This is a genomic window from Candidatus Binatia bacterium (genome assembly GCA_029248525.1).
Classification (GTDB): Bacteria; Desulfobacterota; Binatia; order UBA12015; family UBA12015; genus UBA12015.
Genome location: JAQWJE010000027.1, coordinates 1 through 55,545, shown reverse-complemented (window position 1 = coordinate 55,545; position 55,545 = coordinate 1). Strand labels below are relative to the sequence as shown.

General features: G+C 58.8%; 65 protein-coding genes (1 of these 65 only partly in view). 63 read left to right on the top strand and 2 right to left on the bottom strand.

Features of this window, described 5'->3' with window-relative positions:
- The 61 genes from secE to P8K07_05695 form a co-directional block, all read left to right on the top strand.
- Positions 1-71: the final stretch of a preprotein translocase subunit SecE gene (gene secE / locus P8K07_05995; protein ID MDG1958078.1), read on the top strand. The gene continues 196 nt to the left of window position 1, outside the view; the window shows 71 of its 267 coding nt (coding positions 197-267); its start codon lies beyond the left edge, outside the window; the stop codon is at positions 69-71.
- A gap of 52 nt (positions 72-123) precedes the next feature.
- Positions 124-786 (top strand): transcription termination/antitermination protein NusG, encoded by a 663-nt coding sequence (gene nusG / locus P8K07_05990; GenBank protein ID MDG1958077.1) that lies wholly within the window; start codon positions 124-126, stop codon positions 784-786.
- Between the two features lie 39 nt (positions 787-825).
- Positions 826-1,251: a 50S ribosomal protein L11 gene (rplK, locus tag P8K07_05985; protein MDG1958076.1), complete on the top strand. Its 426-nt coding sequence runs from the start codon at positions 826-828 to the stop codon at positions 1,249-1,251.
- 23 nt (positions 1,252-1,274) lie between these two features.
- Positions 1,275-1,982, top strand: a complete 708-nt coding sequence (rplA, locus tag P8K07_05980) for a 50S ribosomal protein L1 (protein ID MDG1958075.1) — start codon at positions 1,275-1,277, stop codon at positions 1,980-1,982.
- Positions 1,983-2,003: 21 nt separating this feature from the next.
- Complete coding sequence (rplJ, locus tag P8K07_05975) at positions 2,004-2,531, top strand: 50S ribosomal protein L10 (protein ID MDG1958074.1); 528 nt, start codon at positions 2,004-2,006, stop codon at positions 2,529-2,531.
- 80 nt (positions 2,532-2,611) lie between these two features.
- The gene (gene rplL / locus P8K07_05970; GenBank protein MDG1958073.1) at positions 2,612-2,998 is read left to right on the top strand and encodes a 50S ribosomal protein L7/L12; all 387 of its coding nucleotides are present in this window, start codon (positions 2,612-2,614) and stop codon (positions 2,996-2,998) included.
- A 158-nt stretch (positions 2,999-3,156) separates the two neighbouring features.
- Positions 3,157-7,305, top strand: coding sequence for a DNA-directed RNA polymerase subunit beta (gene rpoB, locus P8K07_05965; protein ID MDG1958072.1), 4,149 nt, complete (start codon positions 3,157-3,159; stop codon positions 7,303-7,305).
- 3 nt (positions 7,306-7,308) lie between these two features.
- Positions 7,309-11,598, top strand: coding sequence for a DNA-directed RNA polymerase subunit beta' (rpoC, locus tag P8K07_05960; GenBank protein ID MDG1958071.1), 4,290 nt, complete (start codon positions 7,309-7,311; stop codon positions 11,596-11,598).
- Between the two features lie 166 nt (positions 11,599-11,764).
- Positions 11,765-12,136 (top strand): 30S ribosomal protein S12, encoded by a 372-nt coding sequence (rpsL, locus tag P8K07_05955; GenBank protein MDG1958070.1) that lies wholly within the window; start codon positions 11,765-11,767, stop codon positions 12,134-12,136.
- Between the two features lie 188 nt (positions 12,137-12,324).
- On the top strand, positions 12,325-12,795 hold the full coding sequence (gene rpsG / locus P8K07_05950; protein ID MDG1958069.1) for a 30S ribosomal protein S7: 471 nt from the start codon (positions 12,325-12,327) through the stop codon (positions 12,793-12,795).
- 12 nt (positions 12,796-12,807) lie between these two features.
- Positions 12,808-14,886: an elongation factor G gene (gene fusA, locus P8K07_05945; GenBank protein MDG1958068.1), complete on the top strand. Its 2,079-nt coding sequence runs from the start codon at positions 12,808-12,810 to the stop codon at positions 14,884-14,886.
- An 82-nt stretch (positions 14,887-14,968) separates the two neighbouring features.
- Positions 14,969-16,159, top strand: coding sequence for an elongation factor Tu (gene tuf / locus P8K07_05940; GenBank protein MDG1958067.1), 1,191 nt, complete (start codon positions 14,969-14,971; stop codon positions 16,157-16,159).
- 11 nt (positions 16,160-16,170) lie between these two features.
- Positions 16,171-16,479, top strand: a complete 309-nt coding sequence (gene rpsJ / locus P8K07_05935; protein ID MDG1958066.1) for a 30S ribosomal protein S10 — start codon at positions 16,171-16,173, stop codon at positions 16,477-16,479.
- A 67-nt stretch (positions 16,480-16,546) separates the two neighbouring features.
- Positions 16,547-17,236: a 50S ribosomal protein L3 gene (rplC, locus tag P8K07_05930; GenBank protein MDG1958065.1), complete on the top strand. Its 690-nt coding sequence runs from the start codon at positions 16,547-16,549 to the stop codon at positions 17,234-17,236.
- Complete coding sequence (rplD, locus tag P8K07_05925; protein MDG1958064.1) at positions 17,233-17,868, top strand: 50S ribosomal protein L4; 636 nt, start codon at positions 17,233-17,235, stop codon at positions 17,866-17,868. Before rplC ends, rplD begins: the two co-directional genes overlap by 4 nt.
- Positions 17,865-18,155 carry a 50S ribosomal protein L23 gene (gene rplW / locus P8K07_05920; GenBank protein MDG1958063.1) on the top strand — a complete coding sequence of 97 codons (291 nt, stop codon included), beginning with the start codon at positions 17,865-17,867 and terminating at the stop codon, positions 18,153-18,155. Before rplD ends, rplW begins: the two co-directional genes overlap by 4 nt.
- 8 nt (positions 18,156-18,163) lie before the next feature.
- The gene (gene rplB / locus P8K07_05915; GenBank protein ID MDG1958062.1) at positions 18,164-18,997 is read left to right on the top strand and encodes a 50S ribosomal protein L2; all 834 of its coding nucleotides are present in this window, start codon (positions 18,164-18,166) and stop codon (positions 18,995-18,997) included.
- Between the two features lie 18 nt (positions 18,998-19,015).
- Complete coding sequence (rpsS, locus tag P8K07_05910; protein ID MDG1958061.1) at positions 19,016-19,303, top strand: 30S ribosomal protein S19; 288 nt, start codon at positions 19,016-19,018, stop codon at positions 19,301-19,303.
- Positions 19,304-19,315: 12 nt separating this feature from the next.
- Entirely contained in the window at positions 19,316-19,663 is a 348-nt protein-coding gene (gene rplV / locus P8K07_05905) for a 50S ribosomal protein L22 (GenBank protein MDG1958060.1), read from the top strand.
- A 4-nt stretch (positions 19,664-19,667) separates the two neighbouring features.
- Positions 19,668-20,327, top strand: a complete 660-nt coding sequence (rpsC, locus tag P8K07_05900; protein MDG1958059.1) for a 30S ribosomal protein S3 — start codon at positions 19,668-19,670, stop codon at positions 20,325-20,327.
- A 9-nt stretch (positions 20,328-20,336) separates the two neighbouring features.
- A complete protein-coding gene (gene rplP / locus P8K07_05895; GenBank protein ID MDG1958058.1) occupies positions 20,337-20,756 on the top strand; it encodes a 50S ribosomal protein L16 in 420 nt (139 codons plus the stop codon).
- The gene (rpmC, locus tag P8K07_05890; protein MDG1958057.1) at positions 20,746-20,946 is read left to right on the top strand and encodes a 50S ribosomal protein L29; all 201 of its coding nucleotides are present in this window, start codon (positions 20,746-20,748) and stop codon (positions 20,944-20,946) included. The genes rplP and rpmC overlap by 11 nt, the downstream gene beginning before the upstream one ends.
- Positions 20,947-20,960: 14 nt before the next feature.
- Positions 20,961-21,215 (top strand): 30S ribosomal protein S17, encoded by a 255-nt coding sequence (gene rpsQ / locus P8K07_05885; protein ID MDG1958056.1) that lies wholly within the window; start codon positions 20,961-20,963, stop codon positions 21,213-21,215.
- Positions 21,216-21,237: 22 nt separating this feature from the next.
- Positions 21,238-21,606 (top strand): 50S ribosomal protein L14, encoded by a 369-nt coding sequence (gene rplN, locus P8K07_05880; protein MDG1958055.1) that lies wholly within the window; start codon positions 21,238-21,240, stop codon positions 21,604-21,606.
- 15 nt (positions 21,607-21,621) lie between these two features.
- A complete protein-coding gene (rplX, locus tag P8K07_05875) occupies positions 21,622-21,978 on the top strand; it encodes a 50S ribosomal protein L24 (protein ID MDG1958054.1) in 357 nt (118 codons plus the stop codon).
- A gap of 16 nt (positions 21,979-21,994) precedes the next feature.
- Positions 21,995-22,537, top strand: a complete 543-nt coding sequence (gene rplE / locus P8K07_05870; protein MDG1958053.1) for a 50S ribosomal protein L5 — start codon at positions 21,995-21,997, stop codon at positions 22,535-22,537.
- Positions 22,538-22,552: 15 nt separating this feature from the next.
- Positions 22,553-22,738, top strand: a complete 186-nt coding sequence (locus P8K07_05865) for a type Z 30S ribosomal protein S14 (GenBank protein MDG1958052.1) — start codon at positions 22,553-22,555, stop codon at positions 22,736-22,738.
- Positions 22,739-22,759: 21 nt separating this feature from the next.
- Positions 22,760-23,155: a 30S ribosomal protein S8 gene (gene rpsH / locus P8K07_05860; protein ID MDG1958051.1), complete on the top strand. Its 396-nt coding sequence runs from the start codon at positions 22,760-22,762 to the stop codon at positions 23,153-23,155.
- Positions 23,156-23,199: 44 nt separating this feature from the next.
- Entirely contained in the window at positions 23,200-23,742 is a 543-nt protein-coding gene (gene rplF / locus P8K07_05855; GenBank protein ID MDG1958050.1) for a 50S ribosomal protein L6, read from the top strand.
- A gap of 12 nt (positions 23,743-23,754) precedes the next feature.
- Positions 23,755-24,123: a 50S ribosomal protein L18 gene (gene rplR / locus P8K07_05850; GenBank protein MDG1958049.1), complete on the top strand. Its 369-nt coding sequence runs from the start codon at positions 23,755-23,757 to the stop codon at positions 24,121-24,123.
- Positions 24,124-24,152: 29 nt separating this feature from the next.
- Positions 24,153-24,671, top strand: a complete 519-nt coding sequence (gene rpsE, locus P8K07_05845; GenBank protein ID MDG1958048.1) for a 30S ribosomal protein S5 — start codon at positions 24,153-24,155, stop codon at positions 24,669-24,671.
- Positions 24,672-24,754: 83 nt separating this feature from the next.
- A complete protein-coding gene (rpmD, locus tag P8K07_05840; protein ID MDG1958047.1) occupies positions 24,755-24,958 on the top strand; it encodes a 50S ribosomal protein L30 in 204 nt (67 codons plus the stop codon).
- Between the two features lies 1 nt (position 24,959).
- Positions 24,960-25,403 carry a 50S ribosomal protein L15 gene (rplO, locus tag P8K07_05835; GenBank protein ID MDG1958046.1) on the top strand — a complete coding sequence of 148 codons (444 nt, stop codon included), beginning with the start codon at positions 24,960-24,962 and terminating at the stop codon, positions 25,401-25,403.
- Positions 25,400-26,710, top strand: coding sequence for a preprotein translocase subunit SecY (secY, locus tag P8K07_05830; GenBank protein ID MDG1958045.1), 1,311 nt, complete (start codon positions 25,400-25,402; stop codon positions 26,708-26,710). Before rplO ends, secY begins: the two co-directional genes overlap by 4 nt.
- A 27-nt stretch (positions 26,711-26,737) precedes the next feature.
- A complete protein-coding gene (locus P8K07_05825; GenBank protein MDG1958044.1) occupies positions 26,738-27,385 on the top strand; it encodes an adenylate kinase in 648 nt (215 codons plus the stop codon).
- On the top strand, positions 27,382-28,146 hold the full coding sequence (gene map, locus P8K07_05820; GenBank protein MDG1958043.1) for a type I methionyl aminopeptidase: 765 nt from the start codon (positions 27,382-27,384) through the stop codon (positions 28,144-28,146). The genes P8K07_05825 and map overlap by 4 nt, the downstream gene beginning before the upstream one ends.
- A gap of 9 nt (positions 28,147-28,155) precedes the next feature.
- On the top strand, positions 28,156-28,374 hold the full coding sequence (infA, locus tag P8K07_05815) for a translation initiation factor IF-1 (protein MDG1958042.1): 219 nt from the start codon (positions 28,156-28,158) through the stop codon (positions 28,372-28,374).
- 10 nt (positions 28,375-28,384) lie between these two features.
- A complete protein-coding gene (gene rpmJ, locus P8K07_05810) occupies positions 28,385-28,498 on the top strand; it encodes a 50S ribosomal protein L36 (protein ID MDG1958041.1) in 114 nt (37 codons plus the stop codon).
- A 13-nt stretch (positions 28,499-28,511) separates the two neighbouring features.
- Positions 28,512-28,895: a 30S ribosomal protein S13 gene (gene rpsM, locus P8K07_05805; protein ID MDG1958040.1), complete on the top strand. Its 384-nt coding sequence runs from the start codon at positions 28,512-28,514 to the stop codon at positions 28,893-28,895.
- 76 nt (positions 28,896-28,971) lie between these two features.
- On the top strand, positions 28,972-29,445 hold the full coding sequence (gene rpsK / locus P8K07_05800; protein MDG1958039.1) for a 30S ribosomal protein S11: 474 nt from the start codon (positions 28,972-28,974) through the stop codon (positions 29,443-29,445).
- Positions 29,446-29,588: 143 nt separating this feature from the next.
- Positions 29,589-30,620 carry a DNA-directed RNA polymerase subunit alpha gene (locus P8K07_05795; GenBank protein ID MDG1958038.1) on the top strand — a complete coding sequence of 344 codons (1,032 nt, stop codon included), beginning with the start codon at positions 29,589-29,591 and terminating at the stop codon, positions 30,618-30,620.
- Between the two features lie 42 nt (positions 30,621-30,662).
- The gene (rplQ, locus tag P8K07_05790; GenBank protein MDG1958037.1) at positions 30,663-31,073 is read left to right on the top strand and encodes a 50S ribosomal protein L17; all 411 of its coding nucleotides are present in this window, start codon (positions 30,663-30,665) and stop codon (positions 31,071-31,073) included.
- Positions 31,074-31,187: 114 nt separating this feature from the next.
- Positions 31,188-32,846 (top strand): arginine--tRNA ligase, encoded by a 1,659-nt coding sequence (gene argS, locus P8K07_05785; protein ID MDG1958036.1) that lies wholly within the window; start codon positions 31,188-31,190, stop codon positions 32,844-32,846.
- A 3-nt stretch (positions 32,847-32,849) separates the two neighbouring features.
- Positions 32,850-33,521 (top strand): SPOR domain-containing protein, encoded by a 672-nt coding sequence (locus P8K07_05780; GenBank protein MDG1958035.1) that lies wholly within the window; start codon positions 32,850-32,852, stop codon positions 33,519-33,521.
- Positions 33,522-33,526: 5 nt separating this feature from the next.
- Positions 33,527-35,008: an anthranilate synthase component I gene (gene trpE, locus P8K07_05775; protein ID MDG1958034.1), complete on the top strand. Its 1,482-nt coding sequence runs from the start codon at positions 33,527-33,529 to the stop codon at positions 35,006-35,008.
- Positions 35,009-35,015: 7 nt separating this feature from the next.
- Positions 35,016-35,600, top strand: a complete 585-nt coding sequence (locus tag P8K07_05770; protein ID MDG1958033.1) for an aminodeoxychorismate/anthranilate synthase component II — start codon at positions 35,016-35,018, stop codon at positions 35,598-35,600.
- Positions 35,597-36,646 carry an anthranilate phosphoribosyltransferase gene (gene trpD / locus P8K07_05765; protein MDG1958032.1) on the top strand — a complete coding sequence of 350 codons (1,050 nt, stop codon included), beginning with the start codon at positions 35,597-35,599 and terminating at the stop codon, positions 36,644-36,646. The genes P8K07_05770 and trpD overlap by 4 nt, the downstream gene beginning before the upstream one ends.
- Entirely contained in the window at positions 36,643-37,461 is an 819-nt protein-coding gene (gene trpC / locus P8K07_05760) for an indole-3-glycerol phosphate synthase TrpC (GenBank protein MDG1958031.1), read from the top strand. Before trpD ends, trpC begins: the two co-directional genes overlap by 4 nt.
- Before the next feature lie 7 nt (positions 37,462-37,468).
- Positions 37,469-38,083, top strand: coding sequence for a phosphoribosylanthranilate isomerase (locus P8K07_05755; protein ID MDG1958030.1), 615 nt, complete (start codon positions 37,469-37,471; stop codon positions 38,081-38,083).
- Positions 38,067-39,269, top strand: a complete 1,203-nt coding sequence (trpB, locus tag P8K07_05750; protein MDG1958029.1) for a tryptophan synthase subunit beta — start codon at positions 38,067-38,069, stop codon at positions 39,267-39,269. Before P8K07_05755 ends, trpB begins: the two co-directional genes overlap by 17 nt.
- Complete coding sequence (gene trpA / locus P8K07_05745) at positions 39,269-40,087, top strand: tryptophan synthase subunit alpha (GenBank protein ID MDG1958028.1); 819 nt, start codon at positions 39,269-39,271, stop codon at positions 40,085-40,087. The genes trpB and trpA overlap by 1 nt, the downstream gene beginning before the upstream one ends.
- A 7-nt stretch (positions 40,088-40,094) precedes the next feature.
- Positions 40,095-41,348: a bifunctional folylpolyglutamate synthase/dihydrofolate synthase gene (locus P8K07_05740; GenBank protein MDG1958027.1), complete on the top strand. Its 1,254-nt coding sequence runs from the start codon at positions 40,095-40,097 to the stop codon at positions 41,346-41,348.
- On the top strand, positions 41,348-43,768 hold the full coding sequence (gene lptD, locus P8K07_05735) for an LPS assembly protein LptD (GenBank protein ID MDG1958026.1): 2,421 nt from the start codon (positions 41,348-41,350) through the stop codon (positions 43,766-43,768). The genes P8K07_05740 and lptD overlap by 1 nt, the downstream gene beginning before the upstream one ends.
- The gene (locus tag P8K07_05730) at positions 43,768-44,682 is read left to right on the top strand and encodes a glycosyltransferase (protein MDG1958025.1); all 915 of its coding nucleotides are present in this window, start codon (positions 43,768-43,770) and stop codon (positions 44,680-44,682) included. The genes lptD and P8K07_05730 overlap by 1 nt, the downstream gene beginning before the upstream one ends.
- An 11-nt stretch (positions 44,683-44,693) precedes the next feature.
- Positions 44,694-45,044 carry a cupin domain-containing protein gene (locus P8K07_05725; protein ID MDG1958024.1) on the top strand — a complete coding sequence of 117 codons (351 nt, stop codon included), beginning with the start codon at positions 44,694-44,696 and terminating at the stop codon, positions 45,042-45,044.
- Positions 45,045-45,057: 13 nt separating this feature from the next.
- Positions 45,058-46,038, top strand: coding sequence for a GDP-mannose 4,6-dehydratase (gmd, locus tag P8K07_05720; protein MDG1958023.1), 981 nt, complete (start codon positions 45,058-45,060; stop codon positions 46,036-46,038).
- Complete coding sequence (locus P8K07_05715) at positions 46,035-46,976, top strand: GDP-mannose 4,6-dehydratase (protein MDG1958022.1); 942 nt, start codon at positions 46,035-46,037, stop codon at positions 46,974-46,976. Before gmd ends, P8K07_05715 begins: the two co-directional genes overlap by 4 nt.
- Positions 46,955-48,067 (top strand): ABC transporter ATP-binding protein, encoded by a 1,113-nt coding sequence (locus P8K07_05710; GenBank protein MDG1958021.1) that lies wholly within the window; start codon positions 46,955-46,957, stop codon positions 48,065-48,067. Before P8K07_05715 ends, P8K07_05710 begins: the two co-directional genes overlap by 22 nt.
- A gap of 22 nt (positions 48,068-48,089) precedes the next feature.
- Positions 48,090-48,878 carry an ABC transporter permease gene (locus tag P8K07_05705; GenBank protein MDG1958020.1) on the top strand — a complete coding sequence of 263 codons (789 nt, stop codon included), beginning with the start codon at positions 48,090-48,092 and terminating at the stop codon, positions 48,876-48,878.
- Positions 48,879-48,971: 93 nt separating this feature from the next.
- Complete coding sequence (gspE, locus tag P8K07_05700) at positions 48,972-50,657, top strand: type II secretion system ATPase GspE (protein ID MDG1958019.1); 1,686 nt, start codon at positions 48,972-48,974, stop codon at positions 50,655-50,657.
- Positions 50,657-51,706, top strand: coding sequence for a glycosyltransferase family 2 protein (locus tag P8K07_05695; protein ID MDG1958018.1), 1,050 nt, complete (start codon positions 50,657-50,659; stop codon positions 51,704-51,706). Before gspE ends, P8K07_05695 begins: the two co-directional genes overlap by 1 nt.
- Here P8K07_05695 and P8K07_05690 read toward each other — a convergent pair.
- Complete coding sequence (locus P8K07_05690) at positions 51,703-52,899, bottom strand: glycosyltransferase (protein ID MDG1958017.1); 1,197 nt, start codon at positions 52,897-52,899, stop codon at positions 51,703-51,705. The genes P8K07_05695 and P8K07_05690 overlap by 4 nt on opposite strands.
- Positions 52,896-54,404 (bottom strand): hypothetical protein, encoded by a 1,509-nt coding sequence (locus P8K07_05685; protein MDG1958016.1) that lies wholly within the window; start codon positions 54,402-54,404, stop codon positions 52,896-52,898. The genes P8K07_05690 and P8K07_05685 overlap by 4 nt, the downstream gene beginning before the upstream one ends.
- Positions 54,405-54,567: 163 nt before the next feature.
- Here P8K07_05685 and P8K07_05680 point away from each other — a divergent pair, with 163 nt between their 5' ends.
- Positions 54,568-55,023, top strand: coding sequence for a hypothetical protein (locus P8K07_05680; protein MDG1958015.1), 456 nt, complete (start codon positions 54,568-54,570; stop codon positions 55,021-55,023).
- 283 nt (positions 55,024-55,306) lie between these two features.
- Positions 55,307-55,545, top strand: a 239-nt coding sequence (locus tag P8K07_05675; GenBank protein ID MDG1958014.1) for a hypothetical protein, incomplete at its 3' end; no start/stop codon positions are given.

The following is a 55,545-nucleotide window of genomic DNA, read 5'->3' as shown; positions in this document are numbered from 1 at the left end:
CGGCCACTTTCCTCGGGCTGGTGGACTTCGCTCTTTCCTACGTCATGCAGCTGTTCATGGGGACGGCCTGATGACGCGTCGCTATTTCACCAGAGCCATCACGGCTGTCGAAAGGAGGGTCTGATGTCGAATGACACCGTAGCGGATGAAGTTCCGGCCAAGCCCCGGTCCTATTGGTACGTCGTGCATACCTATTCGGGTTATGAGGCGAAGGTGAAGGTCTCGATGGACGAGCGCAAGCGCAACGAGATCACCCGCAAGGAAGCCGAGATCGAGATCCTCAAGGCGAAGGATACCCTGAGCTCTCGAGACGAATACGCTCTTCAGGAAGCCGAAGTTGCCGTGGAGCAGCTCAAATCCTTTTTCGAGGTTCTCGTGCCGGCCGAGAAGGTTGTGGAGTTGGTCAAGGGCCAGCGACGGACTTCGACACGGAAATTTTTCCCGGGTTACGTTCTCGTGCACGTCGGCGACCTGGGGGACTTCCTAAAGGGCTTCATCCGAGCGACGCCTCGCGTCACCGGATTTGTCGGGGGCACGGATGACCCTCCGGCCATCAGCGAAGCCGAGGTTCTCGAGATTACCCAGCAAATGGAAGAGGGTTCTGCGAAGCCGAAGGATCTCTTCGCAATCGGCGACAAGGTAAAGGTCATCGATGGTCCCTTCCAGGACTTCAACGGAGAAGTCGAAGAAGTGAAGCCCGAAAAAGGCAAGCTCAAAGTTCTCATCAGCATCTTCGGGCGGTCGACTCCGGTCGAGCTCGAGTATGTTCAGGTGGAAAAGGGCTGACCCCGTTCGGTCAAGCTCCAGAATTGTAGAGGAAACCAAGTGGCAAAGAAGGTCATAGGCGAAATCAAGCTCCAGATCCCTGCGGGAAAGGCGAACCCGAGTCCTCCTGTCGGACCGGCTCTCGGCCAGCGCGGCGTCAATATCATGGAGTTCTGCAAGGCTTTCAACGCCGATACGCAGCAGCAGTCCGGGCTGATCATTCCGGTGATCATCACGGTCTACGCCGACCGTTCGTTCACCTATATTCTCAAGACGCCTCCAGCCTCTGTGCTTCTGAAGAAGGCAGCCAAGCTGAAAAAGGCATCGAGCGAACCTCGCCGGACGATCGCTGGCAGCGTGACCCAGGCTCAAGTTCGTGAAATCGCCGAGACCAAAATGAAGGATCTCAACGCAAATACCCTCGACGCGGCCGAGAACATTATCGCCGGAACGGCCCGAAGCATGGGCATCTCCGTCGAAGGCTGAGAGAGACGAAAGAAAGCAGAATCATGGCACGGCTCAGCAAAAGAATGACCAATGCTCGCGGCAAAGTTGAAGCAGGACGCCGCTATTCCATCGAGGACGCCATCGGCGTTGCACTCGAGGCAGATGCCCCGAAATTCGACGAGACTGTCGAATTGGCGGTTCGTCTCGGCGTCGACCCCCGACAGGCCGATCAGAATGTACGCGGAACCTGCCTTCTGCCCCATGGCACCGGAAAGTCCGTTCGGGTTCTGGTTTTCGCCAAGGGCGAGAAGCTGGCCGAAGCAGAATCTGCTGGTGCTGATTTCGCGGGCGGAGAGGAACTGGCCCAGCGGATCACCAGCGAGGGATGGCTCGACTTTGACAAGGTGATCGCGACCCCGGACATGATGGCCGTCGTGGGCCGTCTCGGGAAGGTCCTCGGACCACGAGGCTTGATGCCGAACCCGAAGGTCGGAACGGTCACCATGGATGTGACTCGCGCCGTGGAAGAATTGAAGGCGGGTAAAGTGGAATACCGGGTCGAAAAAGCCGGCATCGTCCATGTTCCGATCGGCCGTCGTTCCTTCGGCACCGAGAAGTTGGTCGACAATGCCAACGAAGTGATTTCGAGCCTGGTCAGAGCCAAGCCTTCGACCGCAAAGGGAACCTATATGCGTTCCGTGGCTATTTCGACAACGATGGGCCCCGGAGTTGCGGTGGATCCATCCACAGCAGCCTCGACGGCTGCTTGAGAAGAGACGGAGAACCTTCAGGTGAATCTGCAAGAAAAAACAGAAGCCGTCGATAATTTGCGGGATCGTTTCGCGCGGGCGAGTGTTGCCCTTCTGGCCGAGCCGCACGGTTTGACCGTTGCCGAGGTCACCGACCTGCGCAACAAGGTGCGAGCGATCGATGGCGAGTACAAGGTCGCCAAGAATAGTCTGGCCAAGCGAGCGGTCGAAGATACGGATTTCGCTGATTTCGGCGAACAGATGAAGGGGCAGACAGCCCTCGTCTTCGGGTATGGCGATCCGATCGCCGTGCTCAAGGAAATTGTTGATTACTCGAAGGAACACGAAGAAAAGCTCGACGTCCGTGCCGCGATCCTCGATGGGGACTTGTACGACGAGGCGGGCGTAAAGAAGCTTTCGAAACTGGGGAGTCTGGACGAAGTCCGCGCGAAGTTCCTCAGTTTACTTACGACGCCGAGCACCCAGCTCGTGCGTCTTCTCAACGAGCCGGGCGGCCAGGTCGCTCGGTTGTTGCAGGCGCGCGCCGACTCCGGCGCAGCCGGGGAATAAGCGCAAAGATTCCGTAGGAATCCAAACCACCACGGGTCTTCAAGACCCGACCTATCCAGGGAGTACAGAAGAAAATGGCCATGACGGCGGAGCAGATAAACGAGCTGATTGAAACGCTTTCGGGACTGACGATCCTCGAAGTCTCCGAGCTGGTAAAGCAGCTTGAAGAGAAGTGGGGTGTCTCTGCGGCGGCCCCGGTTGCGGTAGCCGCAGCTGGTGGCGCTGGCGGTGACGCCGGCGGCGCAGCCGAAGAGAAGGACGAGTTCAATGTCGTTCTCAAGGGCGCTGGCGAAAAGAAGATTCAGGTGATCAAGGTTGTTCGCGAAATCACCGGTCTCGGATTGAAGGAAGCCAAGGATCTGGTCGACGGGGCCCCCAAAAACGTCAAGGAAGGCGTTTCGAAGGCCGACGCGGAAGAGATCAAGACGAAACTCGAAGGGGCTGGCGCCGCTGTCGAGCTCGATTGATCGTCGAGCGTGCCATATGGCGCGCTCGTCCCGGATCGTATTACCTTTGGAAGCGAGCATCACGAAGCCCGACGGGCTTCGTGCGTGCTCGTTTTCTGGCTCGAAAGGTCGTTCTGCTGCGTTTAGGCGCACCGGTGCGACAGGAGCGTAGAGCGTAGATGGCAGCTCAGCTAGCGGATAATTTCCGTCCCAGGCGTAGCTTTGGGAAGATTCGACGCGTTGTTGATATTCCCAATCTCATTGCAATTCAGCGGCGGTCGTACGACGACTTCCTGCAACTCGACGTGGCTCCCGATGAACGGGAAGATGTCGGCGTGCAGGCGGTTTTCAAATCGGTCTTCCCGATCAAGGACTTTAACGAGACCGCTGAACTGGACTTCGTACGGTACTCGATTGGCGAACCCAAGTTCGATATCGACGAATGCCAGCAACGGGGTAATAACTACGCAGCCCCCCTGAAAGTGACCGTCCATCTGGTGATCTATGATGTGGATCCCACCAGCGGCGCTCGCTCGATCAAGAACGTCAAGGAGCAGGAGGTCTACTTCGGTGAGATCCCGCTCATGACGAATCACGGTACTTTCGTGATCAACGGGACCGAGCGCGTGATTGTATCACAGCTCCACCGCTCGCCCGGTGTGTTCTTCGACGACGACAAGGGCAAGACGCACTCCTCCGGCAAACTGCTTTTCAAGGCGCGAGTCATTCCTTATCGCGGCTCCTGGATCGATCTGGAATTCGACGCCAAGGATACCATCTACGTTCGCATCGATCGGCGTCGGAAATTCCACGCCTCTGTCTTGTTGCGCGCGCTCGGTATGGAGACAGAAGATCTCCTGAACTACTTCTACAAAAAGGAAGAGATCACGCTGAAGGCCGACCACGCCTCGCGGGCCTTCCGCTCCGATCTGCATCTCGGCACGCGGATCAGCATGGATATCCGGAATCCGGAGAACAACGAAGTTGTCGTCAAGGCCGGCCGGAAGCTGACCAAGGGCGCCCTGCGGAATATCGAGGCGGCTGGGGTCAAGGATTTACCCATGCCTCTCGAGGATCTAGTGGGCAAGATTTCCTCGGTGGATGTCCCCGACCCGGCTACGGGCGAATTGATTCTGGAGTGTAACCAGGAAATCGGCCCCGAAGAGCTCGAGTCCTTGATCGAGAAGAAGATCAAGAAGATCGAAGTGCTCTTCACCGACGACGTGGGACCATTCCTCCGCAACACCATGATGCAGGACAAGATCACCTCGCCTGATGAGGCGATCATGGAGATCTACAAGCGCTTGCGTCCGGGCGATCCTCCGACGCGCGAAACCGCGCGGACATTCTTCGACAACCTGTTCTTCAATCCGGACCGCTACGATCTTTCCAAGGTGGGTCGTCTGAAGATGAACCACAAGCTCTTCGGGAACGAAGAAGCGACACCTCTCGATCAGGGTACCTTGCGTTCGTCCGATATCCTCGAGGCGGTTCGTTATCTGATCGACCTGAAGAATGGTAACGGCACCACCGACGATATTGACCATCTTGGCAATCGCCGGGTGCGCGCGGTCGGTGAACTCGTCGAGAACCAGTTCCGCATCGGCCTGGTCCGCATGGAGCGGGCGATCAAGGAGCGGATGAGTCTGCAGGATATCGAGACTCTGATGCCTCAGGAGCTGATCAACTACAAACCGGTCGCGGCAGTGGTGAAGGAGTTCTTCGGATCCTCGCAGCTTTCCCAGTTCATGGACCAGACCAACCCCTTGTCGGAAGTGACGCATAAGCGACGTCTTTCGGCACTTGGCCCGGGTGGTTTGACCCGCGAACGAGCCGGCTTTGAGGTTCGTGACGTCCATCCGACCCACTACGGTCGCGTCTGTCCGATTGAGACCCCTGAAGGTCCCAATATCGGATTGATTGCTTCGCTCTCCACCTATGCTCGCGTGAATGAGTTCGGTTTTGTCGAGACACCCTATCGCAAGGTAGCCGAGGGTGTGGCAACCGACGACATCAAATTCCTCTCGGCGTTGCAGGAAGAGCAGCATACGATTGCTCAGGCGAATGCTCCGCTTAATGCCGACGGAAGCTATGTTCGCGATCTGGTTTCTGCCCGGACGGCTGGTGAGTTCCAGCAGGTTCCTCCGGACCGGCTGGATTATATGGACGTCTCGCCCAACCAGTTGGTGTCGGTGGCGGCCTCGATGATCCCTTTCCTCGAGCATGATGATGCCAACCGAGCTCTGATGGGCTCGAACATGCAACGTCAGGCCGTTCCTCTTCTGCGAACCGATGCCCCGTTTGTGGGCACCGGAATGGAAGCGATCGTGGCCCGGGATTCCGGAGTCACGGCGGTTGCCAAGCGCGAAGGTGTGGTCGAGAGCGTTGACGCAACCCGAATTGTGGTTCGCGCCGACAATCCGAAGACCGATGGCAGTGACACCGGGATCGATATCCACGGGTTGGTCAAATACCAGCGATCGAACCAGAGCACCTGCATGAACCAGAAGCCCATTGTGCAACCGGGAGACCGGGTTGCTGTTGGTGATGTTCTTGCAGACGGTCCTGCCACGCAGGTCGGTGATCTGGCCCTGGGCCAGAATGTGCTCGTCGCGTTCATGCCTTGGGGCGGTTATAATTTCGAGGATTCGATCCTCGTGAGTGAGCGCCTGGTCAAAGAAGATCGGTTCACTTCCGTGCACATCGAGGAGTTCGAGTGTGTTGCTCGCGACACCAAGCTCGGACCAGAGGATATTACGCGAGACATTCCGAACGTCGGCGAGGAAGCCCTCGCAGATCTCGACGAGTCGGGAATCATTCGGATTGGTGCCGAGGTTCGCCCCGGAGACATTCTGGTGGGCAAGATCACGCCGAAGGGCGAGACGCAGCTTTCTCCGGAAGAAAAACTGCTTCGTGCGATCTTCGGTGAGAAGGCCGGTGAAGTGCGCGATACCGCGCTCAAGGTTCCTCCGGGAGTCGAGGGCACGGTGATCGAGGCCCGCGTCTTCTCGCGCAAGGGTGTGAGCAAGGATGAGCGCTCTCGCGAGATCGAAGAGGAGGAAGTCGCTCGGCTCGTCAAGGACGAGGGCGATCAGGTCCGAATTCTTCGCGAAAGCACCGCTCGAAAAGTAAAGGAATTGGTCGTCGGCAAGGTTGCCTCCGGAAAACTCGCCGATGATCATCGGCGTCAGCTTCTTGCCAAGGGCCAGGAGATTACGGCCGAAGATATCGATGAAAATATTCCCTCGATGCTTTGGGGCGATATTCGTATCGGCGATGATAAATCCGAAGAGGAGCTGGAGGGTACGTGTCGGGCGATGCGTGACCAGATCGACCACCTTCGCGGCGTCACCGAAGAGAAAAAGAGCCGGCTTCAGGGAGGCGATGAGCTTTCTCCCGGTGTGATCAAATTGGTCAAGGTTTTTGTTGCCATCAAGCGCAAGCTTCAGGTGGGTGACAAGATGGCCGGTCGTCACGGGAACAAGGGTGTTCTCTCCCGAATTTTACCGGAAGAAGATATGCCCTACCTCGCGGACGGCACGCCCGTGGATATTGTTCTGAATCCGCTCGGCGTTCCCTCACGTATGAACGTGGGCCAGATTCTCGAAACGCACCTTGGCTTTGCGGCCCGCCAATTGGGCCTCCAGGTCGCTGAGGCGTTGGAAGCCTTTCGCCAGAGTGGCGCCGAAGACGAACTGCGCAGCAAGCTGTCAGATGCCTATGGCCCGGAATTCGAGGATGTATTTGCCTCGGCGAGTGCTCAGGATCTGGAGCGCGTGGCAAGCAAGGCGACTCGGGGCATTCATACAGCGACGCCTGTATTCGATGGCGCCTCCGAGGAAGAGATTTTCGGCTTGCTCGAGAAGGCCGGACTTTCGGACACCGGGCAGTCGTGGCTCTTCGACGGCAAGACGGGCGATCGCTTCTCGCAGCCTGTCACCGTCGGCATTATTTACATGCTGAAACTTCACCACCTTGTGGACGACAAGATCCACGCGCGCTCGACGGGACCATACTCTCTCGTCACGCAGCAGCCTTTGGGCGGCAAGGCGCAGTTTGGTGGTCAGCGTTTGGGTGAGATGGAAGTCTGGGCTCTGGAAGCTTACGGCGCCGCGTACACTCTGCAGGAAATGCTGACTGTGAAGTCCGATGATGTCATCGGTCGCACACGGATGTACGAGGCTATCGTGAAGGGCGAGACGGTTCTGGAACCGGGTCTGCCCGAATCTTTCAATGTGATGCTCAAGGAATTGCAGAGCCTCGCTTTGGACGTTGAACTTATTGAGGAAGAGGCTCCGGTGCTGGACGCCGCCGAGCCACAGGAGTGACCGATGGAAGATCTTTTCAGTCTATTTGAGAAGCCAAAGAATCCGGTCGCCTTCGGGTCTCTCCGCATTTCGATTGCGGAGCCGGATACGATCCGCTCCTGGTCTCATGGCGAGGTCAAGAAGCCGGAGACGATTAATTACCGAACCTTCAAGCCGGAGCGGGATGGCTTGTTCTGCGCCAAGATCTTCGGACCGACCAAGGACTACGAGTGCAACTGCGGCAAGTACAAACGCATGCGGCATCGTGGTGTCGTCTGCGAGAAATGCGGTGTTGAAGTCATTCAGAGCAAAGTGCGCCGCGAGCGCATGGGCCATATCGAACTGGCCACGCCGGTCGCACATATCTGGTTTCTGAAAAGCTTGCCGTCTCGTATCGCAACGGCTCTCGACCTGACGCTCAAGGAAGTCGAGAAGATCCTTTATTTCGAATCCTACGTCGTGATCGATGCCAAGGACTCCGAGCTGGAAGAATGCCAGTTGCTGACCGAGACAGAGCATCGTCAGGCAGTCGAGGAATACGGTCCGGGCAGTTTCCGGGCCGGGATGGGTGCCGAGTCGATCCGCGAGTTGCTGGAGGGACTCGATGTCGAGGCCGATGCACTGGCTCTTCGTCAGGACCTGAAGGACGCCACGAGTGAGGCCAAGCGCAAGAAGTTGGCCAAGCGTCTGAAGGTGATCAGTGCCTTGCGCCGCTCGGGGAACCGACCCGAGTGGATGATCCTCGAGGTCATCCCGGTCATTCCGCCTGACCTGCGCCCTCTGGTGCCTCTGGACGGTGGTCGTTTCGCGACCTCCGATCTGAATGATCTCTACCGTCGCGTCATTAACCGGAACAATCGCCTCAAGCGTCTGATGGAGCTTCAAGCTCCGGATATCATCATTCGCAACGAGAAGCGGATGCTTCAGGAAGCTGTCGACGCCCTTTTCGATAATGGACGTCGTGGTCGAGCGATCACGGGCCCGAACAAGCGCCCTCTGAAATCCTTGTCGGATATGCTCAAGGGCAAGACGGGCCGATTCCGTCAGAACCTGCTCGGCAAGCGCGTCGACTATTCGGGTCGCTCCGTGATTGTTGTCGGCCCCGAGTTGCGACTGCACCAATGCGGTCTCCCCAAGAAGATGGCCCTCGAGCTGTTCAAGCCGTTTATCTATAATAAGCTCGAGGAGCGTGGTTTCGTTACCACGATCAAGAGCGCCAAGAAGATGGTGGATCAGGCGCGCCCTGAAGTCTGGGATATTCTCGACGAAGTCATTCGGGAACACCCGGTGCTTCTCAACCGTGCACCGACCCTTCACCGTCTGGGCATTCAGGCGTTTGAGCCGGTCTTGATCGAGGGGAAGGCGATCCAGCTCCACCCGTTGGTTTGCTCGGCCTATAATGCCGACTTTGACGGCGACCAGATGGCGGTTCACGTTCCGCTTTCGGTGGAAGCCCAGGTCGAGGCGCGAACCCTCATGATGTCGACCAACAACATCCTCTCACCAGCGAACGGGAAGCCGATTATCGTCCCCTCGCAGGATATGGTGTTGGGGTTGTACTGGATGTCCCGGCGCAGGCCGTTTGCGAAGGGCACACAGTTGCCTCTCGAAGAGCAGGCGGATCAGGTCGAGAAAGACTGTTTCTTTGGTCCCGACCAGGTTCGCGTGGCTTTTGATCAGGGGGAAGTCGACCTTCAGGCCGCTATCAACTGCCGCATCGCTGGCGAGATCTATCGCACGACCGTCGGCCGGGTGCTCCTCTATGAGGTTTGCCCGCCGGAACTTCCTTTTGCAGAGATCAACAAGACTCTGAAGAAGAAGGAACTCGCCAATATTATCGATATTGCCTACCGCCGCGCACAGAATAAGGCGGCCGTGATCTTTGCCGACAAGCTCAAGGATACTGGCTACAAATACGCGACCATGGCGGGCGTCTCGATCGGGATCAAGGATATGCGTATCCCGGCCACCAAGGATGCCTTGATTGAGGAAGCGGCCAAGGACGTCGCCGAGATTGCCGATCAATACGCAAAGGGTTTGATCACCGACGGCGAGCGCTACAACAAGGTCGTCGATGTTTGGGCTCAGAAGACCGATGACGTGGCCGAGGTCATGGCTGCCGAGTTGCGTGTCGAGACCTTCAGCGATGGCTCGAAACAGGAAGAGACGGACAGCTTCAATCCGGTCTTCATGATGGCCGACTCCGGTGCTCGTGGCTCCCAGCAGCAGATGCGTCAGCTTGCAGGGATGCGCGGATTGATGGCGAAACCGTCCGGAGAAATTATCGAAACTCCGATTACGGCCAACTTCCGCGAGGGATTGACCGTTCTCCAATATTTCATCTCGACCCACGGCGCCCGAAAAGGACTGGCCGATACAGCGCTCAAGACTGCCAACTCGGGCTATCTGACACGACGCCTCGTGGACGTGGCGCAAGACGCCACCATTACGGAAGAAGACTGTCAGACTCTCGACGGGATCGAGCTGCACTCCTTGATGGAGGGCGGCGAAGTGATCGAGTCGTTGGGCGAACGAGTTCTGGGCCGTGTGGCTCTGGAGGATATCCTCGATCCGTTTGATCAGAAGCTTCTGGTCCCGGCCAATACCGAGATCGACGAAGAGAAAGTTCGGATTATCGAGGACGCGAATGTGGACTCGGTCAAGATCCGGTCGGTTCTGACCTGCGATACGAGACGGGGCGTCTGCGCCAAATGTTACGGTCGTGATCTGGCTCGCGGGAACATCGCGAACCTGGGCGAAGCGGTGGGTGTGATTGCCGCACAATCGATTGGTGAGCCAGGCACGCAGTTGACCATGCGCACTTTCCATATCGGTGGCACCGCGAGTCGCGCTGCTGAAAACACCGATTTGAAAGCCAAATATGACGGCGTTGTTCGTCTTCATGATGTGGATCCGGTGGGCCGCAAAGACGGCGGACTGGTGGCCATGTCACGCCATGGCGAGCTCTCGGTTGTGGAGCAGAGCGGGAATCGCGAGCGCGAGCGCGAACGTCATAAAATCGTTGCCGGCGCCCATTTGCAGGTGAAAGACGGTGATTCGGTTGAAGCTGGAGCCCTTTTGGCCGAGTGGGACCCCTATACAACGCCGATGCTCACCGAACTCTCGGGTGTGGCCCATTTCCAGGACCTCATCGAAGGCGTGACGATGCGTGAAGAGTTGGATGAGCGGACCGGAATGTCGACCACTGTGGTGATCGATTATAGCGCGTCACAGGCGCAGACGATCGAGGCGCCCAAAGCCAAAAAGAAAAAGACGGCGGCCAAGAAGACCGGCGCCAAAAAGAAAAAGACGGCAGCCAAAAAAGCCGAAGAGGATGTGGCACAGCCGTCGCCGAGCATCGTCGTTCGCGATGCGAGTGGCAAGATATTATTGCTCCCCAACGGGAGTGAGGCGCGCTATCAGTTGCCTGTCGGGATTCACCTCAACGTTGCCGAAGGCGATGAGATTGCGGCCGGCGACGTTTTGGCCAAGATGCCTCGAGAGACCACCAAGACGAAGGATATTACCGGTGGTCTGCCTCGTGTCGCCGAGCTTTTCGAGGCTCGCAAGCCGAAGGAGGCTGCTACCGTCAGCGAGATCGATGGTGTGGTTTCCTATGGCAAGGACACCAAGGGCAAACGCAAGATCGAAGTGACCCCGGAAGTGGGCGAGAAGCGCGAATATCTGATCCCCAAGGGCAAGCATCTGCGTGTGCATCCAGGCGACCATGTGCGGGCCGGCGATCAGTTGATGGATGGCCAAACCAACCCTCATGACGTTCTTGCCGTGAAGGGACGCCAGGAGCTCGCCAAGTTCCTCGTGGATGAGGTTCAGGAGGTCTATCGACTCCAGGGCGTGAAGATCAACGATAAGCATATCGAGGTAATCGTTCGCCAAATGCTGCGTCGCGTCAAGATCACCTGGGTCGGTGATTCGGACTTCCTGCTGGGGGATCCGGTCGAAGCCTGGCGCCTCAGCGAAGTGAATGAGCGCCTGGAAGCTGAAGGCGCCGAGCCGGCTCGTGCGGAACCGCTGCTTTTGGGGATCACCAAGGCCAGTTTGTCCACGGAAAGCTTCATCTCGGCGGCATCCTTCCAGGAAACCACCAAGGTGCTCACGGAAGCGGCGATCAACGGAAAGGTCGACGACCTCAGCGGCCTGAAAGAAAACGTGATTATGGGACGTCTGGTGCCTGCAGGTTCGGGTCTGGTGCAGCACCAGGAGGTCGAAGTCGAGGTCCACGAGCCCGAACAGGAGCTCCTGCCGGACGAAGAAGAGGGTTTGGTAGGCGATTCCTCCATAGGGGTGGCTTGACAGTCAGGCTTGCGTTCCCTAAAGCTCGGGAGTTTTAAAGGTTCCCCCCAAGACGCCGAATCCGGCGACCCTGAAGGCGGGGAAAATCAATAAATCATTAGCGTCGCTAACGTATGGCGCTGACTCGCAGTAAGCGAGTGGACATATCGAGGAATCGGGTTCCCTCATGCCGACGATCAATCAGCTGGTGAAAAAAGGGCGCGTAGTACAGAAGCGCCGTCCAACAGTGCCAGCACTGCAGAAATCTCCGCAGAAGCGCGGTGTGTGTACAAGGGTTTATACCTCAACCCCGAAGAAGCCGAACTCCGCCCTCCGCAAGGTGGCGCGTGTGCGGTTGACCAACGGGATTGAAGTCACTTCCTATATTCCAGGTATCGGTCATAACCTGCAGGAACACTCGGTCGTTCTCATTCGAGGCGGTCGTGTGAAGGATCTGCCCGGCGTTCGCTATCATATCGTTCGAGGAACGTTGGACACGGTCGGCGTGCAGGATCGCAGACAGGGTCGCTCCAAGTACGGCGCAAAGCGGCCGAAGTAGCGTGCTTATTTACTAGGCATCTAGTCGGTCTTTAAAGACAAAATCAGGGAAAGCCCGGACCGGCCTCTCGGAAGAGGGGTTGGTACGGTATCGTGCGATTCCGGAAATGTTTCCGGAATCGTCCAAGTTTGGAACGTTTACCGAAGTCGGTTCAGCCGGCGGCGGACAAACTGAAAGCCAGAAGAAAAATGCCACGTAAAGGTGAGGTTCGCCGGCGGGAAGTCCTGCCGGATCCAAAATATCAAGACCGGTTGGTCACGAAGTTCATGAACAACATGATGCTTCAGGGCAAGAAGAGCCTGGTCGAAGGAATTTTCTACGGTGCGTTCGACATGATTGCCGAGCGCAGCGGTGAGGACCCCCTCGCCGTGTTCAAATCGGCTCTGGATAATGCGAAGCCCGGCGTCGAGGTTCGATCCCGTCGTGTCGGTGGAGCTACCTATCAGGTGCCCGTCGAGGTTCGTCAGAGCCGCCGAGTCGCTCTTTCGATGCGATGGATTGTGGCAAGCGCGCGCGCCCGCCACGAGAAGTCGATGTCCGAACGATTGGCCGGGGAACTCATGGACGCCGCCAATATGCGCGGGAACGCCGTGAAAAAACGCGAAGACACTCACAGGATGGCAGAGGCGAACAACGCCTTCTCCCATTATCGCTGGTAGGAAATCGGTCTCATGCCTCGCACCATAGCTCTCTCAAAAGTCCGTAATATCGGGATCATGGCTCATATCGACGCCGGTAAAACCACGACCACCGAGCGGATCCTCTATTATACCGGGATCAACTACAAGATCGGTGAAGTCCATGAAGGCTCGGCCACCATGGACTGGATGGAGCAGGAGCAGGAACGCGGGATTACCATCACGTCCGCGGCGACGACTTGTGAGTGGGACGACCACCGGATCAATATTATTGATACCCCGGGCCACGTTGACTTCACGATGGAAGTCGAACGCTCACTTCGCGTGCTGGATGGAGCTGTGGCGCTGTTTGATTCGGTCGCAGGCGTCGAGCCGCAGTCCGAAACGGTCTGGCGCCAGGCCGATAAATACGATGTGCCTCGCATCGCGTTCATCAACAAGATGGACCGCGTAGGCGCTGACTTCGAGATGAGCGTCGGGATGATCGAGGACCGCTTGGGATCAAACCCCGTGCGCCTCAATCTGCCGATCGGCGCCGAGGAAGACTTCGCCGGCGTTGTCGATCTGGTCAAGATGAAGGCCCTGATCTGGGACACCGAAAACATGGGTGCCAGCTACCGCGAGGACGATATCCCCGAGGATTTGCAGGCCGATGCCGACAAGTTTCGCGAAGCGCTGATCGAGGGTGCGGCCGAGGGCGACGACGCCCTGATGGAGAAGTACCTCGAGGGCGGCGAGATCGAGATTGACGAACTGAAGGCAGCCGTCCGCAAGGCGACCCTCGGTGGCACGATGGTGCCCGTGCTCTGTGGAACGGCTTTCAAGAACAAGGGTGTGCAGCCGCTGCTGGACGCCGTCGTGGATTATCTCCCGTCGCCTGTCGACAAAAGCGACGTCGAGGGCGTCGATGCCAAGGGCGAACCTGTGACCCGACCGTCTTCCGACGATGCGCCTTTCAGCGCGCTTGCGTTCAAGATCATGGCCGACCCCTTCGTCGGCAGTCTCACATTCTTCCGCGTGTATTCGGGCAGCATGGAGACGGGAACTTACGTCTACAACTCGGTGCGTCAGCGCAAGGAGCGCATCGGTCGTATCCTCAAGATGCACGCCAACAAGCGTGAGGAAATCAAGGACGCGGTTGCCGGAGATATCGCGGCCGCAGCCGGACTGAAGGATACCCGCACGGGCGATACTCTGTGTGACGAACGAGATCCCGTGATCCTGGAATCCATCGATTTCCCGGATCCGGTGATCGATATCGCGATCGAGCCGAAGACCAAGAGCGATCAGGAGAAGTTGGGGGTCGGGCTTGGCAAGCTGGCCGCCGAGGATCCGTCTTTCCGCGTGCGCTCCGATGAAGAGACCGGCCAGACAATTATCGCCGGAATGGGCGAGTTGCACCTCGAAATTATCGTCGACCGCCTCAAGCGCGAATTCAACGTCGAGGCAAACGTCGGCAAGCCGCAGGTGGCCTACCGCGAGACGATCGGTGTTCCTGTTTCGCAGGAGACTAAATTCTCCCGGCAGACCGGTGGACGAGGCCAGTTCGGCCATGTCGTCATCGACGTCGAGCCGCAGGAGCCAGGCGGCGGCATCGTTTTCGAAGACACCATCAAGGGCGGAAACATTCCGAAGGAATACATCCCGGCCGTGGAAAAGGGTGTCCGCGAAGCTCTGCAGACGGGTGTCATGGCTGGTTATCCCGTCGTCGACGTCAAGATCGTACTAAAGGACGGCTCGTATCATGAAGTCGATTCGTCCGAGATGGCGTTCAAGATTGCCGGTTCGATGGCGGTCAAGGATGCTTGTCGCAAGGCATCGCCGGTTCTTCTCGAGCCTATGATGTCCGTCGAAGTTGTCACGCCCGAAGAGTTCATGGGGGACGTGATCGGTAACCTCAGCAGTCGACGAGGGAAGGTCCAGGGCATGGAGCCTCGGGCCGGAGCTCAGGTCGTCAGCGCCGAGGTGCCACTCAAGGAAATGTTCGGTTACGCCACCGAGATGCGTTCCATGACGCAGGGGCGCGCGAACTACTCAATGCAGTTTTCACAATACGAGGCAGCGCCATCCTCGGTCTCGGAAGAGATTACGGCCAAGTCGGCAGGCGCATAAATCAAAAACTTAGGGTTGCGAGACTCCATATAGGGGCTCGCGGGTCGGACGGAATGTCCGGCTCAAACGGGGAGAGACTCAGATGTCCAAGGAAAAGTTCGAGCGCACCAAGCCGCATGTAAACGTCGGCACGATCGGACACATCGACCACGGTAAGACGACGCTCACGGCTGCGATCACGAAGACGCAGGCTGAGAAGAATCTTGGTGAGTACGCTGCGTTCGATAGCATCGACAAGGCTCCGGAAGAGCGGGCCCGCGGTATAACGATTTCTACCGCACACGTGGAGTACGAATCCGAGGCGCGTCACTATGCGCACGTCGATTGCCCGGGTCATGCCGACTACGTGAAGAATATGATCACGGGAGCAGCGCAAATGGACGGGGCCATCCTCGTCGTTGCCGCAACCGACGGTCCCATGCCGCAAACGCGCGAGCACATCCTGCTCGCCCGTCAGGTGGGCGTGCCCAAGATCGTTGTTTTCATGAACAAATGTGACGCAGTCGAAGACGAAGAGCTCCTCGAATTGGTTGAGCTTGAGGTCCGTGAGTTGCTGTCCAAGTACGATTTCCCGGGAGACGATGTTCCTGTCATTCCGGGGAGCGCACTCAAGGCCCTCGAGGGAGACACCAGTGACCTCGGCACGGGCGCGATCTCGAAGTTGATGGAGACGTTGGACACGTACTTCCCGGATCCGGTCCGAGCGATCGATGCTCCGTTCCTGATGCCGATTGAGGATGTCTTCTCGATCTCGGGTCGCGGCACAGTTGCCACGGGTCGTGTCGAAGCAGGTATCGTCAAGGTCGGTGAAGAGGTCGAGATCGTGGGCATCAAGCCGACGGAAAAGACCACTTGCACGGGCGTCGAGATGTTCCGCAAGCTCCTCGACGAAGGACAGGCCGGCGACAATATCGGTGCACTCCTCCGCGGCGTGAAGCGTGAAGATATCGAGCGCGGTCAGGTTCTGGCCAAGCCCGGTTCGATCACCCCTCATACGAAGTACGAGGCCGAGATTTACGCTCTGACCAAGGAAGAAGGCGGTCGTCATACGCCGGTCTTCAACGGCTATCGTCCTCAGTTCTACTTCCGCACGACGGATGTGACCGGTATTCTCAATCTCCCGGAAGGTACGGAGATGGTGATGCCTGGTGACAACATCAAGGTGACCGTCGAACTCATCACGCCGATCGCGATGGATGAGGGTCTGAAGTTCTCTATCCGCGAAGGTGGCCGAACCGTCGGCGCCGGAGTGGTCAGCAAGATTCTCGAGTAGTCGGTCTTACTATGAACGATAGAATCCGTATTCGGCTCAAGGCCTATGATTACCGTCTGCTCGACCAGTCGGTCCGCGAGATCGTGGATACCGTCCGGCGCACGGGCGGTCGTCTGGCCGGGCCGGTGCCGCTTCCGACTCGGATCGAAAGGTACACGGTTAACCGCTCTCCGCACGTCGACAAAAAGTCGAGAGAGCATTTCGAAATCCGAACGCATAAGCGGCTCTTGGACATCCTTGATCCTACCCAGCAAACGATCGATGCGTTGGGCAAACTCGATTTGTCGGCAGGTGTCGACGTCGAGATCCGGCTTCAGTAGGTCGGGCGGATTTCGCAGAAAGCGATAAATTTCATAATGAATTCTCGATATGCAGGGGGGTATGCCGATGGCATCGGCTGAAGCAGTAGCCGAAATGGGCCCGGCACCGGCTCGCAAGAGACTGGGGCTGATGGGTCGCAAGGTCGGTATGACCCAGCTGCTTACGCCTTCGGGCGAAGCGATTGCGGTCACAGTGATCGAAGCAGGTCCTTGTGTCGTCGTGCAGAAGAAGACTGCCGGTCGGGATGGCTATGATGCTGTCCAGCTAGGCTTTGAGTCTTCGAAGGCCAAGCGTGAAAGCAAGGCCCGCATCGGACACGCAGACGCAGCCGGCAAGGGAACCTTCCGCCACCTGCAGGAGTTTCAGGGTGCCGGCGATCTCGAGTTGGGAGCCACAGTTTCGGTCGGTGATGTCTTCGCTGATGGTGACTTGGTGAACGTAAGCGGAACCAGCAAGGGGCGTGGCTTCACGGGTGTGATGAAGCGTCATGGTTTCCACGGAGTTCGCGCCACTCACGGTTCGCACGAGTTCTTCCGACATGGTGGCTCGATCGGCAACGCTTCCTACCCTGGACGCGTGTTCCGAGGCAAGAAAATGCCGGGTCAGTATGGCAACGAGAAGATCACGACTCGCAATCTCAAGCTGATGCAGATTCGCGGAGAACAGAATGTCCTGCTGGTCAAGGGCTCGGTCCCGGGACCTAATGGCGGTCTGGTTGTGATTCGACCGGCAGCTCCGCTTGAGGTGTTGTCATGAGTGTTACAGCTCCCTTGCGGGCAATTGACGGCGGAGCGAAGGGTGAGATGGACCTCCCCGAGATCTTTGCCGAAGGCCCTCGCGATCACCTCGTGTACGAAGTCGTGAAAATGCAGCAGGCGCAGCGACGCGCCGGCACGCACGCGACAAAAACGCGCCATTTCGTGTCTGGTGGCGGAGCCAAGCCCTGGAAGCAGAAGGGTACGGGTCGCGCTCGCGCTGGCTCCAGCCGTTCTCCTCTCTGGGAAGGTGGCGCCGTGGTCTTTGGACCCCAGCCTCGGAATTATGGTTATTCTCTTCCGGCGAAGGCTCGGAAGGTTGCGATCAAGGCTGTTCTTTCCGACCGCCAACGCAACGGTGCACTCACAATTGTGGATGCGATCGAGCTACCGGAAGCCAAGACCAAGAGCGTTGTCGCCATGCTGTCCAAATTGGAACTCGAGGGTTCAACGCTGATCGTCAGTGGTTCCGGTGATCAGCCTAACGAAGCTCTCGAGCTCGCGGCCCGCAACATCCCCAGAGTCAAGGTTCTTCGACCCGAGGGTGTAAACGTCCTTGATGTTCTCGGCCACAAGAATTTGATTCTGACGCCCGACGCCGTTCAGGCGTTGGCGGAACGGTTGAACGCATGAAGCATTATTCGGAAATTATTCTGGCTCCGCTGATCACGGAGAAGGGAACCCTGGTTGGGGAGCAAGGTAACCAGTTTCTCTTCAAGGTCGCATCGGGAGCAAACAAGGTCGAGATCAAGCATGCAATCGAGGAATTTTTCGAGGTCAAAGTCGAGAAAGTCCGAACGAGTCGTCTGCTGGGTAAAACGCGGCGCGTCGGTCGCCACGTTGGCCGTAAACCTTCCTGGAAGAAGGCATACGTGACCCTCTCCGAGGGCCATAGCATTGACTTCTTTGAGGGTGCCTGAGGCTAATCATGCGTAAAGGCCGCCGTTATAATCCTACTTCGCCGGGACGTCGTTTTCAGACCTCTCGCGATCTTTCCGGACTCTCCAAGGAGAAGTCCCCACGTGCGCTGACCGGAAGGCTGAACGCCAAAACCGGCGGCCGCAACAGCAACGGGCGCATTACCACGCGACATCGCGGTGGTGGTCACAAGCGTCTCTATCGTGAGGTCGATTTCCGTCGGGACAAGGTTGGAATCCCCTCCCGCGTCGCCTCGATCGACTACGATCCGAACCGCAGCGCCAATCTCGCTCTGTTGAAGTATGCCGACGGTGCCCAGGCTTATATTCTGGCTCCGGTGGGCTTGTCGGTCGGTGATACGGTTTTGGCCGGTCCCGAAGCCGATATCCAGCCGGGCAACTGCCTGCAGCTTTCCGATATCCCTCTCGGTACGATTATTCACAATATCGAGCTGAAGGTGGGCAAGGGTGGCCAGTTGGTTCGCAGTGCTGGTGGCTCCGCTCAGTTGATGGCCAAGGAAGGCCGCTATGCTCAAGTCAAGCTGCCCTCGGGTGAGCAACGGAGGGTCCTGATCGACTGTCGCGCGACGGTAGGTCAGGTCGGGAACACCGAGCACGAAAATACCAAGATCGGTAAGGCCGGACGCAATCGCTGGCTGGGCCGGCGCTCAAAGGTTCGCGGCACCGCCATGAACCCGGTCGATCACCCCCATGGTGGTGGCGAAGGCCGATCCAAGGGTGGCAACCATCCGACATCCCCGTGGGGCATGCCCACCAAGGGTTACAAAACTCGACGCAATAAGCGCACGACGCAATTTATCGTACAGCGTCGCAAGAAAAAGTAGGCCGGAGGACGTTTAGAGATGCCACGCTCGGTCAAAAAAGGCCCATTCATTGACGACCATCTTCAAAAGAAGGTTGACGGTATGAATGCGAGCGGCGACAAAAAGGTCATTCCGACCTGGTCACGCCGTTCGACGATTACCCCCGATATGCTGGGACATACGATTGCCGTTCACAATGGCCGGAAGTTTATTCCGACCTTCATCACCGAGAATATGGTCGGTCACAAGCTTGGCGAATTTGCGCCGACGCGGACCTTCCACGGACACGCGGGCGATCGGAAATCCGACGCCAAGACGCGTCGCTAGCGGGTAGAGATCATGGAAACGCGCGCAAGCACTCGGTTCGTACGAATTTCACCGCAGAAGGCACGTTTGATTGTGGACATGATCCGCGGTCGGAAGGTCGAAGAGGCCCTCTCGGTTCTGGAATTTACGCCCAAAAAGGCCGCACGGATCGTGGCCAAAACTTTGCGTTCCGCTGTTGCGAACGCCGAAGACACCAAAAACGTGGATGTCGATGAGCTCATAGTTACCCGCTGCTGGGTGGACGAGGGGCCGACATTGAAGCGCATGCTTCCCCGGGCGCAAGGCCGGGCAACCAAGATCAACAAGAGAAGCAGCCATATTACCGTCATCGTCGACGAGAAACAGACGGGGCAGAGTTAAGACTATGGGACAGAAAACGCATCCCAAGGGCTTCCGAGTCGGTGTGATTGAGAACTGGGACTCTCGTTGGTTCGCCAAGCGAGATTTCGGAGAGCTCCTTCACGAAGACATTCGAGTTCGTCGCTTCATCAAAAAGCGCCTTTATCACGCCGGGATCTCTCGCGTGGAGATCGAGCGTGCCGCTGGCAAGGCCAAGGTGAATATTCACACCGCCAGGCCGGGGCTGGTGATCGGCAAGAAGGGCGCCGAGATCGAGAAGCTGAAGGCCGAATTGAACAAGTTGATGGGGCGCGAAGCTTTCATCAACATCATCGAGGTCCGCCGTCCGGACGTGGATGCTCAATTGGTGGCCGAAAACGTCGCTTTGCAACTCGAGCGGCGGGTCGCATTCCGTCGAGCGATGAAAGAGGCCGTTGCCCGCGCCATGCGTATGGGCGCCCAAGGCGTTCGTATTCAGGCTTCCGGTCGACTCGGTGGTCACGAGATTGCACGGCGAGAGTGGTATCGTGAGGGCCGGGTGCCTCTCCATACTCTCCGAGCGGATATTAGTTACGGGCAGGCTGAGGCGAAGACCACAGCCGGAATTATCGGAATCAAATGCTGGGTCATGCGCGGCGACGTCCTTTCCAAGGACGAAGAGCAGCGCCAGGCCAGCGGCGCATAGGAAGAGATCATGCTTTCGCCCAAGAAGGTAAAATACAGAAAGATCCAGAAGGGTCGACGCAGCGGGACTGCCTGGCGCGGTTCCTCGTTGGCTTTCGGTGATTACGGTCTTCAGGCTGTCGGTCGGGGTTGGATTACCGCACGGCAGATCGAGGCGGCTCGTATCGCTGTCACGCGTCATATCAAGCGTGGCGGGCGCGTCTGGATTCGAGTTTTCCCGGACAAACCCATGACCAAGAAGCCCGCTGAAACTCGAATGGGCAAGGGTAAGGGCGCTCCTGATTTCTGGGTCGCCATCATCAAGCCGGGACGAATCCTCTTCGAGATGGAAGGCGTCGACGCCAAAACGGCAAAGGAAGCCTTCCGTCTGGCAGCCAACAAGCTGCCGATTGAAACCCGATTCTCCGAGCGAGGACAGCATGCGGCCTAAAGAAATTCGTGAGCTCGGTGATCCCGAACTCGATCAAAAAGAGAAAGATTTGCGAGAAGAGACCTTCCGTCTTCGTCTCCGGATGGCCGCCGGCCAGACCGAGAACAAGATGGCCGGTCGAGTAGCGCGGCGGGATCTTGCCCGCGTGCTCACGATCAAGGCGGAGCGCAAGGCTTCGAGCGAAGGCTGACGGCGGTACTAACTATGGATCAACATCGAAAACATCGCTCCGGCGTGGTCGTTTCGGACAAGATGGATAAAACCGTCGTCGTTCGCGTCGAACGCCTCGTGAAGCATCCGAAGTACCGGAAGTACGTTCGCGCGAGAAAGAACTTCAAGGCGCACGATGAACAGAACCGCTGTAACGTCGGCGACGTCGTGGAAATTGTCGAGACTCGGCCGATTTCCAAGGACAAACGCTGGGCGGTGCAGTCCATCCAGCGCAAGGCCGCCGAGTAGCTCAAGGATCGGATGAACTAAAATGGTCCAGACAGAAAGCGTATTGCAGATCGCCGACAACTCCGGCGCCAAACGACTCCTATGCATCAAGGTGCTGGGCGGCAGTCGCCGTCGCTACGCCTCGATCGGGGACGTGATCGTTGGCTCGGTGAAAGAAGCGCAGCCCAATTCCAAGGTGAAAAAAGGCGACGTGGTCAAGGCTGTGGTTGTTCGCACCGCGAAGGAAGTAGGTCGCCCGGATGGGTCCTATATCCGTTTCGACAACAACTCAGCCGTTTTGATCGACAACAATCGCGAGCCGGTCGGCACGCGTATTTTTGGACCGGTCGCTCGGGAATTGCGAGGGAAGAAGTTCATGAAGATCGTCTCTCTCGCTCCGGAAGTGATCTAGGGGGAGATGAGTACGATGTCCAAATTGAAAGCCTGGGCGCAGCGCCCGGAGCGGACACCGACCCGCATTCGCAAGGGTGATAATGTTCTGGTCATCGCCGGCAAGGACCGCGGCAAGACGGGCAAGGTGATCGAGATTCTTGCGGCTAAAAATCGCGCCAAGGTCGAGCGCCTGAACATGGTGAAGCGTCATTCCAAGGGTCAGGGCCAGCAGGCTGGCGGGATTATCGAGAAAGAGGCTTCGATTCATCTCTCGAATCTCATGATCGTATGTCCCAAATCAAACGAGCCGACGCGTATCGGGATGAAAATCCTGGAAGACGGCACCAAGGTCCGGGTCAGCCGGAGAAGCAAAGAGTTGATCGATGGGTGAAGCAACAGCAGCTCCGGTGGCACGGCTCCGGAAAGTTTATCATGAGAGCATGCAGGTGCAGCTCCAGAAGGATTTGGAGTTGGGGAACATCAACGAAGTTCCCCGCCTCGACAAGATCGTTCTCAATATGGGGCTGGGCGACGCGATCCAGAATGCCAAAATCCTCGATACAGCAGTCGTCGAGTTGGCAACGATCACGGGTCAGAAGCCGGTTGTGACTCGTGCCAAGAAAGCAATCGCGAACTTCAAGCTCCGCGAAGGTATGCCGATCGGCGCGATGGTTACATTGCGCGGCAATCGGATGTTCGAGTTTATCGATCGGTTGATCAGCTCGGCTCTTCCTCGAGTCAGAGATTTCAAGGGTGTCAGCGACAAGGGGTTCGACGGTCGCGGCAATTTTTCGATGGGGCTGAACGATCAAACGATCTTCCCCGAGATTGATATCGACAAAGTCGACAAAGTGAAGGGGATGACGATCACCGTCGTCACCACAGCGAGAACGGATAGCGAGGGCCTCGCCCTTCTTCGTGCGCTGGGTATGCCCTTCCGAAAGAATTAGAGGCGGAAAAGCGCGATGGCCAAGACCTCGATGCGAATCAAAGCGGCTCGAACTCCAAAGTTCGCGGTACGCAGTTATAATCGCTGCCTGTCCTGCGGGAGACCCCGCGGTGTTTACAGGAAATTCAAACTTTGCAGGATCTGCCTGCGCCAATTGGCGCTGCGCGGCGAGATTCCGGGCATGACCAAGGCGAGCTGGTAGCTCGGTAGTTGGAGGGTTTCGATGCTTACAGATCCGATAGCAGATTTACTGACACGCATTCGTAATGCATGTCAGGCTCGTAAGGAAAGAGTGGATATCCCTTACTCCCGCATCAAGGAGAATTTGTCCAAAGTGCTGGTGCGAGAAGGGTATCTCAAGGACGTGACGACCGTTGGCGAGGGCGTGCAGCGCCAGATTCGTCTGGGCTTGGTTTACGGTGCCGATCGCAAGCCGGTAATCACGGGACTCGAAAGGCGCAGCAAGCCAAGTCTGCGGGTATACGTTGGCGCAGCAGATGCACCGCGCGTACGCGGCGGCCTGGGTGTCAGTATTTTGTCAACGCCTCAGGGCTTGATCACCGACCGGGAAGCGCGTGCGCGCAAGGTCGGTGGCGAGGTGCTTTGCGCCGTCTGGTAGACGGACGCAAGCATCATCGGACCTGAGGGTCAGGAAGGAAGATCATGTCTAGGGTGGGTAGACTTCCCATAAGCGTACCAGACGGAGTGACTGTTTCGATCGGAGACGGTTCTGTCGGTGTAAAAGGCTCCCGAGGGGAGTCCGCAATCGCAATTCCGGAACAGCTGACCGTGGAGCAGGCGGACGGCAAGGTTGTTGTAAAGCGTCAGGGCGACAGCCGTCAGGAACGCTCGTTACACGGCTTGCTGCGAGTTCTCATCGCGAATGCCGTGACCGGTGTCAGTCAGGGATTTACCCGGGTTCTGGAGATCAACGGAGTTGGTTTCCGCGCCGAACTGAAGGGGGATACCATCCTCTTCAATCTCGGTTTCTCGCACCCGATCCTGTTCCAGTTGCCCGATGGCGTAAAGGCGAAGATCGACAAGCAGACGTTGATCACGCTCGATGGACCTGATCGTCAGGTTCTGGGCCAGACCGCGGCGCAAATTCGTGAACTTCGTCCGCCGGAGCCCTACAAGGGCAAGGGTATCAAGTACGCAGAAGAACGCGTGCGTCGCAAAGCCGGTAAGGCCGGCGCAGCAGCCTAACGGAGAATTTTGATGTTAAAGGGAATCAGTAGACCCCGTCGTCTTCTCCGGAAGGCGCGTGTTCGCAAGAAAGTACAGGGGACGGAGGCCAGACCCAGGCTCACCGTCTTCCGTAGTTCCAATCATATCTATGCGCAGGTGATCTCGGACGATCCCATGAGTCGCACCTTGGCGGCAGCTTCCACGCTCTCGCCAGAGCTGAAAGACAAGCTTTCTTTCGCCGGAAACCGGGATGCGGCTCGTGAAGTCGGATCTCTGGTTGCCAAGAAAGCTCTCGATGCGGGAATCAAGAAGGTCGTTTTCGACCGAAACGGATTCCTCTACCATGGACGCGTTCGTATGCTGGCGGAAGCCGCACGCGAAGCTGGCCTCGAATTTTGAGCCGCGCGGGAACTCAGGAGTAGACCAAAGTGCAGGTTGGCGTTAGCGATCGTATCGACCCCGAGGGGCTCGATCTCAAAGAAAAAGTTGTTCACATTAACCGCGTGGCCAAGGTCGTGAAGGGTGGCCGTCGATTCCGTTTCGGCGCCCTCGTTGTGGTCGGTGACGGAGCCGGGCATGTCGGCTTTGGTGTGGGCAAGGCAAAGGAAGTTCCTGAAGCGATTCGCAAGGGGATTGACCGGGCCAAGAAATCTCTCATCAAAGTTCCTCTGCGTGAAGGCACGATTCCTTTCGGAATCGTCGGCCGTTACGGCGCGGGGAAGGTGATGATGCGTCCCGCGGGACCAGGTACCGGCGTCATCGCTGGCGGCGGCGTCCGTGCGGTTGTGGAAGCAGCCGGCGTTCAGGATGTTCTGACCAAATGTATCGGGTCGAACAATCCGCACAATATGGTTCGCGCGACCGTCGAGGCTTTCGTGAACCTGCGGTCTCCCGAGGAAGTGGCTGAGGCTCGTGGCAAGCAGCTCGCTGAGCTCGATATCGCCTGATTCGGAACTACGGGAAGGACTGAAAAACCATGGCGGCAAAAGGAAAAGTTCGGCGTCTGCGAATCGAGGATCTCGTCCGACGAATGAACCAGGACGACGAGTCTGCCGATCGGAGCTGGAAGGTCACTCTGAGCGGTAGCGAGATTGGCGGGACGCAGAGCCAGAGAGCAACTTTGCGTGGGCTCGGGCTGCGCAAGCGCGGCTCGTCCGCAGTTGTCAAAGATTCGCAGCCAGCTCGTGGCCGCATTCGCACGGTGGCCCATTTGGTCGCGGTGGAGGAAGTCTGAAATGGATCTCTCAAATTTAAGACCCTCCGCGGGTTCCTCCAAGAATCGCAAACGCGTTGGTCGTGGCCAGGGCTCCGGCTTGGGCAAGACGGCTGGCCGTGGTCACAAGGGCAGCAAATCTCGCGCGGGTGGCAGCACGAAAGTGGGCTACGAAGGCGGACAGATGCCGCTGCATCGTCGCTTGCCCAAGCGTGGTTTCTACAACCCCTTTCGCACCGAATACGAAGTCGTGAACCTCTCCGGCCTTACCGCTTTCGAGGCGGGCAGTGTCGTGGATCCGGCAGCCCTGCGTGCCGCAGGACTGGTCCGGAATACGAATATGCCGGTGAAGATTCTGGCCAAGGGATCAATTGATCGCAAGCTCACCGTGAAGGCTCAAGGCTTCAGCGGCGCAGCCCGGAAAGCGATCGAGGCTCAGGGTGGCGAGGTCGAGGTTCTAGCGTGACTACCGGGTTCTCCAATGCGCTGCGTGTTGAGGAGCTGAAGAAACGCCTTCTCTTCACAGCGGGGATGATGGCTGTCTACCGCATCGGTGTGGCCATCCCGACGCCGGGAATTGACGGTGCGGCGATGCAGTCGTTTTTTCAAGCGGCTGCCAATGATGTCTTCGGATTGGTGAACCTGTTTTCGGGTGGTGCTCTGGAGAGATTCTCCATTTTTGCGCTGGGAATCATGCCCTACATCAGCGCCTCCATCATTATCCAATTGCTTACCGTAGTCGTGCCGACTCTTGAGAATCTCAAGAAAGAGGGCGAGGCCGGGCGCCGCAAGATCACGCAATATACGCGTTATGGCACGGTCGTTCTGGCGCTGATCCAATCGATGTTTATCAGTGTCGGTCTGGAGCAGATCCAGACACCTGGTGGTGGAGGGGTTGTTTTCGAACCCGGTTGGTCCTTCCGCCTCATGAGCATGGTCACTTTGACCGCGGGCACAGCCTTTATCATGTGGCTTGGCGAGCAGGTGACCGAGCGCGGTATCGGAAACGGGATCTCGCTTGTGATCTTCGCCGGCATCGTATCCTCCTTGCCGTCCGCTGCGACTTCCACCTTCCAATTCATGAATGAGGGCGAGCTCAGCCTGTTCACGGTAATCGGCCTGCTTCTTTTCATGATTCTGACCGTTGGCGCCATCATTTATATGGAACGAGGCCAGCGACGGATTCCCGTTCAATACGCCAAGCGCGTCGTGGGTCGACGTCAGTATGGCGGCCAATCCTCTCATTTGCCTCTGAAGATCAACACAGCAGGCGTGATTCCCCCGATTTTTGCCTCATCATTGCTGATTTTCCCGGGGACCATCGCGAGCTTTGTGGAGCACCCGATTGCCGGTCAGGTCGCTGATGCGCTGCAACCCGGAAGCTGGATCTACAATATCGTTTACGTCGGATTGATCGTTTTTTTCTGCTACTTCTACACAGCGGTGACCTTCGACCCTGTCGAGGTGGCGGACAATATGAAGAAGGTCGGCGGCTACATTCCCGGCATTCGTCCAGGGTCCAAGACGGCCGAGTTCATCGATCGGATTCTCACACGAATCACGCTGGGCGGTGCTATCTACATATCCGCTGTCTGTGTCTTGCCGACGGTGCTGATTCAGCAGTTCAATGTACCATTCTTCTTTGGAGGAACCGCCCTGCTCATTGTCGTTGGCGTGGCGCTGGACACGGTTGGGCAGATGGAAACCCATCTATTGACGCGCAACTATGATGGCTTCATGAAGGGCGGACGTATCCGCGGGCGGCGCGGCTAGGTCGGATCCCAGGTGGCTGAGCACGGATTGCAATTGGTACTGCTGGGTCCTCCGGGAGCCGGCAAAGGTACCCAGGCTGATCTTCTGATTCAGAAGATCGTCATTCCTCATATTTCGACGGGGGATATTCTGCGATCCGAGGCTTCCAAAGGTTCCGAGCTGGGCCTCGAGGCACGTAGCCTGATGGACCACGGCAAACTGGTTCCCGATGAGTTGATGTTGGGCATCGTGCAAGCCCGGATCGAGCAACCTGATTGTGCAGACGGTTTCCTGCTGGATGGCTTTCCAAGATCCAAACCGCAGGCCGAGGGCCTCGAGTCGATCCTGCGAGGATCGGCGATGAAATTCCTTGCCGCCTGTCTCGATGTTCCCGGTGACGAAGTTGTGGGGCGTCTTTCCGGTCGCCGTACCTGCCGCGAATGTGGCGCGATGTTCCACGTCGACTTCAGCCCTCCCAAGATCGCCGGTATCTGTGATCGCTGTTCCGGAGAGCTCTACCAGCGCGACGATGATCATGAAGAAGTGATCCAGGCGCGGCTGGAAATCTACCGCAAGGAAACTGAGCCACTTCTCGAATTTTACGAAAGCCGCGCGCAGTTGGTGAAGGTCGACGGTACAGGTTCTGCCCCTGAGGTCGCCGCCAGGCTGTTTCCTGCCTTGAGTGAACGATTATGATCGTCCTTCGCCGTCAGGAAGAGGTTGAAGTGATTCGTTCGGCCTGTCGGACCGTGGGCGAAATTCTTCAACGTTTACGGGAAGAAGTTCGTCCCGGTATTTCTACAGGAGAGCTCGACCGGCTGGCTGAGGCCTGGACAAAAAAGGCAGGTGCAGAACCGGCCTTCAAAGGTTACACCGTAGGCGGGAAGACGTATCCCTCAACGCTTTGCGTATCCATTAACGAGGAAGTTGTTCACGGTATGCCCAGTGACCAGCGGATTCTGCAGGATGGGGATATTGTCGGACTGGATTTTGGCGTCATTCGTGGGGGTTATTACGGGGATGGCGCAATCACGATCCCGGTCGGGAAGGTGACGAGCGAGGCGGATGATTTGATCCGTATCACTTCTGAATCTCTGGATCGGGGCATTGAAAAACTCTGTATTGGAAACCGTATTCGCGATATTTCCGCAGCGATTCAGAAGCACGCGGAAGCCGGCGGTTACGGTGTAGTGAAGGATTTTGTGGGACACGGCATCGGCCAACGGCTGCATGAAGATCCCCAAGTACCGAATTACGTAAGCAGGGGTCAGAACCCGCGAATCAAGGAAGGCATGGTGCTCGCAATCGAGCCAATGGTCTGCCTGGGGACGTGGGAAGTGGATGTGCTCGAGGATGGATGGACCGCAGTGACGCGGGACCGGAACATCGCCGCGCACTTTGAACATTCCGTAGCAGTGACGGCCAATGGGCCTGAAGTGTTGACGATAGCTGCATAAGAGGCTGATTTGCCCAGAGGCGAAGCGATTGAGGTTAACGGGACCGTGCAGGAGGCGCTGCCAAATGCCATGTTCCGTGTAACGCTCGAAAACGATCATAAGATTATTGCCCATATTTCGGGCAAAATGCGTAAACATTACATCAAGATTCTTCCTGGTGACAAAGTTACGGTGGAGCTTTCCCCCTATGACTTGAGCCGAGGTCGAATTACGTATCGAGCGAAATGAGGATGAAGTTTTGAAGGTTCGAGCATCAGTCAAGAAGATCTGTCCCAAATGCAAGGTCATTCGGAGGCAGGGAATCGTTCGGGTGATTTGCGAGAACCCGCGTCACAAGCAGCGTCAGGGTTAGGGAGCGATTAGGCATGGCACGTATTGCAGGAGTGGATCTTCCGCATAACAAGAGAGCAGAAATTGCTCTCACTTATATCTACGGGGTTGGTCGGACGAGCGCGCAGCAGATCTGCGACGAGGCCGGCGTGGATCGTAGCAAGAATTCGGACGCTTTGAGCGAAGAAGACCTCCAGAGTATCCGCAGCGTCATTGACGAGACCTACAAGGTCGAAGGCGACCTTCGTCGTGAAGTGACACTGAACATTAAAAGGTACGTTGAACTCGGTTGCTACCGTGGTTTGCGGCATCGACGCGGGCTGCCCGCGCGCGGCCAGCGCACCTCGACCAATGCAAGAACCCGCAAGGGACCGCGCCGTGCGATTGCCGGCAAGAAGCAGGCGCCCTCGAAGGGCTGAGCCAATCCATCTGATTTGAGCGAAAGGGCCGTTCCGGCCCGACGCCTTTACGAAAAAAAGCAGGGAGAAAGACCGAATGTCGAATCCGGAAGATACTCCGGAAGCAGTCACCGAAGAAGCACCCGCCCCGGCGGCCGCTTCGGAAGAGACCGCTGCTGCATCTCCAGCCACGGCTGCCCCCAAGCGCAAAAAGGGCAAGCGGATCGTGGCCGAAGGAGTGGTGCATATCCACTCCACTTTCAACAATACGATCGTCACCATCACCGATACGCAAGGTGGAGCGATCTCGTGGGCAAGTGCAGGTTCCGTGGGCTTCAAGGGCTCACGAAAGGGCACTCCCTTCGCAGCCCAGTTAGCTGCGGAGAATGCGGCCAAGAAAGCTTCGGATCAGGGTATGCGATCCGTCCAGGTCCTGGTGAACGGACCCGGTGGTGGTCGAGAGCCTGCTTTGCGTTCCTTGCAGGGCGCCGGGTTTGCCATCACGGCAATCCGCGATGTCACGCCTATTCCGCATAATGGTTGTCGCCCCCCCAAACGCAGACGCGTCTGAAGCGGTGAGACCGACCCAAGGGCAGAGTCAGAGTGCTATCGGAGCGCTCACCGACGACTCTGTCGATCAAGCAAACCTTCGTCGTTGAACTCAATTCGAATTAGCCGGGAGACCGGGACGAAAACGAAATCGGGAGAATCCAGTTGAACTCTTATTCACTGAATTGGCGAGAGCTGACCAAACCTCAGCGACTCGAAGCTGACGCGAAGACCATGAAAGACAACTACGCCAAGATCGAGTGCGAGCCGCTCGAGCGAGGCTTTGGTACGACTCTCGGGAATTCGCTCCGTCGGATTTTGCTGTCCTCACTTCGAGGAGCGGCGATCACATCGGTTCGCTTCGAAAATACCCTCCACGAATTCTCCACAATCGATGGAGTGGTCGAGGACGTCACCGATGTCATCCTGAACCTCAAGGAAGCTCGTTTCCGTCTTCATGATGGTGCCGAACATACCTCGGCGCGCATCAATGTGTCGGGGGAGAAGGCAGTCACCGCAGGCGATATCGAGTGCGGCCCTGAGTTGGAGATCCTCAACCCGGGCCATGTGATTGCCAACCTGGGCAAGGGTGCACAGCTCACGGTCGATCTCACCATCGAAGCGGGTCGAGGTTATGTGCCGGCTGACCGAAACAAGGACGATAGCGCTCCGGTGGGAACCATTGCCATCGACTCGATCTTCTCCCCGATCCGCAAGGTCAATGTGAATGTGACCAACGCTCGAGTGGGTCAGCGCACCGATTACGACAAGCTCGCCATGGAAATCTGGACGGATGGGAGCGTCAGCCCCCTGGACGCCATCGCCTACTCGGCACGCATCCTTCAGGACCAGCTCAATATCTTCATCAACTTCGAAGAGCCGGTCGAAGCGCCGGTGGCCGTGCCGGAAGAAGTCGGCTCGGATCTGAACGAGAACCTCTTCAAGACCGTCGACGAGTTGGAGCTTTCGGTCCGATCGGCCAATTGTCTCCAGAATGCCGACGTTCGTTATATCGGGGAATTGGTGCAGCGAACCGAAGCCGAGATGCTCAAGACCAAGAACTTCGGTCGTAAATCTCTCAACGAGATCCGCGAGCTTTTGACCGATATGGGATTGTCACTCGGGATGCGGTTGGACAACTTCCCGTCTCGGACGGAACTGGAACAGCGACGAATGGCCCTCGAGGGGCAGTCCTGAGATCCTTCTCGGGAAAACGAAAGCGATAGATACGGACGAACCATGCGACACATGAAAGCTGGCAAGAGACTGGGTCGATCATCGGCCCACCGCTCTGCACTCTACCGAAATCTGGTGGCCGAACTCATCAAACGGGATCGGATCGAAACCACGGACGCCAAGGCGAAAGAGCTTCGTCGGATCGCCGATCGCATGGTGACGCTGGGCAAGCAGGGTACATTGGCCGCGCGCCGTCGGGCCGTGGCTTTTGTAGGTAACCGCGATGCCGTGAGCCGCCTTTTTGACGAAGTCGCGCCGCGATTTGCCGACCGACCGGGTGGTTATACCCGTGTCACGAAGTTGGGCGTACGCCGCGGGGACGCTGCGGCGATGTCGGTGATTGAGTTCACCGGTTCGGGTGAAGACCTTCCCGCCAAGAAGAAACCGCGACGCAAGCCGGCTGCTGAAAGCTGAGCCTTTTATTGGACCACCAGGCTCTTCTTCGTTTGTGGAGAAGCAGAGGTTTGACCCGCACAAACTAAGTCGGTAGCTCCTCTTCGTGGTACCGGAACGTCGGAGGAGTCGAAGGTGAAGAGCCGCATCGAGGGTTTACTCTCCGAGGCGCTGATTCGTGCCTCGGAAGCCGGACAGCTGGTAAGCCGAGAGGCACCGGCAGCGACTCTGGAGAGTCCGAAGGACAGAGATCATGGCGATCTCGCGAGTAATATCGCGATGATTCTCGCCAAGCCTGAGAAAAAGGCGCCCCGTGCCATCGCGGAGATCTTGATCGAGAACGTCGAGGACCCAGCGGGCTGGGTGGAATCCATCGAGATTGCCGGCCCCGGATTCCTCAATTTCCGACTGAAGCCGGAGCTTTTTCGCACCCTCATGGTCGATCTGGCTTCCGATTCTGCTCTGGGCATCTCCAAATTCGGCGAGAGGCGTCGGGTTCAGGTGGAATTTGTCAGCGCGAATCCGACAGGTCCCCTGACCGTTGGGCACGGCCGGAATGCCGTTCTGGGTGATTCGATCGCGCGAGTTCTCGAGGCGACCGGCCATGACGTCCATCGCGAGTACTATTTCAACAATGCCGGCCGTCAGATGAAGGTTCTTGGCGATTCGGTGCGCGGCCGGTATCTGGAGTTGGTCGACGAACCCGCGGATTTTCCCGAAGACGGCTATCAGGGCGATTATATCCGCGAGGTTGCCGCGGGGCTCCGGGATGCGCATGGCCGGGACCTTGTGGGGCATGAGGGAACCGCCTTTCGGGATGCTGCCGAGGAGGCGATTTTTCGCGAGATTCGAGAAACGCAGGAACGCCTCGGGATCCGGTTCGACGAGTTCTTCAACGAGGACACGCTCTACGCGAGCGGGTCGATCGATCGGGTTCTGGCCGAGTTGGAAAAACGGGGATTGGTCGATCGCCGCGAAGGTGCTGTGTGGCTGCTCGGCGAGAAGGTTGGCCTCCCCAAGGACCGTGTTCTGGTGAAAAGTTCAGGTGAGCCGGCCTATCGCCTCCCGGATATCGCCTACCACGAAAACAAGCTGGGCCGCGGCTTTGATGAGATTGTCGACGTGCTGGGTGCCGACCATATTGCCGAAAATCAGGAGGTGAAGGCTGGTTTGGCGGGGCTGGGTCTGCCGGCCGAGCGCATCCGCGCGGTGATCTATCAATTTGTCACCCTCACCAGGCACGGGGAGCAGGTGAAGATGTCCACGCGCCGAGCCGAGTATGTCACGCTCGACGATCTCATCGACGAGGTTGGCACGGACGCCGTTCGCTTCTTTTTCCTCAGTCGGAAATCGGACACGCATCTGGAATTTGATCTGGAATTGGCAAAGAAGCGTTCGACCGATAATCCGGTCTATTACGTGCAATATGCCCACGCCCGCATCGCCAACCTTTTTGCGCAGGCGGGCGAGAAAGGGGTGAGCCTGCCCGAGGGGAATCCGACGCTGGCTGATCTGGCTCCCCTCGTTTTGCGCGAGGAGCAGGAGCTGATCACAGCGGCGGCGGCCTATGCAGAAGTTGTCGAGATAGCCGCCCGGGAACTCGAGCCCCACCGGCTGGTTTTCTATCTGCAGGATTTTGCGGCACTCTTGCATCGTTTCTACAACCAGCACCGAGTGCTCGGGGATGCCGAAGAGCCGCGTAGGCGCGCGCGCCTCTTCCTTTTGCGCCTCGTGCAGCGAGTTGTGGCCGACGGATTGTCGGTTCTGGGCGTCTCGGCACCAGATAGGATGTGAAAAATGGCAGGCAGTGGGCGGCGGTTCGAGTTCGGATGGTTGGAGGTTCTGGGACTGATCCTGGCTTTTGCCGGCGGATCGGCGGTTGTCTTTTTTCTTGGCATTTTTGTCGGAAAGGGATTGCAGGAGAGTCGTGTCCGCAGCGAGGAGCACGTCGTTCGTTTGCCCATCGATGGACCGGCGCAGGCCAGGACTCGGCCTGCGACCAAGCCAACTTCGGTTGCCGTAGCGGAGCAGGCGCAGCGCTCTCCTGAGCCAAGGCCGACATCGCCATTCCGCCTTGCCGTCAAACCGGCACCGACGGCGACGCGCGCACCTCGAGTTGCCCCCACGAGAGTACCCCCGCGCGTTGCCCCGACAATGGCACCGGCTCCCGTCCAGACGCGCACCCCGGTGCGACCAGCCCCCACACCGAAGCCGACGGTGAATATGGTGGACGCGGGCACCTGGGCTGTGCAGGTGAATGCGACGAAGGATCCTGCGACAGCGGATCGTTTGATCCGACAGCTGGAAGGCAAGGGCTACCCGGCCTATCTCTTCAAGGTCCGTTTGCGCGGGGAGACCTGGTATCGAGTGCGAGTGGGGCGGTTTGCGACGATGGAGCAAGCGACCTCGATGGTGGTCCGACTCAAGAACAAGGAGCGGTATCCGCGCGCGTTTCTGGTGGAGGAGTAGCGATCATGAGGAGCTATCCTACTCAGCCTCAGTTTGAGCGCTTGGCCTCCGGGGTGACGCACGTTCCGGTCTGGACCGAGGTGCTTGCCGATCGTGATACGCCAGTGACGGCTTTCCAGAAAATCCACCGCGGCGGCGAAGGCTTTCTTCTCGAGAGTAATGAGGGCGGCGAGCAGTGGGGCCGCTACAGTTTTTTGGCGACCGAGCCGGCTGCGATCATCCGAGCCACGGGCCGCGAGATGACGGTCTCCTGGGCTGACGGTCGCTCCGAGAGCTTCAACGACGTCGATCCGTTGCTGGAGCTGCGCCAGATCCTTGCGCAATTCGTCATGGCCGAAGTTCCTGAATTGCCGCGCTTGCGGGGCGGTCTGGTCGGTTGGATTGGTTATGATGCCGTGCGGCTCATCGAAGATCTGCCCGAGCCACCACCTGCGGCAATGGTCTTGCCCGACCTGGCCTTGCTGCTGGTCGATACTTTGGTGATCTTTGATAATCGGGAGCAGAAGATTCTGCTGCTCACCCACGCGGATGTGCGCGCTGGTGGCGACCTTGAAGAGGCGCGAGCTCAGGCGGTTGCCAAACTTGAAGAGCTGACCCTCCGACTGGAGGCTCCCGCGCCGGTCTTGCAGGGGCGGATCGGAATGACCTCGCCGGGTGAGGTCGAGTCGAATATGACCGAGGAGGGCTACAAGGATCTCGTCGGCCGCGCGAAAGAATATATCGTTTCCGGCGACATCATTCAGGTTGTTCTCGCCCAGCGTTTCAGTCGGTCGACTCATGCCGCCCCGTTCGATGTTTATCGCTGCTTGCGGTCCATCAATCCTTCGCCCTACCTGACCTACCTCGAGTTGGATGGATTTGCGGTCGTCAGTGGCTCTCCGGAGGTTCTGGTGCGCCTCGAGCAAGGGGTGATGACGGTTCGCCCCATTGCCGGAACCAGGCCCCGCGCGGCGGACCCTCTGGAAGACGGTCGTCTGGCGGAAGGCCTTCTCGCGGATCCCAAGGAGCGAGCGGAGCACGTGATGCTGCTCGACCTGGGGCGGAACGATGTTGGCCGGGTTGCCGAGCCAGGGTCGGTGAAGGTCACTGAGGAATTCAAGATCGAGCGCTACTCGCATGTGATGCATATCGTTTCGAATGTGGAAGGGCAGGTAGCCGCCGAGTTCGATGCGATCGATGCGCTGCGTGCTGCGTTTCCGGCAGGCACCCTGTCCGGAGCGCCCAAGGTCCGTGCGATGGAGATTATCGACGAACTCGAGCCAGTCAGTCGAGGACTCTACGGCGGCGCACTCGGATATCTGGGTTTCGATGGAGCCATGGATACGGCAATCACGATCCGCACGGCTCTGATGCAGGACGGAAAAGCCTGGGTGCAAGCGGGGGCGGGTATCGTCTACGACTCGGATCCGCAGTCTGAATATGAGGAGTGCGTCCGGAAGTCCCGCAGCGTATTTGCGGCCATCGAGATGGCGGAAGCTCTCGGGTGATTCAGCAATGATTCTCATGATCGACAACTATGATTCCTTCACGTGGAATCTCGTGCAGTACCTTTTTGAGTTGGGTGCCGAGGTCGAAGTGGTCCGGAATGATCAGCTGAAGCTTGCCGATGTGCAGCAGCGAAACCCGGCCGCGATCGTACTGTCTCCGGGGCCCAAAACGCCCGAAGCTGCAGGCGTCTCGGTTCCGATTGTCCGGGAATTCGGAGGAAGAACGCCGATTTTGGGTGTTTGCCTCGGTCATCAATCGATCGGGGCTGCCCTGGGCGGAAAAATTGTCCGCGCCCCTCGGATCATGCACGGCAAGACTTCGCCCATCCAGCACACGGGGACGGGGATATTTCAGGACCTCCCCCAGAATCTGGAAGCGACGCGCTACCATTCGCTGGTGATCGAACCGGCGTCCCTCCCGGCGGATCTGGATTTGACGGCATGGACCTATGATGGGGATGAAAAAGTGATCATGGGCGTCCGTCACAAGGAATGGTTCCTTGAGGGTGTGCAATTTCACCCGGAGTCCATTTTGACGAGCGAAGGCAAGTCTTTGCTGGCCAACTTTCTCGAAGAGGTATCGCGATCGTGATTGCTGACGACGTTTTACGAAAAGCCCTGAGTGTTCTGGCCTCCGGGGAAAGGCTGCCGGCCGACGCTACAGGTGCAGCTGTCGAGGCACTGATCAGCGGCGAAGCTTCTTCGGTTCTCGCGGCAAGTTTTTTGACGGGCCTGCGGGTTCAGGGCGAGTCTGCAGACCAACTGGTGAGTGCAGCGCGAGCTTTACGGAAGCACTCGAGTCGGGTCTCCACACACCAGAAGCCGCTTGTGGATACCTGCGGAACCGGAGGCGATGGTCAGAGCACCTTCAGTATTTCGACAGCCTCGGCCCTGGTTGCCGCGGGCGCAGGTGCCGCTGTCGCCAAGCACGGAAACCGAGCAGCTTCAGGAAAATTCGGCGGTGCGGATACGCTCGAGGCCCTCGGTGTGGCTATTGAGCTTTCGGCAGACGGTTCCGGTCGCTGTCTGGACGAAGCCGGAATCGCCTTTCTGTTTGCTCGCCGACTTCATCCTGCGATGCGACACGTTGCGCCGATTCGATCCGAGTTGAAGATCCGTACGATTTTCAACCTCCTGGGCCCACTGATCAATCCCGCGGGTGTCCGCCGGCAGGTGATCGGCGTGCCCTCACGCGAGGCATTGACTTTGGTCGCAGAGGCCCTCGCGGAGCTTGAGGTTGAGCACGCATTGGTCGTTCATAGTCGTGATGGTCTGGACGAAATCTCGCTTGCTGCCGAGAACGACCTGATCGAGGTTCGCGAGGGCAAGCTCCGGTCGTTCACGCTGTCGGCCGTGGACCTCAAACTATCGGAAGTGTCGCCCGCCGACTTGCGGGCGGAGACTTTGGAGGATTCTGTCCGCATCGTCCGACAGATTCTGGCAGGTGAGCCAAGCCCGCAAGCGGATGTTGTGGCGGCGAATACGGGTGCGGCGCTGTATGTGGCGGGGCTCTCGGAAACGATCGAGGATGGTGTCAAAAAAGCCCAGGCATCGATGAGCTCGGGTGCGGCCGCTGATGCTCTGGCGCGGCTGGTCGAGATATCCAATCGCGAGTTCGCGCGAGGGGATGTGGCATGAGTACAAATCCCGAGGTTCCGGATATTCTGGCGAGGATTGTCGAGGTCGAGAAGGACGTCGTGGCTCGAGCGAAGAGAGAGATTTCGGTCGCCGAACTGCAGGCGGCTCCTCGCTACGCGGCCGATCGGCGGAGTCTGCAAGGCGCTCTGCGGCGACATTCCCCAGCCGTGATTGCCGAGTGCAAGAGGCGGTCTCCGTCCAAAGGGGTTCTGCGCGACCCGTATCGCCCTGTGGAGATTGCTCGTGGCTACGAGCAAGCCGGAGCGGCCGCCCTATCCATTCTGACCAACGAAGATTTCTTCGGCGGTAGTCTCGCGGATCTGAAGGCTGTTCGTGACGAGGTCGAGATTCCGCTGCTGCGCAAGGATTTCGTGATTGACGCCTACCAGTTGGAAGAGGCGCGCGCGGCGGGCGCAGATGCCGCATTGCTTATTGCCTCGGTATTGGAGGTCCGGGAGTTGGTGGATCTGACGCAGGCGGCGACGGCGATCGGCCTCGAAGTTCTCGTTGAAATCCATGAAGAGCGGGAACTGGAATCGGCTCTGGCGAGCGGGGCTGCCTTGATCGGGATCAACAATCGAAACTTGCATACCTTCGTCACGGATTTGGCGACGACCGAGCAGCTGGCCCCCGCCATCCCCGCCGACCGGCTCATTGTTGCCGAGAGCGGGCTCAATTCTGGCGCCGATTTCCGGCGCCTCGCGAGCGCAGGAGCGGGTGCTTTTCTTGTCGGCGAAGCATTTATGACCGCGGATGTCCCCGGCGATCGTCTCGCGACCTTGCTGGCCGAGGTATCCGCGTCGGAATCGGCGTAGGCATCCGATGGCGGTTCTGGTCAAGATTTGCGGCGTCACAACCCCGGCCGATGCCCGCATGGTAGCGGCGGCCGGAGCGGATATGATCGGGCTCAACTTCTATCACCAGAGCAAGCGGTTCGTGGACCTTGCTGCGGCTGTCGAGATCTCCGAGCAAATCCCGGATGATGTATGGCGCGTGGGGGTTTTTGTGAACTCGGACCGAATGGAGGTCGAGGAGGCTCGCCTCGCGGCCAGGCTTCATGCCGTGCAATTTCACGGCGATGAGCCGCCTGAAATGCTTCTTGGCTGGCCGTGTCCTGTCATTCGCGCGATTCGTGTCTATGATGAAGGAAGTATAGCGGCTGCGGTCGACTCTGAAGGGCCTGATTATTATCTCTGCGAAGGTGGAGCCGATGGCGGGTTTGGCGGAGCCGGGGTGGGTTTCGACTGGAACCTGGCTCGGCAGGTGCCGGCAGGGCAACTGATCGTCGCCGGAGGTTTGAATCCGGGCAACGTTGCGCAGGCAGTGCAGGCAACGAGGCCCTTTGCTGTTGATGTGGCAAGCGGGGTTGAATCCAGCCCCGGCTGCAAGGACCAGGAAGCGACGTTGGAGTTTATCCAGAATGCAAAATCAGCCTGATCGAAAGGGACATTTCGGCTCGTTCGGAGGCCGCTACGTGAGCGAGACGCTCATGCCGGCGCTCGTGGAGTTGGAGGAGGCCTACCGGAGGATTCGGCGAGACCCGGAGTTCAAGAAGGAGTTTCGCGAATTGCTCTCGGAGTACGTCGGTCGCCCGACGCCTCTGACGCATGTGTCGCGCCTCAGTGATCAATTGGGTGGTGCGCAGATCTGGCTCAAACGAGAAGATCTCTGCCACACGGGTGCTCATAAAATCAACAATACCATCGGCCAGATTCTGATCGCCCGGCGGATGGGGAAGAAACGGATCATTGCGGAGACGGGCGCGGGGCAGCACGGGGTTGCCTCGGCAACTGCCGCCGCACGCTTCGGCCTCGAATGCGAAGTTTTCATGGGCGCGGAGGATGTGCAGCGTCAGTCTCTGAACGTGTTTCGCATCAAGTTGTTGGGCGCCAAGGTTCGGGTGGTGGAAAGTGGTAGCCGGACCCTCAAGGATGCGATGAATGAAGCCCTACGCGACTGGATCACAAACGTCGAAGACACGTTTTATATGATCGGATCGGCGGCCGGCCCCCATCCCTATCCCATGATGGTGCGGGATCTGCAGTCGGTCATCGGTACCGAGACGAAGCGGCAATTTCGCAAGATTATTGGGGGACTGCCCGATGTCCTGGTCGCGTGCGTTGGGGGCGGTTCAAACGCAATCGGTCTCTTTCACCCTTTCGCCAAGGACGAGAGTGTCCGCCTGGTGGGGGTCGAAGCGGCCGGCCACGGGGTGGCCTCGGGGAATCATGCAGCGACTCTGACTGCGGGAACACCGGGCGTTCTGCACGGGGCGCGCTCCTATCTGTTGCAGGATGAAGTCGGCCAGGTCACAGAAGCACATTCCGTTTCTGCGGGGCTGGACTATCCGGGCGTAGGTCCTGAACATTCGTTTCTGAAAGATATCGGTCGAGCGGAATATGTCACCGCTACGGACGACGAGGCGTTGACAGCCTTGAGGCTGCTGGCCGAGACCGAAGGCATCATTCCTGCTCTCGAGACGGCCCACGCGATGGCCGAGGTCACGCGCCTCGCGCCGACCTTGTCCAAAGACCAACATATCGTCGTGAACCTCTCGGGCCGCGGGGACAAGGATATGGCGACGGTGGTCTCTTGCCTCGGCTTGGATGAGGGGCCTGTCTGATGAAGAGTTACAGCAAGCGTCTGCGAAGTTGCTTCCGCCGTCTCCAGAAAAAGAATGAGGCGGCCTTTATTCCTTTCCTGATGGCGGGCGACCCGAATCTCGATGCGACCGAGGAGATGGCGATGGCGCTGGTGGATGAGGGTGCTGATATTCTGGAAATCGGGGTCCCTTTTTCGGATCCCATGGCCGACGGACCGGTTCTGCAGCGCGCCGCCGAGCGAGCGCTTGCTGCCGGGACCAACTTGACGGGTGTACTGGATCTCGTCTCGCGCTTGCGGGCTCGAACGGAAATTCCGATTGTTCTCTTCGGCTACGCCAACCCTTTCCTGCAGTTCGGGCCTGAGGCCTTGGCGCAAGCGCTGGCGGCGGCGGGAGGCGATGCGGTTCTGTGCGTGGACGCGCCGGTCGACGAGGCGGACCAGCTTCGCCTGCCTCTGGCCAAAGCGGGCCTCGACATGATTTTCCTTCTCGCGCCGACAAGCACCAAGGAACGAATCCGGCGTGTGCTCAAGAGTGCCAGTGGATTCGTTTATTTTGTTTCGGTCGCCGGCGTCACGGGGGACAAACAAGTCCAGACCGGTCCGATCGCCGAGCTTGTCGGCAGGATTCGCGCGGAGACCGAGCTTCCGATCGGAGTTGGCTTCGGGATTTCAACGCCGGAGGAAGCCTCCAGCGTTGCCGCGATTTCCGACGCCGTCATTGTCGGAAGCAAGTTCTCGACCTTGGTCGAGGCGGCTTCGGATCAGGCGGCCGCGGTTGCTGCGGTGGCCGCCCTTGGCAGCGAACTGAAGAAAGCGACCGCCAGAGCAACCACCTGACCCTGCCATGGCCTACGCCGACACGATTACCTACTTGCTCGGCCTCGAGGCGAGTCGAGGATGGGATCTGAAGCTGGAGCGGGTGCGCGAGACTCTGGCCAGGCTGGGAAATCCGGAAGAAAAGTTTGCCGCGGTGCTGATTGCAGGCACGAACGGCAAAGGCTCGACCGCAGCGCTCGTGGAGAACGCCTTGCTCGCGCAAGGTTTGGCCGCAGGCCTCTACACTTCGCCGCATCTGGTCCACTTCACGGAGCGAATTCGGATCGGCGGGTGCGAAATTTCTCAGGCTACGGTGGTCGATCTGGTGGAGGAGGTCCGCGTTCTGGCCCCTCCCGAGGAAACAGGCCTGACTTTTTTTGAAATCACTACCGTTCTTGCACTTCTGGCCTTTGCCCGGGGCGGTATCGATGTCGGAGTTCTGGAGGTCGGCCTCGGTGGACGGTTGGATGCGACCAATGTCGTGGAGCCCGCAGTCTCGGCGATTACGAGCATCGGTCTGGACCATCGGGAGTGGTTGGGGAACACGGAAGTCGAGATCGCTCTCGAGAAGGCAGGCGTCTTTCGGTCGGGCCGCACAACCGTTCTTGGCGAGGGGCTGTCATCCGAGGTGGCGTCCGTACTGGAGCATCGGGCGGCCGAGATGGGTGCCGATCTGGTCCGACCGTTTGCCACGTTACGAGAATTACAGTTAGTCGGTCCTCATATGCAGCGAAACGCGGATACGGCAGCAGCGTTGCTGAAGGGCCTGAGCGCAGAATGTCCCGAGCTTGCTGTCTTGCCGGAGATTCGCGAGAAAGCCTTCACGGCGACCCGCTGGCCCGGACGATTGGATGCGCAATCCCTGGGCATGCCGCTCTGGATTGATGGTGCTCATAATCTGGAAGCCGCGGTGGCTCTGCGGGAGGCCTTGCCGGCGCTGTCGCAGGGGCTGCCCTATCGTCTGGTCTTCGCTGCGATGCGCGACAAACCCTGGCGCGCGATCGCAAGCCTGCTGGCCGCGGATGCCTCGGAGATTGTGCTGGTGGGTTTGGAGAATGAGCGAGCCGTAGCGCCCGAAGAACTAGCGACAGCTTTTCCGGAAGGCGCAGATGTGAGGATATTCGCGAGGCCCGAGGAAGCATTGAGGCAGTTGCTGCGGGAGTCGGCGGAGTCTCCCGTGCTGGTCGCCGGATCCCTGTTTCTCGCAGGTGCCGTCTATGAACTGATTCTCCAAAGTCGTGGGCTGTCGAGTGTTTTCGAACTTGGCGGCGGAGCCTTTTGATGGGCCACCGACAGAGTCTTCTTTTGGTTTGTATTCTCTGGGCGATGGGGGCCGGGGCCGCCTATGGTCAAGGACCACTGGGAGATTCCTTCGGGAACCGCAACACCGAATCCGAAGGCATTACGATCGATGCAGACTCGGTTTCCTATAATCGAGAAAAGGGGAAGCTGGAGGCGAAAGGCGATGTTGTAATCACGAATGGGGAAACCATTCTGGTTGCAGATCAGATCGAGGTGGATCGATCGACATCCGAGGCGACGGCGCGTGGTAGGGTTGTTCTTGAGGACCCGGGGGCAAGGATTCGCGCCCAAAGAGCAGTTCTCAGTCTTCAGGAGGAGACCGGCGTTCTGGATGATGTCGAGATCTACTTGCCGATGACTCGATTCCAGATGCGCGGAGCCTGGATGGCCAAGGGCTTCGGGCAGCGATACCAGATCCGTGATGGCGAGTTGACGACATGCCAATGCGAGTCGGGCGCGCCGGATTGGAGTATCTCCAGCCGACAAGTGGATTTGACTCTCGAGGGTTGGGGAGAGGTGCACGATGGCGTTTTCAAGATCAAGGACGTTCCGGTTTTTTATATTCCCTACGGGCTGATCCCGGTTCGCGAGCAGCGTCATAGCGGGTTTCTCTTTCCCCGGTTCGGAATCTCCAATCGGCGGGGTTTCCAGTATGTGCAGCCTTTTTTCTGGGCGATCGACAAGAGCCAGGACCTCACTCTGACATTCGACCTTGAGAGCTCGGCGCGTATCGGTCTGATTGGCGATTATCGCTATATGCTTTCGCCGGAGACCGCGGGTCGGATCTCGCTCTCCTACTTCAATGAAAGCCTGAGCGGGGATCGACAGTCCTATATCGTCGACCCGGAGACACTCGCAGATCCAACGGTGCCCGAGAATCGCTGGAGCGTGATCGGGCAACACCGGCAGCCGGGACCGTGGGAGAGTGCTCTTTACGCCAAGCCGTTCCTGGTGAGTGACAGCCTGTTTTTGCGGGAGATGAATACGCTGACGTTTCTGCCGGCGCGATCCTTGAATCTGACAACCTTGCGCTACACGACCTCCGAGGTTGGGGCATTGAAGTTTTTCGATGACGGCTTTCTCAAGGCGGAGGCTGTCTGGTACCAGGATCTGATTCAGGAGCAGGCCAAGGTGCCGCAGGCCTTGCCGCGAGTTTCCCTGCTGAAAACTTTCAATCTTCTGGATGGAAATTTACGCCTCGGCCTCAATACGCAGGGCGTCTACTATTATCGTGAGGAGTGGGCTTCGGGCGGGAGAATCGATATTGCACCGGAGGCGACGGTCCCCTTCAATTTGGGCCCCTACGGATTCGGGTCGGTCAAACTCACACTCCGGGAGACGGCCTATTTCCTGACCGATAATCAGATCCCTGACTGGCCCCCTGTCGAGGGTGTGCGACCCACTCGGGAAGTGGCGAGTTTCCAGAATCGCGAGACCTTGCAACTGCAGGCGAATTTTCGCTCCGAGTTGGCGCGTGTTTTTAATGTCGACCGCGGAGATTTCCTCAAGCTCAAGCATGTGATCCAGCCATATGGGGCCTATACGTATGTTCCCGAGGTGAACCAGGAAGATCTCCCGCTTTGGGATTCTCTCGATCGGATCAATGCGCGCAACCTTGTGACCTACGGCATTGCGACCAAATTCCTCGGCAAGTTTCGTCGGGGAGGGCGCTCGACGGCGGGAGTGCCCGCGGGCGAGACGGAAGGGAATGCGCTGGTGGGCGAGGCCCTCTACGGGCCGGCAGCAGCGCCGGTGGTCGATGGCGGGCAGGAGAGGACGCAGGTGCGGGAGATTGCCAGCGCCTATATCCAGCAAAGTTTTTCGGTCGTGGATTCGTTGGTGCCGGAGAGCGATGATTTGATCGATCGTTTCTCGGGAATCGATCTGGGCTTTCAGGTGTCGCCGGTCAATTGGGCATCTGTCCGAAGCCGTGCGGTCGTTTCGGTTGCCGATCGGAGCCTTCTATTTGCCGAGGTCGGTGCCAACCTTTTTGATCCGCGGCCGCGGCCCGTGGGCGATTCCGCATTGTTGCCCGGCTTGCGACCGGCGAACTCAGCCACACTCTATTACCAGTTCAACTCCGGAGGGGCGCTCGAGAACCTCAACCTGGCGGCTACCTATCGGTTGAACGATCATATCGCCGCATCCTACCTGGGTCGCTACGATGTTATCGCCGGGCGTTTTCTCGAGAACTGGTTGGGATTGCGCCTGATCTCCCCCGGGGATTGTTGGGTGGTGGATTTGGCCGTTGTCGACCGGGTCAATCCCGACGAGATCGATTTTCGCATTCAGGTCTCTCTGGTGGGACTGGGCTCTCTGGGGGATTCCCCGTTTCGCAGTTTCACAAATTCCTTCCCCTCTGTTGGCGGCGCGCGACCCGCAGCGGGTGCGCTCTACTAGTGAGCGATCGGCCCGCATGGTCGGTCGTGATTCCGGCGTGGGAAGCGAGTGCGACGATTGGTGCTTGTCTTCGCTCCCTCGCGGATCAGGTCGACGCCCCTTCCTTTGAAGTCATTGTCGTGGATAGCTCGGCAGGCGACGCTACCCGGGGGGCCGTTGCGAAGTTCGCTGAGGAATTGCGGGGACTGGAGTATCGCCATCTGGAGGAACGAGCCTTCCCGGGGAAGGCTCGAAATGCAGGTGCCAAGGCAGCCCGCGGAGATTGGCTCTTGTTTCTCGACGCCGATATTGTCGCGGCAAACGATTTGCTGGCCTCCGCGGATCGCGCGCTAAGAGAATTGCCCGCCGTGGTGGGTGGGGCCATCGGCCTGTCGGGGGCCCCCGGGGTATCGGCGCGATTGCGCCACCTTTTCGAGTTCAAGGAGAGTCTTCCCGGCGTTCCGGCCCGAAGAACCTGGCAGCTGCCGACCGCATGTTTCGCCATCGCCCGAGAACGATTCCTCGCCACAGGGGGATTTCCTGACGTGCGTGCTTCCGAAGATTGGCTTTTCAATTGGGCGCTCTGGTCGGCAGGAGAAGCCATGCGCTTCGATCCTCGGCTGCATGTCAATCACGCGACGGCTGACGGTTGGCGTGACTTCGCTCGGTACGCTCGGGTACTGGGTCATGCCTCGGGCGCCGCGCGGAGGGCGGGGGGGCTGCCCGGGCAGTGGTTGGTGCGGCACCCTTCACTGGCCTGGTTGCTGCCACCCGGCCGGACTGCTCGGGCGGTCGTATGGTGCGCGCGCTACTCGCGCCAGGACCTCCGACTTCTGCTCTGGTCCTGGCCGGCTTATTTCATCCTGGCCGGTATCTGGGCGCGGGAATTTCGCCGTGGGGTCCTTGGTTTGCCTCCGCCGCGCCCGGAGAGGTAGCTTAAGGCATCATGTCGAGGCGTGTCGAAAAACCGTGGGGTCACGAACTGATCTGGGCACATACAGATCGCTACGTTGGCAAAATCCTTCATATCAAGGCGGGCCAAGCCCTCTCCTTGCAGTTTCACGAGGAAAAAGACGAGACTATTTTCGTCCTGAGCGGCAAGCTGCGTTTTGAGCATGGCCCCTCGGAGGACGAAGCGTTGACCGAGACGGTCTTGTCCGAGGGCGAGGCTTTTCATATCGTGCCGCGCTATATTCACCGGATGATCGGGGAAACCGATTGTGATATCCTTGAGGTATCTACCCCGGAATTGGACGATGTCGTACGGTTGGAAGATCGATACGGTCGCGTGAAGTAGCTCGAAGGGAATCATGAAGACAGCCATCATCTCCGGGATCACCGGCCAGGACGGGTCCTATCTGGCGGAATTTCTGCTCGAGAAGGACTATCGCGTCGTTGGTCTCGTGCGGCGCTCCAGCACCGAGAATTTCAGTCGTATCGAGCATTTGCGGGATCGACTCGAATTGGAGCAGGCCGATCTGCTGGACCAATATTCGCTCATCGATATCGTGGCGCGCGTCAAGCCTGATGAAGTCTACAACCTCGCGGCTATGTCCTTTGTCCCGACATCGTGGACCCAGCCGGTTCTGACCGCCGAGTTCGATGCCGTTGGTGTCGTGCGGATGCTGGAAGCGATTCGTCTTGCCGACAAGCGGATCCGTTTCTATCAGGCATCGTCGAGCGAGATGTTCGGGAAGGTACAGGAGGTGCCGCAAAAGGAATCGACGCCTTTTTACCCGCGAAGCCCCTATGGCGTGGCCAAGGTCTATGGCCACTACATCACCCTGAATTACCGGGAGAGCTACGACCTTTTTGCTTGCTCGGGAATTCTCTTCAATCACGAATCGCCGCGTCGTGGCAAAGAATTCGTCACCCGCAAGGTGACCGACCATGTTGCACGGATCAAGCTCGGATTGATCGATGAATTGCGTCTCGGGAACCTCGACGCACGCCGCGATTGGGGATTTGCCGGCGACTATGTGCGTGCGATGTGGATGATGCTCCAGCAGGATGAGCCGGACGATTACGTGATTGCCACCGGCACTCAGCATACGGTCGGGGATCTGGTCGAGGTCGCCTTTTCGCATGCTGGCCTCGACTGGCGGGAACACGTTCATCAGGACCCGACCCTGATTCGCCCGGCAGAGGTCGAAACCTTGCTGGGGGATGCCACGCATGCTCGCGAGACGCTGGGCTGGGTGCCCGAAGTCTCCTTCGAGGAACTCGTTCGAAAAATGGTGGATTCCGATCTGGCGATTCACGAGAGCAAGCTGCGCTCACAGGGCCCATGAGAGTTCTGGTCTTCGGCGCAACGGGCTTTGCGGGAAGGCATCTCGTGGAGGCGTTGAGGCTTGCGGACCATTCGGTCTGTTCCGTAGCGCATCGCAATCCATCCGCGAGCCCGGACGCATCTGTGGAACACGCTCGATGCGATATCCGAGATGCCGATGGTGTGGAGGCATTGCTCACATCTTTCGAGCCGGATGCGATTGTGAATCTGGCTGGTCTGGCCTCGCCTCCGGCAGCGCATCGTCATCCCGCGGAAGCCTTCGAGATCAATGTTCTGGGTCCGGCTCATTTGCTTGAAGCCGCAGCCCGTCGGGAACGCTCGCCGCGTGTGCTGATCGTGAGCTCCAGCGAGGTTTATGGCCGCGTCGCGCCCGAGGAATTCCCGTTGACCGAGGAGGCCCGCCTGGCGCCAGCCAGCATATATGGTGCCAGCAAGGCCTCGGTGGACGGGATGACACGCGCCTTTGTCGCTGCCAAGGGGCTTGATGCGATCTGCGTCCGGCCATTCAATCATACCGGGCCGGGGCAGAGCGCTGATTTCGTTTGCGCCGATTTTGCCACTCAATTGGCGGAGATCTCGTTGCAGCGTCGCGCTCCGCTTCTCGAAGTCGGGAATCTGGATGTCACTCGAGATTTCACGGATGTCCGTGATATTGCTCGCGGCTACGTGGCCCTGCTGGAAAAGGGTCGCCCGGGTGAGGTCTACAACCTCTGTTCTGGTCGAGCGGTTCTGCTGCGCGGTATGGTGGAAGAGCTCTGCGCGATCTCCGGCGTGTCGCCGGAGATCCGCACCGCTGCCGAGCGTTGGCGTCCCGCAGAGGTCCCAGCCTATTGGGGGAGCGCAGCCAAGGCGGAGGCCGAACTTGGTTGGACGGCCAGCATCCCGTGGCGACGCACTCTGGAGGATCTTTACCGGGATTGTCTGGAGAGAATTCGTTGACCGGCGTCGCTCCGGCCGGAATCGAGGCCGTCGCTGTTACCAAGGCCTTTCCCCTCAGGGCGGGCCTGCGAAGTCTGTGGCGCGGCGCCACCGAGGATAACCGTCGCCTCGCCTTGCACGATGTGTCCTTCGATCTGGGGCCAGGCCAGGCTCTCGGCGTGGTTGGCGAGAACGGTGCCGGAAAGAGCACGCTCTTGCGGCTTGCGGCCGGCCTCAGCCAGCCCACCTCGGGTAGCATGCAGCGGCGCGGCACGGTCGCCTGCCTGCTGGATCTGTCGGCCGGTCTGGTGGACCAATGGACCGGCGAGGAAAATGCGCGGGCCGCCTTGCTTCTGCAGGGGATCTCCGGCGATTTGTTGGAGGATCGTATTGCGGAAGTCCGTCGTTTTGCGGAGCTTCCACGGCATTGGACCGAGCCCTTGCGGACCTACTCGGCGGGCATGCGCTTGCGGCTCGGCTACGGTCTGGCGATCTCGGGTCATCCGGAGGTCTTTGTCGCGGACGAGATTCTCGCCGTCGGGGACGAAGCCTTCGCCCGAAAATGCTCGCTGCATGTCACGGAGTTTCTGGCGGGCGGAGGAACGATGTTGCTGGCTTCGCATAATCTCTACCAAGTCGAGAAACTTTGCCAAAAAGCGATCTGGCTCAATCAGGGGCGAGTCGAGGCTGCGGGTCGGGCCGCCGACGTGACGCGTGCCTACCGGGAATTTGTCGAGGCAAGGGAGACGGATTCCGCAGCAGGCGGGACGTCGCCCGTCATGCCCAATGGTCGATTGTGTCTGGTCTCCGCGGCTGAAGGGGGCGAGATTTCTTTTGCCGATCCAGTTGCTGTGCAGGTCGATTTGTCCGGGCTGGCCGGGGCATCGTTCGGGATTGAGGTTCGGCGCCATACGGGGCAATTGATTGCGCGATTGTCGATCCCGGCAAGCGGTGCTCTGGAGATCGCCCCCGAGACCTTGTTGCCAGGAAGCTACAGCCTCCATTTGCGGGACGCAGATGGTGCCTTGCACAGCACCTCCGACGTTCGGATTCTCGGAGAACGACGAGAGCTGGGAACCGTGCTACTCAACCATTCCTGGGGACCGAGCTGAACGGCTCGGAGCAGGGGCATCGATGAGATTCTTTCGCGAGCTGGTTGAAAATCGCACCTTGTTGCTGGAACTGGTTCGACGGGATGTCCGCGGTCGTTTCGCTGGCGCGCGCTTTGGTCTTCTCTGGTCTCTGTTGAACCCGGCGATCCAGTTGCTGTCCTATGGCCTGATTTTCGGATTTCTCTACGGAGCCTCGGATCCGACGCGGCGCAGCGTTCTGGTGGCGTCCCTGTTTTGCGGGTTGTTCCCGTGGTGGGCCTTTCAGGAGGGCGCGACCCGCGGGATGACCGCACTGGTGGACCAGTCGGCCTTGTTGCGACGAATTCCGATGCCGCCTTTTCTGTGCGTTTGTGCCGCCACCATCTCGTCCTTTCTGTTGCAGATGATCGGTTTCCTGCTTTTTCTCGGTGCCTTCAGCCTGGCGGGACTGGTCACCCCGGCACTGGCCTGGCTCTGGTTACCTGTCGTGATGGGGCTTTCGCTTGCGTTGTCGTTGAGTCTCGGTCTGGTTCTGGCACCCATTTATCTGGCCCTTCGCGATACGATGTGGGTGGTCACCGCGCTGATGACAGTGGGTTTTTTCGCGTCGCCCGTTCTCTATGAGCTCGATTTCCTGCCCTCGAGTATCCGCTTTCTGGCGGCCTGGAACCCGATGGCCGCCTTGATCGGGTTCTACCGAAGCTTGGTTCTCGGGGTGGACGGGCCGGAAATTCTGACAATTGTCGTGCTGCTGGCCACGATTATCGGATTGGGGCTGGCCGCAATGTCTCTGATGAAGCGTTTGGAAGGTCGATTGGACGAATATTGGTAGCTTTCGCGCGTCAGAATTGGCGAAAACGGCGGCCGATTCGTCAAATGGACCGATTCTGCAGGCCGTGGTACGACGAGGATAGAGGACTCATTATTGGAACCATCGATCAAATCTCTTGAGGACGTGCTCGTTGAGCATGGCCGAGTCAGCATCGACGATTTGCGCAAGGTGCGCCGATTGCAGGAAGAGCGGGGCGAGAGAGTCGAGAAGCTTCTGCTTGATCTCGGGTTTATCTCGGAAGAGGACCTGCTCCCCGTTTTCAGCGAGCATCTCGGCGTTCCGCTGATGGCGGGGGCTGATTTCCCCGAGAAGGCTCCCGAAATCCCGGAGCTGAACGTCAAGTTTCTCCGACATGCGAAGCTCTTTCCGGTGGCCTCGGAGAATGGAGTCCTCCAAATTGCGATGACCGATCCGGGAGATCGGGATGTGGTGCAGGGGCTCGAAGTCGCCACCGGGTGCGAGATCACCCCGGTTCTGGCTCGAGAGAAAGACATTCTGGAAGCTCTCGATGCCCGCTACGGCGACTCCGCCGCAGACGGGGGAACCGCCGAAGACGACGGCACCGTCGAATTCCTTTCCGAAGATGAGGAAGATGTCGACCACCTGCGGGATCTCGCCAGTGAGGCACCGGTCATTCGTTTCGTGAATGTCCTGATCAATCGCGCGGTCGAGCAGCGAGCCTCGGATATTCATATCGAGCCTTTCGAGAACTCCCTGCAGGTCCGTTACCGGATCGACGGGGTGTTGCACGAGATGGAACCGCCCCAGCGTCGGCTTCAGGCGGCGATCGTCTCCCGCATCAAAATCATGGCAAAGCTGAATATCGCCGAGCGACGCCTGCCACAGGATGGGCGCATCAAGCTTCGTATGTCGGGCAAGGAGATCGACCTTCGCGTCTCCACGCTGCCCACTCTTTACGGTGAAAGCGTGGTTCTTCGTATTCTCGACCGCGATTCCATCGTGCTCGACCTCGCGCAGCTCGGTTTCCCCGGGGATACGCTGGATCGTTGGGATGAAATGATCGTCAAGCCGTATGGCATGATTCTGGTCACCGGCCCGACAGGTAGCGGTAAGACAACGACCCTCTACGGCTCGCTTGCCAAAGTGAACTCTCCGGACAAGAAGATCGTCACCGTCGAGGACCCCGTCGAGTATCAGCTTGACGGCGTCAACCAGATTCACGTCAAGCCACAAATCGGACTGACCTTTGCCAACGGTCTTCGGTCGATTGTTCGTCAGGACCCCGATGTCATCATGGTGGGCGAAATTCGTGACGCGGAGACAGCTCAGATCGCCGTCCAGGCAGCGTTGACCGGTCATTTGGTTTTCTCGACACTGCACACGAATGATGCCGCAGGTGCCGTGGCGCGACTGCTCGAGATGGGTGTCGAAGATTATTTGTTGGCTTCTTCTCTCCTCGGTGTGCTGGCTCAGCGTCTGGTTCGTAAAATTTGTTCCGAATGCCGCCACCAGACCGAAACCCTGCTTCCGCCCGAGATCGCCGGGCTGACGGGAGGGGCGGCGAGCGATGCTCGCGGATGGGAAGGCGAAGGTTGCGAGAATTGCGGTCATTCCGGCTACCGAGGCCGATCCGGGATCTACGAGTTGCTCGTAGTGGATGATCCGATTCGAGACCTGATTCTGAAACATGCTTCGGCGGATGCGGTCCGCGAGGAAGCCATCAAGCAAGGGATGCGCACGCTTCGCGAAGATGGTGCACTCAAGGCTCGCGATGGTGCGACGACGGTAGCGGAGCTGATCCGCGTAACGCGAGACTGATGCCGTCGTCAGCGCAACGCACGGAGGGCGTGCCTTCCCCAACTGTAGTCGGAGGCGTGCAGCCCGAGCCGAGGACACCGGATATCTCGATCATTGCGCCGCTTCATAACGAGAGGGCGAGCCTCGCGCTGCTGCTGGAAGAATGCCGCACGGTTTTGGACAACCCCGAGCTTGATTGGGCGCCGCTCGGTCTTCCCGACGGGCAGCGGACCCCACGCTGGGAGATGGTTTTCGTCGACGACGGATCCAATGACGGCTCCTGGTCGCTGGTCCAATCGCTTGCCGCGGACCATGCCGAAGTCCGCGGGTTTCGGCTGCGTCGCAATTTGGGTAAATCAGCAGCGCTTTCCGTCGGGTTCAGTCACGCGCGGGCACCGATCGTATTTTCGCTCGATGCCGATCTGCAAGACGACCCGAAAGAGATTCCCCGGATGGTGGCTTTGTTGGCGTCCGGCTTTGATCTGGTCAGCGGGTGGAAGCGCAAGCGCCACGATTCCCGGGCACGCGTTGTGGCTTCGCGCGTTTTCAATATGGTCGTGCGCCGACTCTATGGCCTGGAATTGCATGACTTCAATTGCGGGTTCAAGGCTTACCGACAAGAGGTGGTTCGCGATGTCCGCATCTACGGGGAGTTGCATCGCTTCATCCCGGTCGTCGCCGCCTTCAAGGGGTTTCATGTCGGCGAAATCGAGGTTTCTCATCGGGCCCGTCGTTTTGGTCAGTCGCGATATGGCTGGGGGCGTGCTTTCCGCGGCATGATGGACCTTCTCACGGTTCTCTTTCTGACTCGCTTCGACTCGCGCCCGGCCCATTTCTTTGGTTTGCCGGGCGCATTTCTTTTCTCGATCGGAATTGGCTGCGTCGGTTACGTGAGCTATCTCCGGCTCGCTTACGGTCAAATTTTCAGTCGGCACCCCTTGCTGATTTTCGGAGTGCTCTGTTCGCTGGCCGGCTTGCAATTGGTGACGAGCGGATTCCTCGGCGAAATGCTGGCGGCGCACCTGCCTCGCGACCAGGATTCAACCGTGCTGCGCGACCGGGTTGATTAGCTCAGACCGGTGATCTCGAGAATCGTTTCGACCCGCCTGGCCCAGGAAGATTCTGCGCGGAGGCGAGCGAGAGTTTCGGCAGAAGGCGAACTTCGACTGACGCGCGTGACGGTGGCCGCGAATGCCTCCGGCTTTGCCGTGACGACCTCGGGTATGGCGAGCATCTCCGGGATGGGTGTGCTGACCAGAGGGCAGCCCATGACCAATGCCTCGAAGGCCTTGAGTGGGCTGACGGCCATGGCCACCGCGGACTCGCGAAATGGAACCAGCGCAGCATCGGCATATTGCAGGTAGGCCGGAATGCTTTCGCGGGGTTTTTCCCCGAGGTAATGAAGATTGGCTCGTCTGGGCAGGGTTCGTTCGCCAGCGCGGCCGATCAGGTGGATCTGCGCCCCGGGGAGCTGGTCGGCGAGCGTCTCGATCAACTCGAGATCGACCCAGTCGCCCCAGAGTGCACCGACGTAGAGCAGCGTGGGTTCTCCTTGATGCAGATCGCTTGGTCGGGCGCGATTTTGATCGATCTCGAACAAATCGGTGTCGGCGGCATTGGGAACGTAGGCGCAGGGTCGCGTCAGGTCTTTTTTGATCCCCTCGGCAAGGCGACGCGACGTGGCGCTCAGGAAATCGGCTCTTGTCATCAGGGCGCGTTCGATGTCCGCGTCGAACCAGCCCAGCGCAAGATCGTCCTGCCAAAGATCGATTTGCTCATAGAGCACAACCGGACTCCCGGGCATGGCGTCGAGCAGCGGCATGAATTCCGCGTGAGGCGCTTCGATGAGTACCAGATCACTCGGGAGCAACGGCACCCGCTCGGAAGTATGATGAATTGTGGCGTGAGGCGTCTTCGGGCGACGGAGCGAGGGCCAGGGGAAGATGGGCAGGGCCCAGCGCCAGTCGATCGACCATCCGTCTCGCAGAAATTCTTCTGCGAGACGAGCCGGTCGGGAACCACCCCCTGTGTCTTCGGGTGGTACCAGGGAAAGAATTGTGAGGCGTCGTGTCGGTGCGATGCCTTGCCTCTGCAGGACCGGCGCGCGCCCTGCGCGTTCGGGAAACAAGCGCAGATACATTGAGCGGCGCCGATCATTGGCCGCATCCGCCAGCAGTCGCTCGTCCAGCCACGCATCCAGCCGCGGCGTTTGGTGTACCCGGGCTTTGAGCCAATGGCTCAGATCCTTTCGCCAATTTGTCAACGGGAGCCGCCTTTGCGGAACAGCCGCGCGGCGCTCGGGCCCATGTCCAGCTCCTGCCAGCTCTCTTCGAAGTTCGCTAGAAATTTGGGGTCATCGACCTGATCGGGAAAAGGAAAGTAGACGAACCGTGCGGTTCGGACGGCCCGATCGATATCGCTGCGGCCGGCGGCCGGGGGTGCGCCCGGTCTGGCCTGTGCTTTCGCTGTCCCGAGAGTAAATGTGGTTCCACGGCGTTCGCAGTAATACAGGATGGTTCCCGATCGATCCGCAAAGACCAGAAAGGGGTCTGATTTGTTGGTGAGGCCTCGCACCCGCGCGCAGTCTTCGAGCACCGTTTTATAATGTGTCGGCGGTGTCCGGGCCTCCCGAGCGAGAAGCGGTGCACTGGTCCCGAGCGCGAGCAGCGCCAGGCCTACGACCAGCGAGCCGAATCGTCCGGCCCGATCACGTAGTTGAAGGATCCCGTCGCTGATCAACAGGCCTGCGACCGGGATCAGCGCGAGTTGGTAGTATTCGGTGCCATGTGAGAGGTCGTCGATAAATCTCGTGGCAAAGACCAGGTCCTGAACCAGCACTCCCGCCCCCCAGGCAATCAGGCTCCACTCGGTAAGGTGGCGGCGGTTGGACCGCAAAAGCCCGACGAGTGCGAGACCGACTCCGATGGGAGTGAACACCATCACGGCGATCTGTCGGCCCAATTCGACCCAGAAATAGGAAGTAAATAGAAGCGCTGGCTCGACCCATCCTTGGGCAACCGTAGCTCCGGGCGTGGGAAAAGCCCGGTGGATCGAGGCGGCATGAAAATACCAGGTCGAGGCGAGCAACCCGCCTGCGATCCCCGCGATCGCCAGGGGAACCCAGCGCCGCCATGGTGGGCGGTTGGCACCCCCGAAAACAAGAACCGCGGCCGCCGGGGCCAGCCAGAAGACGATATGGGGCTTGAGCAACAGGCTGAGGGAGGTGAAAAGCCCCGCGATCAGGGCGGTGGAGAACCGTGGCTTCTTTCGCCAGGCCAGCAGGATAACCCAGCTGATCAGGGAGAACGCAATCGCGGTGGTGTCGTTTTGGAAAGCGGGCGCGTAGGCGAAGGCTAGCGGGGCGAAAATGGACCAAAACAGGCACAGAAGGGCTTTTTCAATCGCGACGGTCCGGGCCAGGCCGATAAAAAACACGAGACTGGCGACGAGCCATGCCACCAGGCCGAGCAAGCGCCCGGCGGTATCGATCGGGAGGTCTGTGGCGTCGCTCACCCAGGCCGCGATCTGAGGAACCAGCGGGATTTCCTTGATGAAATAACCAGGGTTTCCCATATCATCCACGATCGGGCGACTGAAAACCGCAAGCCCGCTCGAAAGGTTTCGAGCAATCATGGCGGTATGCGCCTGCTTCCCGGCCGCCCCCTCCAGCAGTGGCGCCCCTAATTGCGGTAATTGCACCAGGAGGCCGACCAGCAGCAATCCGGCGGCCAGTGCCCCCGTCCAGGGGGTTGGGGTTGAGCCTGTCATCACTCTTTCTGGTAGCTTCCCTTCGGGCGACAAGCGAAACACCGGCAGCGAATCGAGCCGAAACCCCACTGAATAAAACGTTTTTTCCGGTCTTGCATTGGCGCTCCCGGCTGGGTATGAAGCCGGAGGTCCGGCGGTCGGCAACTGCAGGACTGAATTCACGATGAGCGAAGAACAACCGAAAAAGGCCGGATCCTCGGCTGTATGGCTGGTCGTGGGTGCCCTGGTTCTTGGAGGGGCTATTGTTTCCTGGGAGCGTGGCTGGATCGGCCCGGATCAAATGACGGAAGAAGCCCTTGTGCAGAGAGCGCAGCTATTCTGGGACCGGAAAACCTCAGGCGATACAATGGGCGCCTATGAAATGATGGCCGAATCCTACCGGAAACGGGTCGGGCCGCAGGGCTTTGCTTCTTTCGGCCAGGGGCTGATCATTCATACCGGTGCCACCGTGCAATCAGCGACTCTGGACGAGGCCGGGGGCGTAGTGACTTTGGAATTAAGACATATTTTTAACAAACCGGCCTTTCGGGATCTCGAAAATCAGTCGATGATCACGGAAAGGTGGGTGTTTGAGGACGGTGCCTGGTACCGCTGGCCGCCGGGCCGTTCGGGAACTTGATCCGGGCGGAATCGTTTGATGACGCAAAGGGCCAGCTTTTTTGTTGTGAGGGGTTGAATTAATACCCAGTTTCGTTGTAACAGATCTTGCGGGGAAGGGAGCATGACCTTCAAGAGGAGGATTTGCGTGGGATTTCACATCCACGCAGATAGTTTCTCGAGAGGCGGTTCCGCTTTACCTGGAGGGATTAGGGAACAGCGGTTCCGCCGTAAAAACGATCGAAAAGGAAACGGTCGGGTGGACCCAAGAACCGAGAAGACCTTTCCAATTGAGGAGGAAGGTTATGAAAGAGGAGGCAGGAATGAAGCTTTGGAGCCCGACGAGGGCGTTTGTAGGTTTGGCCGTGACAGGGCTTGTCGCCTTGTTGGGTACGACCGCAATCGCATCAGAGAATATTTACAAGAACTACAACGGACTTCTGTCCTTTGACCCGGCAAACCGTCCGACATCGCCCGACGGGTTTGGTGCCGGCCCGACCTTGAACCCCGGTGGTTCCGGTCAGGTGCTGTACGCTGGATACTT

What these genes read in the sequence shown, in the direction of transcription:
- nusG (MDG1958077.1), top strand. Translation starts at nt 124, where the DNA reads ATGTCGAATGACACCGTAGCGGATGAAGTTCCGGCCAAGCCCCGGTCC.
- rplA (MDG1958075.1), top strand. Translation starts at nt 1,275, where the DNA reads ATGGCACGGCTCAGCAAAAGAATGACCAATGCTCGCGGCAAAGTTGAA.
- rplL (MDG1958073.1), top strand. Translation starts at nt 2,612, where the DNA reads ATGACGGCGGAGCAGATAAACGAGCTGATTGAAACGCTTTCGGGACTG.
- rpoB (MDG1958072.1), top strand. Translation starts at nt 3,157, where the DNA reads ATGGCAGCTCAGCTAGCGGATAATTTCCGTCCCAGGCGTAGCTTTGGG.
- rpoC (MDG1958071.1), top strand. Translation starts at nt 7,309, where the DNA reads ATGGAAGATCTTTTCAGTCTATTTGAGAAGCCAAAGAATCCGGTCGCC.
- rpsL (MDG1958070.1), top strand. Translation starts at nt 11,765, where the DNA reads ATGCCGACGATCAATCAGCTGGTGAAAAAAGGGCGCGTAGTACAGAAG.
- rpsG (MDG1958069.1), top strand. Translation starts at nt 12,325, where the DNA reads ATGCCACGTAAAGGTGAGGTTCGCCGGCGGGAAGTCCTGCCGGATCCA.
- fusA (MDG1958068.1), top strand. Translation starts at nt 12,808, where the DNA reads ATGCCTCGCACCATAGCTCTCTCAAAAGTCCGTAATATCGGGATCATG.
- tuf (MDG1958067.1), top strand. Translation starts at nt 14,969, where the DNA reads ATGTCCAAGGAAAAGTTCGAGCGCACCAAGCCGCATGTAAACGTCGGC.
- rpsJ (MDG1958066.1), top strand. Translation starts at nt 16,171, where the DNA reads ATGAACGATAGAATCCGTATTCGGCTCAAGGCCTATGATTACCGTCTG.
- rplC (MDG1958065.1), top strand. Translation starts at nt 16,547, where the DNA reads ATGGCATCGGCTGAAGCAGTAGCCGAAATGGGCCCGGCACCGGCTCGC.
- rplD (MDG1958064.1), top strand. Translation starts at nt 17,233, where the DNA reads ATGAGTGTTACAGCTCCCTTGCGGGCAATTGACGGCGGAGCGAAGGGT.
- rplW (MDG1958063.1), top strand. Translation starts at nt 17,865, where the DNA reads ATGAAGCATTATTCGGAAATTATTCTGGCTCCGCTGATCACGGAGAAG.
- rplB (MDG1958062.1), top strand. Translation starts at nt 18,164, where the DNA reads ATGCGTAAAGGCCGCCGTTATAATCCTACTTCGCCGGGACGTCGTTTT.
- rpsS (MDG1958061.1), top strand. Translation starts at nt 19,016, where the DNA reads ATGCCACGCTCGGTCAAAAAAGGCCCATTCATTGACGACCATCTTCAA.
- rplV (MDG1958060.1), top strand. Translation starts at nt 19,316, where the DNA reads ATGGAAACGCGCGCAAGCACTCGGTTCGTACGAATTTCACCGCAGAAG.
- rpsC (MDG1958059.1), top strand. Translation starts at nt 19,668, where the DNA reads ATGGGACAGAAAACGCATCCCAAGGGCTTCCGAGTCGGTGTGATTGAG.
- rplP (MDG1958058.1), top strand. Translation starts at nt 20,337, where the DNA reads ATGCTTTCGCCCAAGAAGGTAAAATACAGAAAGATCCAGAAGGGTCGA.
- rpmC (MDG1958057.1), top strand. Translation starts at nt 20,746, where the DNA reads ATGCGGCCTAAAGAAATTCGTGAGCTCGGTGATCCCGAACTCGATCAA.
- rpsQ (MDG1958056.1), top strand. Translation starts at nt 20,961, where the DNA reads ATGGATCAACATCGAAAACATCGCTCCGGCGTGGTCGTTTCGGACAAG.
- rplN (MDG1958055.1), top strand. Translation starts at nt 21,238, where the DNA reads ATGGTCCAGACAGAAAGCGTATTGCAGATCGCCGACAACTCCGGCGCC.
- rplX (MDG1958054.1), top strand. Translation starts at nt 21,622, where the DNA reads ATGTCCAAATTGAAAGCCTGGGCGCAGCGCCCGGAGCGGACACCGACC.
- P8K07_05865 (MDG1958052.1), top strand. Translation starts at nt 22,553, where the DNA reads ATGGCCAAGACCTCGATGCGAATCAAAGCGGCTCGAACTCCAAAGTTC.
- rpsH (MDG1958051.1), top strand. Translation starts at nt 22,760, where the DNA reads ATGCTTACAGATCCGATAGCAGATTTACTGACACGCATTCGTAATGCA.
- rplF (MDG1958050.1), top strand. Translation starts at nt 23,200, where the DNA reads ATGTCTAGGGTGGGTAGACTTCCCATAAGCGTACCAGACGGAGTGACT.
- rplR (MDG1958049.1), top strand. Translation starts at nt 23,755, where the DNA reads ATGTTAAAGGGAATCAGTAGACCCCGTCGTCTTCTCCGGAAGGCGCGT.
- rpmD (MDG1958047.1), top strand. Translation starts at nt 24,755, where the DNA reads ATGAACCAGGACGACGAGTCTGCCGATCGGAGCTGGAAGGTCACTCTG.
- rplO (MDG1958046.1), top strand. Translation starts at nt 24,960, where the DNA reads ATGGATCTCTCAAATTTAAGACCCTCCGCGGGTTCCTCCAAGAATCGC.
- map (MDG1958043.1), top strand. Translation starts at nt 27,382, where the DNA reads ATGATCGTCCTTCGCCGTCAGGAAGAGGTTGAAGTGATTCGTTCGGCC.
- rpsM (MDG1958040.1), top strand. Translation starts at nt 28,512, where the DNA reads ATGGCACGTATTGCAGGAGTGGATCTTCCGCATAACAAGAGAGCAGAA.
- rpsK (MDG1958039.1), top strand. Translation starts at nt 28,972, where the DNA reads ATGTCGAATCCGGAAGATACTCCGGAAGCAGTCACCGAAGAAGCACCC.
- rplQ (MDG1958037.1), top strand. Translation starts at nt 30,663, where the DNA reads ATGCGACACATGAAAGCTGGCAAGAGACTGGGTCGATCATCGGCCCAC.
- P8K07_05780 (MDG1958035.1), top strand. Translation starts at nt 32,850, where the DNA reads ATGGCAGGCAGTGGGCGGCGGTTCGAGTTCGGATGGTTGGAGGTTCTG.
- trpE (MDG1958034.1), top strand. Translation starts at nt 33,527, where the DNA reads ATGAGGAGCTATCCTACTCAGCCTCAGTTTGAGCGCTTGGCCTCCGGG.
- P8K07_05770 (MDG1958033.1), top strand. Translation starts at nt 35,016, where the DNA reads ATGATTCTCATGATCGACAACTATGATTCCTTCACGTGGAATCTCGTG.
- trpC (MDG1958031.1), top strand. Translation starts at nt 36,643, where the DNA reads ATGAGTACAAATCCCGAGGTTCCGGATATTCTGGCGAGGATTGTCGAG.
- P8K07_05755 (MDG1958030.1), top strand. Translation starts at nt 37,469, where the DNA reads ATGGCGGTTCTGGTCAAGATTTGCGGCGTCACAACCCCGGCCGATGCC.
- trpB (MDG1958029.1), top strand. Translation starts at nt 38,067, where the DNA reads ATGCAAAATCAGCCTGATCGAAAGGGACATTTCGGCTCGTTCGGAGGC.
- trpA (MDG1958028.1), top strand. Translation starts at nt 39,269, where the DNA reads ATGAAGAGTTACAGCAAGCGTCTGCGAAGTTGCTTCCGCCGTCTCCAG.
- P8K07_05740 (MDG1958027.1), top strand. Translation starts at nt 40,095, where the DNA reads ATGGCCTACGCCGACACGATTACCTACTTGCTCGGCCTCGAGGCGAGT.
- lptD (MDG1958026.1), top strand. Translation starts at nt 41,348, where the DNA reads ATGGGCCACCGACAGAGTCTTCTTTTGGTTTGTATTCTCTGGGCGATG.
- P8K07_05725 (MDG1958024.1), top strand. Translation starts at nt 44,694, where the DNA reads ATGTCGAGGCGTGTCGAAAAACCGTGGGGTCACGAACTGATCTGGGCA.
- gmd (MDG1958023.1), top strand. Translation starts at nt 45,058, where the DNA reads ATGAAGACAGCCATCATCTCCGGGATCACCGGCCAGGACGGGTCCTAT.
- P8K07_05715 (MDG1958022.1), top strand. Translation starts at nt 46,035, where the DNA reads ATGAGAGTTCTGGTCTTCGGCGCAACGGGCTTTGCGGGAAGGCATCTC.
- P8K07_05705 (MDG1958020.1), top strand. Translation starts at nt 48,090, where the DNA reads ATGAGATTCTTTCGCGAGCTGGTTGAAAATCGCACCTTGTTGCTGGAA.
- P8K07_05695 (MDG1958018.1), top strand. Translation starts at nt 50,657, where the DNA reads ATGCCGTCGTCAGCGCAACGCACGGAGGGCGTGCCTTCCCCAACTGTA.
- P8K07_05685 (MDG1958016.1), bottom strand. Translation starts at nt 54,404, where the DNA reads ATGACAGGCTCAACCCCAACCCCCTGGACGGGGGCACTGGCCGCCGGA.
- P8K07_05680 (MDG1958015.1), top strand. Translation starts at nt 54,568, where the DNA reads ATGAGCGAAGAACAACCGAAAAAGGCCGGATCCTCGGCTGTATGGCTG.